This is a genomic window from Acidovorax sp., from assembly GCF_016783915.1.
GTDB lineage: Bacteria > Pseudomonadota > Gammaproteobacteria > Burkholderiales > Burkholderiaceae_C > Acidovorax.
In genome coordinates, this window is record NZ_JADHVT010000004.1 from 1 (window position 1) to 57,671 (window position 57,671).

The window sequence follows — 57,671 nt, forward strand, 5'->3', positions numbered from 1 at the left end:
CCTTAAGCAAGGGGATCATGGCACGCACGCCCTTGGACAGCTCCAGCGGGTTGGCCGTGGCCTGGCGGATCACGCCCACCGAGATCGCATCGCGGCCGTTGAGGCGTACGCGGCTGCGGTCGCTGGCAGGGCCTTCTTCGACCCGGGCCACATCACGCACGCGCACCGAGAACCCGTTGACCGTGCGGATCACGATGTCGGCAAACTGTGCTGGGGTTTTCAGGTCGGTCTGGGAGGTCACGCTGAACTCGCGCTGCTGCGACTCAATGCGACCCGCAGGCAGCTCCAGGTTGTTGCGGCGGATGGCGTCTTCCACATCCTGCGTGGTCAGGCGGTAGCCAGCCATGCGCTCGGGGTCCAGCCACACCCGCATGGCGTATTTGCGCTCGCCGTAAATCGGCACGTCGGCCACACCGGTCACCGTCTGCAGCCGGGGCTTGACGATGCGGTTGATGAGGTCGTTGATCTCCAGCGGGCTGCGCGTATCGCTGCTGAAGGCCAGCCACAGCACGGGCGATGCATCGGCCTCCACCTTGGCAATCACGGGCTCATCCACCGCGAGCGGCAGGCGGTTGCGCACGCGGGCGGTGCGGTCGCGCACTTCAGCCGCCGCGTTGTCGGCGTCCTTCTCCAGGCGAAACCGCACGCTGATCTGGCTTTGCTCGGCCCGGCTGATGGAGGTGATCACATCCACGGCGTCGATACCGGCGATGGAGTCTTCGAGCGGCTTGGTCACCTGCGATTCGATGACCTCGGCCGACGCGCCCGCATACCGCACGCTGACGGTGACCACGGGTTCGTCGATCTTGGGGTATTCGCGCACCGACAGACGCGTGAAGCTCACCGCGCCAATCAGCAGCACCAGCAGCGACAGCACGGTGGCAAACACCGGCCGGCGGATCGATATTTCAGCGAGTTGCATGGCAGTCCAGGGGCATCAGAGGGTGACGACAGGCAGTCCGTCAGACGGGAGGGCGGCTGCCAGTGGGCGTGGACCGGCTGGAGGTTCCGGCCAGCTGGCAAGGGTTGGGGCCGGGCAGCGGATCAGTTTCGCTGCGAGCCGCCATCACGCGGGCCCCCGAGGGGGCGGCAACAGGAGATGGAGATGCCGATGCCGCAGAGGTGCTCGGCGCAGGCGCAGGCGCATCAGCCACTGGTGCTGCCTTTTGGCCCGCCCCGGTCGCAGCACCTGAAGCGCCCGAAGCCGGCCGCGTTGCTGCGGCCGCCGCACCACCGTTGCCCTGCTTGCCCAGCTCCACCACGCGCACCTCTGTGCCGTCCTTGCGGATGCGCTGCTGGCCCGCCGTGACCACCAGGTCGCCGGTGCCCAAACCATCGACCACCTCCACCCACCCAGGCGAACGGGCGCCCAGCTTGACCGGTGTGCGGCGCGTCACCTTGCTGCCTGGCTCCTTGCCTTCCACCACCTTGAGCACATAGGGGCTGGTGCCGTCGGGCACGATGGCTTCCTCGGGCACCACGCGCGCGTCGCTGCGTTCGGAAAACACGGTCGTCACCCGCGCGAACATGCCGGGGCGCAGCTGCAGGCGGCGGTTGTCGATGCAGCCACGCACCGCGATGGCCCGCCCATCCGCATCGATCTGCGGGCTGATGGCCTGCACCACGGCGGCGTAACGCGCGCCTGGCAATGCATCAAACGCTATCTGCGCGGCCTGCCCCGGGCGCACCTTGCTCTGCAGCCGCTCGGGCAGACGGAAGTCCACATAGACCGCATCAAGGTCTTCGATATTGACGATATCGGCCCCGTCCTTGAGGTAGTCGCCCACGTTCACGCCCCGGATACCCGCAATGCCATCGAACGGGGCCACGATCTTCAGACGCTGGGCCGTTGCCTGGGCCAGCGCCAGCTTGGCCTGGGCCACCTCCAGGTTGGCGGCACTCTCGTCCACCGAACGCTGGCTGATGAAGCTCTGAGCCACCAGCTCCTGGTTGCGTTTGTGGTTGGCCTGGGCGATGGACAGCTCGGCCTGGCTTTGCTGGATCTGCGCACGGGGGAGCTGGTCGTCAAACTGCACCAGCACCTGCCCGCGCTGAACGCGCTGGCCGTCACGGAAGTTGAGCTGGGTGATGCGCCCGCCCACTTCGGGCCGCAGCATCACGCTCTGGCGCGACCGCAGGCTGCCCACGGCTTCAGCATCATCGCGCAGCGCCATCTGCCGCACGGTCACTGCCTCTACGGCCACAGGGCGGCCAGCACCAGCGGGTGCACCACCGCCAGCCGGTGTGCCAGCGCCTGCCCCCGCCTCGGCACGCTGCTGCGGCTGTGCGGGTTTCTGGAGCCACCAGGCAGCGCCCGATGCGGCAGCCATGCCGATGACAGCGAAAACGATGTACTTGTACTTGTTCTTGGACGCCATGGGTCAGTCAATCCAGTGAGGTGGGATGCGCAGTCACACAATGTAACAGTGGGTGTATGCAGCCGCAGCCACCCTCAGCAATATCCCCGGGGCATGCGCCGCTGGAGGTTGCAGGCTGTACCAGGCGCGGGCGCAAAAAAAGCCTCCAAAGAGGCTTGCACGGGAGGAGTTGTCGGCGATGGACTACCTGCGGCCCAGGGCCTGGTCCACGCCCCGGTTGGCCAGCGCGTCGGCCCGCTCGTTGCCTGGGTCGCCAGAATGCCCCTTCACCCAGCGCCATTCAATGCGGTGACCGCCGGCGCTGACCAGCGCATCCAGCCGCTGCCACAGCTCCACGTTCTTGACCGGCTGCTTGGAGGCCGTGCGCCAGCCCTTGGCCTTCCAGCCGTGAATCCACTCCGTGATGCCCTTGCGCACGTACTCGCTGTCCAGATACAGCGTCACGGCACAGGGGCGCTTGAGGGCCGACAACGCCTCAATCACCGCCATCAGCTCCATGCGGTTGTTGGTGGTGCCCAGTTCGCCGCCGAACAGCTCTTTTTCGGTCGCACCGGAGCGCAGCAATACGCCCCACCCGCCGGGGCCCGGATTGCCCTTGCAGGCGCCATCGGTGTAAATCTCTACCTGGTTCAAACTCTGTTCCTGACAATGTGGTGAATGGTTGCTGGGCGGGGCATGGCCCCCCATGGCAACCACAAAAAACTGTGCTCAAGGCTTGTGCCGGGCCGCAGTGGGCGCAGTCCGCGAAGCACTCACCCCGCGCTGGGACGCCCGGTTGGCGATGGGCACGGTGCCCGCAGCGCGCTGGCGGTGGGAGCGCCAGGCGGGCTCCAGCAAACGCATGCCATGCACCCGTTTGACAGCAACCAGGAAATACGCGGCACCCAGAATGGGCCACCACTTCTCACCCAAAGGGTCCATCCAGCCAAAACGCTCCAGCCACTGCGGGCTGCGCACCGCTGGACGATAACAGCCAAACCGGGCCGATTCGACCTCGAAGTTCAAAAGCCGCAGCCAATCGCGCAGGCGGCGATAGCCGATGAACTCCCCCACGTCGGGCAGGTACAGCGTGCCCCGCCCCAGGCGCTGATACACGCGTGCACGCCGCTGCCGCAGGCCCCACAGGCTGGTGGGGTTCAGGCCGCTGATGACCACACGCCCTTCGGGTACCAGCACCCGCTCCACCTCGCGCAGCGCAGCATGTGGGTCGATGCTCAACTCCAGTGTGTGAGGCAACACCAGCAGGTCCAGACTGGCAGCAGAGAAAGGCAGAGCCACAGGCTCGGTGAGCAGATCCACCGCGCGGCGCTGCAGCGGGCCGTCGTCACCACCCGCCTCCACAAAGGCGATGGAACCCTCCACGGCCTCTTGCCCCATGGCGAGCCACTGATGCGGCATGCGGTTGGCGCGCAGGCCGTCCAGCAACGGCATGCCGAGCTGAATGCTGTGGTAGCCAAAGATATCCGCCACCGCCTCGTCAAAGCGCGCCTGCTCCCATGCGAGCAGATAACGGCCGGGGGGGGAGTCGAACCAGTGGTGCAAACCTATAATTTGATCGCTCATGAACTTGCTACCGCTGCCCGCCTTTACCGACAACTACATCTGGATGCTGCACGACGGCCACCAGGCCATCGTGGTGGACCCGGGAGAAGCCGCGCCGGTGGAGCAGGCCTTGCACCGTTGCGGCCTGTCATTGCAGGCCATTCTAGTCACGCACCACCATGCCGATCATGTCGGCGGAGTCGATGCACTGCGCCACGCCACCGGTGCACAGGTGTATGGTCCAGCGCGGGAGCGCATGCCCGAGCCGCTGTTGCGACTGGAGCAAGGCGACACCGTCACCACGCTGGGGCTGCAGTTCCAGGTCATCGACGTGCCAGGGCACACGGCGGGCCACATTGCCTACTACTGCCCCGAGATGGACGGTGCACCCCTGCTGTTTTGCGGCGATACGCTGTTCTCGGGCGGCTGTGGCCGGCTGTTTGAAGGCACACCCGCGCAAATGCTCGACTCGCTGGACCGGCTGGCCGCACTGCCTGGCAACACCCGCGTGTGCTGCACCCACGAGTACACACTGTCCAACCTGAAGTTTGCGCGGGCCGTGGAACCTGGCAACGCCGCCCTGCTCCACTACAGCAGCCAATGCGAAGCCTTGCGGGCGCAGAACCAGCCCACACTGCCGTCGCACATGGCGCTGGAGCGAGACATCAACCCCTTTCTGCGCGTACGTCGGAGCCCGGTGGCACAAGCCGCCCAGGGCTACGACGCGCAGGTGCCCCTTGACGACGCCGTAGCGGTGCTGGCCGCGCTGCGTCAATGGAAAAACGAGTTCCGATGAAAATTTTGCACATTGCCTGCCTGGCTGGCCTTTTGTGGCTGACAGGCTGCGCCACCACGGGTTCGGCGCCGGACCAAGGATCCGCAGGCGGCAACACTACCAGCACGAAGAGCACGGCGACGCCCCACACACCCGTCATCCCTAACGGCCCGCTCAAGCCCATCACCGCAGCGCGGGCCGCGAGTGGCGAGGTAGCGTCGTTGTCGGCCCCCGCCGACTTGTGGGACCGCATACGGCGCGGCTTTGCCATGCCTGACCTGCAGCATGAGCTGGTGCAGGACCGGGAGCAGTGGTACGCCACACGCCCCGACTACATGCAGCGCATGACAGAGCGGTCGAGCAAGTACTTGTTCCACATCGTTGAAGAGCTGGAACGCCGAGGCATGCCGACCGAGCTCGCGCTGCTGCCCTACATCGAAAGCGCGTTCAACCCCCAGGCAGTATCGAGCGCCAAGGCCGCGGGCATGTGGCAGTTCATGCCCGCCACGGGCAACTATTTCGACCTCAAGCAAAACGCCTTCCGCGACGACCGCCGGGATGTGCTCGCGTCAACCCGCGCGGCGCTGGACTACCTGCAAAAGCTCTATGGCATGTTTGGCGACTGGCATCTGGCCCTGGCCGCCTACAACTGGGGTGAAGGCAGCGTGAGCCGTGCCATTGCGCGCAACCAGAAGCTGGGCCTGGGCACCACCTACACCGACCTGAACATGCCTGCGGAAACCCGCATGTATGTGCCCAAGCTGCAGGCGGTCAAGAACATCGTGGCCAACCCCGATGCCTTCCGCACAGAGCTGCCCCTGATCGAGAACCACCCCTACTTTCAGACCGTGGACATCACACACGACATCGATGTGTCGCTGGTGGCCACGCTGGCGGGTATTCGCGAGGAGGATTTCCGGGCGCTCAACCCGTCGTACAAGCGACCCGTGATTCTGGCCGCAGGCACACCGCAGATTTTGCTGCCCTGGGACAACGCCAAGGTGTTCCAGCGCAACCTGGAGGCCAAGCGCGAAGGGCAGTACGCAAGCTGGACCGTGTGGTCTGTACCCACCACCATGACTGTGGCCGAGGCAGCACAACGTGCAGGCATGAGCGAGGCGGATCTGCGCAGCATGAACAACATCCCGCCGCGCATGCTCATCAAGGCGGGCTCGGCGCTGATGGTGCCCCGCTCCACCACCACACGGCAAGACGTGTCGTCCCACCTGGCCGACAACGGTCAACTGAGCCTCACCCCCGAGATCGTCACCCGCCGTACCACAGTGCGCGCCGGCAAGGGAGACACGGTGGCCAGCATTGCACGGCGCTACAAGCTGACGGCGGCCAACGTGGCGGACTGGAACGAGGTACGGGCGAATGCCGCGTTCAAGGTGGGCCAGCAGATCGTGGTGTACCTGCCGGTGCGCCAGAGTCAGGCGCGCAGCGGTGGCAGCAGTGCCCGCGCATCGGCCGCCACCTCGGGCAAACGCCAGGCTCCAGCGCCTGCGCGGCGTGGCGGATCCCCCTCCAAGGTCAAGCGCCGCTGAGCCGCAGACGCCTCAGCAAAGCCACCTGGGCCTGGCGAGCCCGGCATTGCTTGGCCGGTCGCTGGGCCCATGCATCAGAACCGGAGCGTGTGCATGCCCAGCAGCCCCAGGATGCCCATGATGATGAGATAAAGCGCCACGATGGTGCTGAGCAAACGCGGCATGACCAGGATGAGGATGCCTGCGATCAGGGAGACGAGCGGACCGATGCTAAGGCTCAGCGACATGGTGGATATTCCTTGAAAAATGGAACGAGGATGGCGCAGCAGAACCGCTGCACGCGTGGTCTGCGCGATGCATATCGCGCAGTGTGATTGCGGTGCTATCGCAGGCGCCCGACACTGTAGTCGATGCCAGAGCCCTTGGAGCCTGCCGCCACAGCGGCTTATCAGACGCTGTACTTTTGGCGGGCCTTGCGCACGAAGTCGCTGGTGGAGGTGCGAGCTAGTTCGACCTTGGCCTCGGCCAGTTCGGGCAGCACACGCGACAGCACCCGCAGTGCGGTGGCCGGTCCTTCGTCCGGCATCAGGCCGTTGGTGGAGTACGTCTCGCGCACCCGGCTGAACGCCGCCAGATACAGCCCCCGGTCACCCATCAGGTAGGCGGCGGGCACCGCCTTCACCAGATCTGCCGGGGCTGCCGTCTGCAGCCACTTGAGCGCATGCACGACGCCATTGACCAGCGCCTGGGCCTGCGCTGGCTGCTTCTGAATGAATGCCTGCGGGGCATACAGGCAACTGGCGGGCATGGTTCCATTGAACATGTCCTGCGCCGCCTTGAGCGAACGCAGGTCCCCCACAATGCGGGTGTCCGCCTTCTGCTCCAGCAAGGTCATGATGGGATCGGCATGGCACAGTGCATGCACCTGGCCGGAACGCAGCGCGTTCATGGCATTGGTGCCCGAGCCCACCCCCACAAAACCCACATCACGCAACGACACGCCCGCACGCATCAGCATCAGACTGGCCGCCAGATGGGTGGATGAGCCCACCGACGACACACCCACCTTGCGCCCCGCGAGGTCGCCCAGGTCCTTGTACGCAGGCACCGACCGCAGTGACACACCCAGCGCCAGCTGCGGGGCCCGCCCCTGCAGCACCAGCGCACGGTACGCATGACCTCGCGCCTGCGCACGCAACACGTGCTCGAAGGCACCGGAACAGACATCTGCCGCACCGTCCTGTACCGCCTGCCAAGCAAGCGCCCCCGCCGAATAGTCCCGCACCACCACGTCCAAACCTTCGAGGCGGAAGTACCCCAGCGCATCGGCCAGCGCCAGCGGCAGGTGGTACAGAACGCCCTGCCCTCCGACCGCCACGGTCACCCGCCCGAGAGCCGCGCCATCGGTCTGCGCACGCACCCGGATGGCAGGCGCCCACACCGCAGCCGCCGACAAGGCAGATACGGCGCCAAAGGCGCGGCGGGTGAGTGGAGGCAGAGACATGGAATCAGGCAAAAAGACAATGCTGCATTGCAACAATCGTGCCGCAGCACAGGCGAAACCGCATCAGGGTGAATCCCTGCGGGTTACTACGTACCGCGATAGACAGCCTTCAACCGCAGCACACCGCAAGACGGGTGGCGCGCACCCGGGGCGCTCAACGGTAACCGATGAACAGGATGGCAATATTGACCAGAAAACCGCCGGCCCAGACTGCGCTGCGGGCCATCGGCATGTCGGCCACGTACATCATCACGTAGAAGATGCGCAGGAAGACATACAACAACGCCAGCAGGTCCAGTAACGTCTGCCCCGCGCCCAGCAGGTGCGCAATGATGACCGCACCAATGAAAAACGGCAGCGCTTCAAAGCTGTTGGCCTGCGCTGCGTTGGCGCGCCCGCGCCAGTCGGACTGCCGCGAGAGCCAGCCGCGCGGGTCGTGGTTGTCAAAACCGCCTTCTTTGCGGGACTTGCCAAAGTTGCCACTTTTGGCCAACCAGGCACAAGCGATGGGCAGCAGTGCGGCGAACAGCACGCACCAGTAGGCCACGGTGAACCGCGCGACGTGCAGGGTGGTATTCATTTTGGATGCTTTTGAGAGCACCAGCGCAGCAAATACAAGCACTGGTAGCTATTAAATTGAGAGTATTTTAGCCGCAGACGTTGTCCAGGAAACGGGCTGGCAGCGGCCTCTGCGTCACCGGCGATCCACCAGCGCATGCGCAATCGTGCCCAGGTCCACATACTCCAGCTCGCTGCCCACAGGCACGCCGCGCGCGAGCCGCGTGACGTGCAACCCACGGCTCTTGAGTGCCTCGCTGATCACATGCGCAGTCGCCTCCCCCTCGGCATTGAAGTTGGTGGCCAGAATCACCTCCTGGACGGTGCCATCCGTGGCGCGCTCCATGAGCTTGTGCAGGCCGATCTCCTTGGGACCGACACCATCGAGCGGACTGAGCCGCCCCATCAACACAAAGTACAGCCCCTTGAAGGCGCCGGTGCGCTCCAGCGCCGACTGGTCAGCCGGCGTCTCGACCACACACAGCCGCGTTGCATCGCGGTCAGGGTCTAGACAGGTGCTGCACACTTCCGCCTCGGTGAACGTATGGCAACGCGCACAGTGGTGCACGGTGCCCACTGCCTCCGAGAGCGCCCGCGACAGCGCCAGCGCCCCTTCGCGATCATGCTGCAGCAAATGAAACGCCATGCGCTGCGCAGACTTCACCCCCACTCCCGGCAAGCGGCGCAGCGCCTGGATCAGAACGTCGAGGGAGTTGGTGGTGGACATGGGTTAGCGGGCGATGCGGATGAGCGGGTAGGAAAGAGCGGTGCCAGGCTTCGACAGGCTCAGCCCGAACGGATGTGGGCAGAACATCATGGGTGTGCCTCCCCTGCCTTCACACCCCGCCCTCAAGGGCGTAGCGAGCGGGCGTCAGGCTAGGCGCGGGTGGCGGGAAACCGGAACGTACTTTCTGTACGTGAGGATTTCCCGACGGGCCCAGCAACGACGCATCACGCCCACTCGGTAGCCGAGATCAGAAAGGGAATTTCATGCCGCCGGGGAGGCCTGGCATGCCTTGGGTGAGCTTGCCCATCTTCTCCGAAGAAGTCTCCTCCGCCTTTCGCACCGCCGCATTGAACGCAGCCGCCACCAGATCTTCCAGCATGTCCTTGTCTTCGGCCAGCAGGCTCGGGTCGATGGTGATGCGCTTTACATCGTGCTTGCAGGTCATGACCACCTTCACCAGACCCGCGCCCGATTCACCCTCCACCTCGATGAAAGCCAGTTCGTCCTGGGCCTTCTTGAGGTTGTCCTGCATCGCCTGGGCTTGCTTCATGAGGCCGGCGAGTTGTCCTTTGTTGAACATGGTGTGGTTTCCTTTGCTTTCTTTCTGGTTGATCGATTCCCACGTGGGGACTGAAATTCAGTATCCGAAATTCACGGTATTGTGCTTTGCACCGTTAGCGGCCATCGAAACTGCCGCTGCCCAGACCAGTGCTCCCGCGCAAGGGCCGCCCCGCCGCGCTGGGAGCGTTCCCCTCCCGCGAAGCGAGAGAGGGGGAAGGCGCCGAAGGCGACTCAGGGGGTGTTTCATCTCACGCGGGTTTGATGCTGCCCGGCACGATTCTCGCGCCGTAGTCACGCATCAGCGATTGCACGAAGGGGTCGTTGTGCACGATTTCTTCCGCGCGGCGTTGGCGCTCGGCGGCGGCGGCGGCGTTGCGACGGGCAGGGCTGTCGATGACCACGCCCACTTCCACGCTGATCTGGGTCGCATGGCCCGCAGCTTCAAGGGCCGCACGCAGGCGCTCGCGCGCCGTGGGCTGGTTGAGCGATTCGCGCTCGACGCGCAACAGCCAGTGACCGCCGTCGCGCGCCACCAGCTGCGACTGCAGGGCCAGTTCGCGCACCAGCGCCGTGATAGCCTCTGCTGCCACCAGTTGCTGCACCGTGGCATGCCAGACGTCCCCCTCTTCGGTGGGGGTGTAGCGGGCAGATACCGGGGTCGGGGCAGACAGTGGAAGCGGCTGCAACCGCTCGCCGGGCTCGGGGGACTCACGCACCGGGATTGCTACATATTCAGGAGCATTGTGTGCTTTGAATGATTGCGCTACACCGGGATTTTGCTCAAACCTCTCGGTGGTGCGTACCGGCAACGCCGTGGCAGCGGGCGCAGCCGCAGTGGTCACAGTACCGGGCTCGTCAGAACCTGGCCATGGGGGTGGCTCAGTCTCGTTGAACGACTCTGATGGATGGTCTCCGGCGCCAGAAGATGCGGTGCCTGCAGCCACTGCTGGAACTGGGGCCGTGACTGCAGGCGCTGGGGCCGCAGACGGAACTTGCGGGGCAGAAACTACCGCAGCCGCTACACGCCCGGGCACTGCCGAAGCACCTGCAGAGATGGTGCCTGAAGTGGGCGTTTCAGCCCGCGTCAGAGTTTTTTTTTCAGCCGGTCCGCCAACCCCACCCTGGGGCTTAAAGGCCAGCAGGCGCAGCAGCACCATGGTCAGAGCCGCATACTCATCCGGCGCCAGGCCCAATTCGCCGCGCCCGTGCAGGCACAGACTGTAGAGCAACTGCGTTTCATCGGCGGGCATCAGTGCAGACAGGCGGGCTGTCTCGGCTGCCTCGGGGTCATCGGCATCCACGGCCCCCGCCATCTGCGGCACGGCCTGGAACACGGCCATGCGCTGCAGCACGGCACTCATCTCTTCGAGCGTGGAGGCGGCAGACAGCCCGTTCATGCGCAGCGTGTCCGAGGTCTCCACCACGGTCTTCCCGTCACCCAGGGCGAGCGCTTCGATGAGCCGGAACACGTAGGAGCGGTCCACCGCACCCAGCATCTGGCGCACACCGGCTTCCTGCAGCTGACCGCTGCCAAACGCAATGGCCTGGTCGGTGAGCGAGAGCGCATCGCGCATGGAGCCCCGCGCAGCGCGCGACAGCAAACGCAGCGCCTGCGGCTCGGCAGGCACGTTCTCATTGGCCAGTACGCGGGTCAGGTGTTCCAGCACCGTTTCGGGGGCCATGGGACGCAAGTTGAACTGAAGACAGCGGCTCAGCACCGTGACCGGCACCTTCTGCGGGTCGGTCGTGGCCAGTACAAACTTGAGGTATTCGGGCGGTTCTTCCAGCGTCTTGAGCATGGCGTTGAACGCCGTGTTGGTCAGCATGTGCACTTCGTCGATCATGAAGACCTTGAAGCGCCCCTGCACCGGCTTGTAGACCGCCTGCTCCAGCAGGCTCTGCACTTCGTCCACGCCCCGGTTGGAGGCCGCGTCCAGCTCGGTGTAGTCCACAAAGCGGCCGCTGTCGATGTCAGTGCAGGCCTGGCACACGCCGCAGGGCGTAGCTGTGATGCCGCCATTGCCGTCCGCACCCTGGCAGTTGAGCGACTTGGCCAGGATGCGCGACACCGTGGTCTTGCCCACGCCGCGCGTACCGGTAAAAAGGTAGGCGTGGTGCAGGCGCTGCTGGGTCAGCGCATTCGACAAGGCCTGGACCACGTGTTCCTGCCCCACCATCTCGGTGAAATTGCGGGGACGGTACTTGCGGGCGAGCACGAGGTAGGACATGCGGTCGATTCTACGGGCTGGGCCATGCGCCCCTGGCGCCGCCAGGGCAAACAAAACAGCCACTGAAAAATCAGGGCCTTCATCCGACGTACAATCGGCGGTGACGGGCCTCCTCGCATGGTGAAGCGGCCAACCGGGTCAGGTGGGGAACCAAGCAGCCCTAACTGTGGAGTCAGTGCCGGGGGTAAGGCTCGTCAACTTCTTCTTTTTTGCGCAGTCGCGCAAAAACTCTCCCCTCTAGAATTCCGTAGCGCGCCGGGCGCCTCACGCCCACTCAAGCCCCTGCGGATTGCCCCAGCCAGCGCAGCGCCCCCTCCCCCGCTATACGGCCGCTGGCCATGCTGGCGGTCAGCAGATAGCCCCCGGTGGGTGCCTCCCAATCCAGCATTTCGCCCGCGCAGAACACGCCTGGCAAGGCTGTGGCCATGAGGTGCACGTCCAGTGCCTCAAAAGCCACGCCACCCGCCGTGCTGATGGCTTCGTCCAGCGGCCGCGCGGCCACCACGGTGATGGGCAATGCCTTGATCGCATGGGCCAGTGCCACAGGGTCGTTCATGCCGTCCTTGCCCAGGTGCTCGTACAGGATGCCGGCCTTGATGCCGTCCAGGCCCAGGCGGCTCTTGAGGTGGCTGGAAAGCGACCGGGAGCCGCGAGGGTGGCGCACCTCCACCAGAACGCGCTCAGGCGCATGGTCAGGTAACAGGTCGAGGTGGAAGGTGGCATGGCCGTGGGCTTGCACTTCGTCGCGCAACAGATGCGACGCGGCGTAAACAAGGCTGCCTTCGACTCCCGTGGCCGTGACCACAAACTCGCCCCGACGGCTGAAGCTGTGGCCCTGGCTGTCGGTGAAGTTGAGCACCACTGTCTTGAAAGGCTGGCCCACAAAACGCTCGGCAAAATGCGGCGTCCAGCCCACGGTCGGTGCAGGCGTGCGTCCCAACAACTCCTGCAAAAAGGCGCGTCGCGTTTCGCCCGCTGGTGCGTCGGCACGCAGCACGTCAAAACCGCAGTTGGACGGGCGCAGCGGGGCCACGGCCACGCCCCGCTGCGCCAGCAGAGGCACCCATGCACCATCAGACCCCAGGCGCGCCCAACTGCCGCCGCCCAGCGCCAGCACAACGGCCTTGGCCGCCACCCGCACCTCGCCAGCCGGTGCAGCCAAGAGCAGAGCGCCATCCTCGGCCCAACCCAGCCAGCGGTGGCGCATGTGGAACAGCACGCCCTGCCCGCGCAAGCGCTGCAGCCAGGCGCGCAGCAGCGGCGCGGCCTTCATGTCGGCAGGAAACACACGGCCCGAAGTGCCCACAAAGGTCTCCACCCCCAGCCCCTGCGCCCAAGCGCGCAGCTCGGGGCCGCCAAAAGCCTGAATCAGAGGCTCAATCTGTGATTCGCGCCCGGCATAGCGACTTACAAAAGGCGCATGCGGCTCGGAATGCGTGAGGTTGAGCCCGCCCTTGCCCGCGAGCAGAAACTTGCGCCCCACCGAAGGCATGGCGTCAAACAGGTGCACGGCCACCCCCGCCTGGGCCAACACCTCTGCGGCCATCAGGCCGGCGGGGCCACCGCCGATGATGGCCACGTCGCACTGCAAAGCCTCCGCAGACGAGGCGGATGCGGGGCGGGTATCGGAAGGAGGAAGGGTGTGGGACACAGGAGGGCCTTGCTAAATAAGGGGCGTTGCGCTGCGGGGGGCCGGAGCAGCCGTTCAGAACAGAGAACCCTGCGGAGAATCCGCAGGCCCCGGCGGGGCGGGTGGGCGCACGGGCTTTGCTGGAGCGACCGGCGCAACGGGGGCGAGAGTATGCCCCACCGCAGGCGCGTGGGCCGCCGATGCCCCTGCTGCGCCCGGCGCATCGCCCACGATCACCAACCGCCCATCGCCCGTAAGGAACGCGGCGTACACCGCCTCGCCCGGCATCAGTGCCTGGACAGCTTCGCGGTAGCGCTGCAACTGGGCCACCAGCGCCTGCTGGCGCTGGGGTTGTGTGGCACTTTTGTAGTCCAGCACCCACCAGCCCGCCGCTGCGTCGTTGGAATGGGCCGCGCGGCGCAACACCAGCCGGTCGATGCGCAGGCTCTGGCCCTGGTAGTGCAACGGCGCTTCATTGATGGCGGTCTGCACCAGCGCAAGGTCCCACGCCCAGGCACCCTCGCCCGCCAGAATGGCCTGCGCCATGCGGGCGGCCAACTGTGCGGCAGGGGGGGCGATGTCGTGGTCCAGGGCCAGGCGGGCAATGCGCGCGGTGGGCCAACCCTGGACGCGCAAGTCGGCCAACGGGGCACCGGCTACACCTGCCTGCTCCAGCAGCTGGTGCATGGCATCGCCCTGGCGCGACAGGGGGGTGGATTCTCCGTCGCCAGGCATGGCCACGGGGGCGTCGCCTTGCGGTCCCGCAACGGGGGGGACGCGCGCGCTTTGCAGCGCCTCGGGCAGCGCAGGCAGGCTGGGAATGGTGAAGGTCTGCGCAGGCGCTGCAGCCCCCACCTCCCGCGCTATCGGGGCCAAGGCTTGCGTGTCTACCTCGGTCACCAACGGTGCCAAGCGGCTCCACCAGCTACCAGGGGCCGAGTTGCCAGGCTGCACCGAGGACAGCACCAGGCAATGCTTGGCACGCGTCATTGCCACGTAAAGCATGTTCAGCTCCTCGCGGCTGCGGGCCTGCTGCTCGGCGGCGAGGGCATCCACCGCGCTGGGTGGCGGGTTCGATTCGCTGGCCAAAAAGACGAAGGCCGACGGCACGGCCTGCTCGCCAGGCCAGTCCACCAGCACGCCCATGGTCTCGGCCTTTTGCGGACGGGTGTCGGTGTCGAGCAGCAGCACACAGTCGGCCTCCAGCCCCTTGGCGCCGTGCACGGTGAGCAGGCGGATGGCCTGCGCATCAGCCCGGCCGGGTGCGCGCACACCGCCCTTCTTCATGGCCCGCACAAAGGCATAGGGCGTGAGATAGCGACCACCGTCATGCTGCAGCGATGCCGCCAGCAGCGCGCGCAGATTGGCCTGCACCGACTGGCGCTGGGTCACGGGTGCTGCGGCAGCAAAGCGGGCCAGCACGTCACCGTGTTCATAAATAGCGTGCAGCGCGTCGTGCGGCGGCAAACTGCCCACCCACGCCTGGTACTGAATCAAAACAGCTCCAAGCGCTTTATATTCATGCGCAAGCAGCTCACTTTTCAATAGCAAATCAAACCAGCTACTGCCTGCATGTTCCGGCTGACGGCGCAAGACAGCCAGGGCCACCAGGGCGTCGTCGCGCAGTCCAAACAGGGGCGACTTGAGCGCGCGCGCCAGCGACAGGTCGTGCGTCGGCGAGACCAGTGCATCGAGCAGCGCCACCATGTCCTGCACCTCAGGCGCGTCGAAGAGGTCGGCCTTTTCGGGCTGCACGCAAGGCAGGTGCAGGGCGCGCAGGGCCTCTTGCATGCTGGCCAGGCGGTCGCGCTTGCGGGCCAGCACCAGCACCTCTTTGGGCGGCGTGCCACTGGCGATCTGCGCGGCCACCCAGGCGGCGGCCTGGGTGCATTCGCGCATGCGCTGGGTCTCTTCGGCTTCGTGGCGGGGTTCGGTCAGGCTGTCGCGCCAGGCCAGGGGGTCTCGCGCTGTACTGCCTCCATCGCCCGCATCGTCGTCATCGGTGATGGCGGGCAGACGCAGCAGCTGGCCGGGGTGTTTGGATTCGGTGGTGTGGTCGCGGAATCCGCTGGTTTCGTGCTGCGCCTGAGCCTGGCCCATGACGGCGTTGACGGCGCCGATCACGCCCTGCGCATTGCGGCGTGTGTGGTCGCAACTCAAAAGGTCGCCGCCCAGCCCATCTCGCACAAAGGCCTGTGCGGCGATGAACACCTGCGGCTCGGCGCGACGAAAGCGGTAGATGCTCTGCTTGGGGTCGCCCACGATGAACACGCTGGGCGCGGCCGATCCGCCTCCTGATCCGGCATAGCCCGACAGCCATGCGTGCAGCGCCTGCCACTGCAGCGGGTTGGTGTCCTGAAACTCATCGACCAGCAGGTGGCGGATGCGTGCATCCAGCCGCTCCTGCACCCAGCCTGAGAGCACCGGGTCAGCCAGCATGACCAGAGCCGTGCGCTCCACATCGTTCATGTCCACCCAGCCGTGCTGCTGCTTGACCGCTACAAACTGCGCGATCAGGCAGCGCGCCAGCCGGGCCATGCGCTGCTGGTGTAACCAGGCCTCGTGCTGGCGGCGCGCGGTGAGCAGGCGCTGCAGCTCGGGCTCGGCCTCTTGAGCGGCGGGGAACTTCTCCAGGTTCTTGGACAGGCGGTCTTCCTTGGCGACGAACATCGCACGGCGCAATTGGTCCAGGCGCTGGTTCAGGTCAGTGCAGCCCAGCGCGTCGATGATGGCGTCGGCCGCCTTTTGCGGGGTCTTGTTCGCCTCGCCCCCCAGGGCGCTGGCACGGCTGCGCCAACGTTGAAGGGAGGCCTCGGTCTGCAAGGCCTCGGCAGGTTCTGCATACGCAGCCAGTTCGGGGTACGCCTGCTGGAACGGCGGCACGGACGCATCGACCACGCCAGCCTCGTCGGCCAGGTCAAACTCCACACGCTTGGCCAGCGCCGCTGCCAGGGCCTTGTGCGTTTGCGAGCGGCCATGGCGGGCCACCACGGCTTCGTAGTCAGCACGCAGACTGGCGCTGTCGGCCACGGTCTGCAAGAACGGCGGCCACACCTCGCGCACCGCCTCGGCGTCGTCTTCGAGTAGCTCGAAGTGCGCGGGCAAGCCTTGCTGTTGCAGCAGCGCCAGCGGGGCCGTGCCCAGCAGCGCGGCAAACCAGCTGTGGAAGGTACGGATCTGCACTGGGCGACCTGCCCCAAGCAGTTGGCGATATAGATTTTGTAGCGCCTCGCGCTTTTCCAGAGCGCCCTGGGGGCTGATTCCTCTTGCAATCAGCTCTGCCGTCAGCGCCTCCAACGGTTTGTGGCTGAACTCCTCCAACCACTCCTGCAAGCGCTGGCGCATTTCGCCTGCGGCTTTTTTGGTGAAGGTGATGGCCAGGATCTCGTGTGGCGCACAGCCATCGAGCAGCGCACGCAGCATGCGCGAGACCAGCATCCAGGTCTTGCCCGCACCCGCGCAGGCCTCCACCGCCACGCTGCGTGCGGGGTCGCAGGCGATGGCGTAGAAGGCCTCGCGCGATACGGGACGGCCGTTGTGTTCGTAGGCGGCCTGGGTGGGTTGTGGAATGCTGACGGTCATGGCGTCTCTTGCGCGGGCAACGCCTGTTCAGCGTCGGCCCAGTAGTCTTTGCGGCACAGGCCGCGCACGGCGCAGAACTCGCACACCGATCCCTCGCCCAGCGCGGGCAGCGGCGCACCGGCGGCGATGCGGGCCATGTCGTGCTGGATGCCTTCGATGAGCACATCGCGCAGGTGCACCACCTCGTCTTGTTCGTGCAACTGTGTCTCGCCGCGCTCGCCTACGTTGACATAAGCCGCGCGCAGGGTGTCGTGGCTCAACAAGGCCGCGTAAAAAGCAAGTTGGGTGTCCTCCGCTCCAGCCTTGATGCGCTGGCGGGTCACGCTGTCGCTTTCGGTCTTGTAGTCAATCACCAGTACCGCAGGCTCGCCGGTGGACGAGACCCCATCGATGCGGTCGATGGTGCCGACCAGCTCCAGGTCGCCCAGCGGCTGGCGGGCCTTGACCTCGGCCTGGCGGAAGGTGGCGCCCTGTTGCTCATGCCCTGCCAGCCATTGCAGGTAGCCGTCGCGCAGTTGCGTCCAGCCTGCGGCAAAGGGCAGAAAGTCGCCGTCTTGCAGGCGCTGCTCGCGGGTGACGGCCTCGGCGGCGGCGTCCATGCGGGTGCGGCGCTCGTCCAGGCCATCGGCCGGTTCCGCCAGCAAGGCTTCATGAAAGTGCTGCAGTACCGCGTGCAGCCAGGTGCCAAAGTCGCGCTTGTCCACTTCGGCATCCAGTTCGTCGGCCTCGCGCAGGCCCAGCTGGCGCTGTGCAAAGAAGCGGTACGGACAATGGCGCAGATCGGAATACGCGGTAGATGACAGGTGCGTCACCGGCAGCGCCTGGCCAACGGGCAAGGGGCGCTGCGTGGGGGTGGCGGCCACATCGCGCGCACCGCGCTCGTCGGCTCCTGGCATGGCGGTGCCATCCAGTTGCAGAGCCAGCACCAGCGCGCTGGCCAGAAGGGGCTCGCCGCCCTCGTCACCGGTGCGCCACAGCACATCCACTACCGGCGTGCGCAGGGCATGGGTCCAGGCGGCACGCTGGGCGGTCTCCAGCGACTGGCGCGTGGGCAGGCCCCAGGCCTCGCGCTGCGCTTGGGACCATTCGCCCACGGGCTCGGGGGCAGGTTGCAGGCGCTTTTCGTCACAGCCCGGTAGCACGGCGGCGGCGAAAGGGCGGCCCAGCAGTTGCGGCATGGGCAACACCACCACAGGGGCTCCGGCCGCCTGCGCGGCCACGTAGCGCCCGGCCTCCAGCACGTCTTTGGCCCAACGGGTGAATTCGGCCAGTGTCATGCGGCGACCCACACTGTCGCCCCAGCCGTCCAGTTCTGACTGCTGGCCGTCTTGCAGGCGCAGGGCGCCCAGCACGCGCATGCCGGCCGGGTCGGCCTGCAGGCCTTGCCACTGGCCCGCTTGCTCCAGCACGGCGCGCAGGGTTGGCAGCCACTGCGCCAGCGGGCGCGAAGTGCGCAGGGATTCGCGCCAGGCCTCCACCGTGGCCACGGTGCGGGCAAGGTGGGGCTGTGCACTCAAATCCCGGGCGGCAGCGGCGCTCCAGTACTGCACCACGCCCTTGCGCAGCCATTGCTCCAGGCGGTTGACCTCGCCAGACATCAGCGCGGGGGTGTGTTTGACCCAGTCCAGCACCTCGTTGGAGGAGGCATTCCACGCTGCGGCCTGCAGTACAGCCATGACCCGTGAAGCGGCGCGCGTGGTGGACAGAATCCAGCCGCTTTCATCGCGAACCAAGACGCCACTGCTGTCCAGGTGGGCCAGCACACGGCGGATCAGTGCACGGTCCGTGGCCGCCAGGGCCACGGGCACCCGCCCCTGCTCGACGTGGCGCAGCACACAGGCCGCAGCGCGATGGGCCTCGTCTTCGGCGTCCGTTGCGACGCGCAGGGCCCACTGCGGCGGCGAATCGGCATCGTCGACCGGTGCGGGCAGCGCAATGCACAAACCTTGCTCACCCCAATGCGCCTGCAGGGCACGGGTCAGCACGTCAGACTGAAACCCCTCCAGTACCACCAGCGCATCCACCGCCCCGCGAACGCCAGGCTCAAACAGCACGTCGGTCGCATAACGAGATGCGAGTGCCCATTCCAGTGCCAGGCGCGCCACCAGAGCCTCGTAATGCAGAGCGGAGCCTTCCTCGGCCGTGGCCAGCAGCTTGCGGGCCTCGTCACCCCAGGCAGCGCGCAGCGCCGGGGGCACGGCGGCAACCACCGGGGCCAATTGGGCTGCGGCCTCCTGCAGTGGCGTGGCCAGCATTTCGCGCTGCGCGCCCTGCCCCACACGATCGAGCAGCGTGCGGGCCGTGAGCGTGTCGCGCGCCATATCGCCCGCCAGATCGTCGCCCGTGGGCTCAAATGCTTGCAACTGGCGAGCCCAGTTGCGGGTGGTTTCAAAACGTGGTGCAAAGCCCTGCGGAAACTGCTGAGCCCAATGGCGCTGGGCCCAGGGCATGAGCTGGGCGTAGGGCACCAGCACCACCGTGCGCGCCAAATGGGCGCCATGGGCTTGGGCATGCGCAGCCACCTGGGCCAGTGCGCGTTGCCACAGGGCGGTGCTTGCGGCCGCAAATCCACTGGTTTGATCGCTTTTCGCTATGACTGTCATAGCGTCGCAAGACCCGGCCACACCGGTGAACGTGGGATTGGTTTCTGTCACAATGCCCAGACTTTAAACGTACACCGGTCGCAACCCGCCCAAAATCAAGGAATTCCGCCATGGCCAGCGAACTCATCAAACATGTCTCCGACGCCAGCTTTGAAGCCGACGTGCTCCAACCGGGCTCCGCCGTGCTGGTGGACTACTGGGCTGAGTGGTGCGGCCCCTGCAAGATGATTGCTCCCATCCTGGACGAAGTCGCAGGCACCTACCAAGGCAAGCTGCAGATCGCCAAGATGAACGTGGACGAGAACCGCGAAATCCCCGCCAAGTTCGGCATCCGCGGCATCCCCACCCTGATGCTGTTCAAGGATGGCCAACTGGCAGCCACCAAGGTCGGCGCGATGAGCAAGGCCCAGTTGACCGCCTTCATCGACCAACAACTGGCCTGACCCACTGCCCCAAGCCCCCTCGGTACGACTGCCGATGGGGCTTTTTTGTTAAGCGATAGACCTGCGGGGAAACAACAGGCTGGCAGTTGCGCAACCTCACACCTTGCGCCCCTGAGGCCCCCGCATTTTTTCCTGTCATAATTCCCACAGATCACCGGGCTGCATGCATTGGCAGCCGGACCAAGATCCCTGGCGAGCCGGACCTGCAAACAGCAGCCCATTCGGCATCAGCCCACCTCCCCCAAGATTCATACCAGCTCCGCCAAGGAGTCAATCCATGCACTTAAACGAACTCAAGGCACTGCACGTGTCTGAAGTCCTGAAGCAGGCCGAAGAACTCGAAATCGAAAACACGGGCCGCATGCGCAAGCAGGAGTTGATGTTTGCCATCATCAAGAAGCGCGCCAAGGCGGGTGAGCAGGTGTTTGCAGACGGCGTGCTGGAAATCCTGCCGGATGGCTTCGGCTTTCTGCGCAGCCCCGACACGAGCTTCACGGCCAGCACGGACGACATCTACATCAGCCCCAGCCAGGTGCGTCGCTTCAACCTGCACACCGGCGACATGATTGAAGGCGAGGTGCGTACGCCCAAGGATGGCGAGCGCTACTTTGCGCTGACCAAGCTCGACAAGGTCAACGACGGCCCGCCAGAGCAGAACAAGCACAAGGTGATGTTTGAGAACCTGACGCCCCTGTTCCCCAAGGAGCAGATGCGCCTGGAGCGCGACGTCAAGAGCGAAGAGAACATCACCGGCCGCATCATCGACATCATCGCGCCCATCGGCCGTGGCCAGCGCGCCCTGATCGTGGCCCCGCCCAAGAGTGGCAAGACGGTGATGATGCAGCACATCGCCCATGCCATCACGGCCAACAACCCCGACGTACACCTGATGGTGCTGCTGGTGGACGAGCGCCCTGAAGAAGTGACCGAAATGCAGCGCACGGTCAAGGGCGAAATCATCGCCTCGACCTTCGACGAGCCCGCCGCCCGCCATGTGCACGTCGCCGAGATGGTGATCGAGCGCGCCAAGCGCCTCGTCGAACTGAAGAAGGACGTGGTGATCCTGCTCGACTCCATCACCCGCCTGGCCCGCGCCTACAACAACGTTGTGCCCTCGAGCGGCAAGGTGCTGTCAGGCGGTGTGGACGCCGCCGCGCTGCAGCGCCCCAAGCGCTTCTTTGGAGCCGCCCGCAAGGTTGAAGAAGGTGGCTCGCTCACCATCATCGCCACGGCGCTGGTTGATACGGGCAGCCGCATGGACGAAGTGATCTTTGAAGAATTCAAGGGCACGGGCAACTGCGAAATCCACCTGAACCGCCGCCTGTACGAAAAGCGCGTTTTCCCCGCCATCGAACTGAACAAGAGCGGCACCCGCCGCGAAGAACTGCTGCTGGCCCCCGAGATCCTGCAAAAGACGCGCATCCTGCGCCAGTTCATGTACAACATGGACGAGATCGAGTCCATGGAATTGATGATCAAGAACATGAAGGCCACAAAAACCAATGTGGACTTCTTCGACATGATGCGGCGCGGGGGCTGATTCCCAGCCTGTGCAATAATAGAGGGCTTTTTCGTGCGGAAAGTACATCGGACTGGCCGGTGCGGCTCCCGCAGTTGACTCAAAGGAAGATCATGAAAGAAGGCATTCACCCCAACTACCGCGAAGTTCTGTTCGTGGACCTGTCCAACGGTTTCAAGTTCGTGACGCGCTCGTGCGTGAACACCAAGGAAACCGAAACCCACGAAGGCAAGGAATACCCGCTGTTCAAGCTGGATACCTCTTCTGAATCGCACCCTTTCTACACCGGCACGCAAAAGTCCGTGGACAACATGGGTGGCCGCGTGGAGCGCTTCCGCAACCGTTTTGGCAAGACCGCAGCGAAGTAATTCGCCCCTGCGTTTCCGCCAAAAAGGCAGCCCGGGCAACCGGGCTGCCTTTTTTCATGGGTTTTGCCTTTATTCTCGGTGGCTCCTCTGCCCTGCCGCCCACTGTCGCGTGACTCCACCCACCCCCGCCATCGTTACCCAGAACGCTGTCAGCCCACTGCCCCGCTGGGCGCTGCTGCTGCTGTGCATTGCCTATGTGGTGCCAGGCTTCGTTGGCCGTGACCCTTGGAAGAATGCAGACGTCACCGCTTTTGGCTACATGTTGGAGCTGGCCCAAGGACGCACTCCTTGGCTCAGCCCGTTGCTCGGTAGCATGCCCCCTGAAACCGAAGGGCTGCTCCCTTACTGGCTAGGGGCCTGGGCTGTGCAGATGGCGCCTGCCTGGCTGTCGGCGGAGATGGCAGCGCGCATGCCGTTCCTTGCCCTCTTTGTCATCACGCTGGTTGCCACCTGGTATGGCGTGTACTACCTGGCCCGCAGCCCCGGCGCCCAACCGGTAGCGTTTGCCTTTGGCGGCGAGGCCCCCCCCCTCGACTACGCACGCGCCATTGCCGATGGAGCCTTGCTGGCACTGATCGCCTGCCTGGGCCTGGCACAGCTGTCGCACGAAGTGACGAGCTATCTGGCGCAGCTCAGTTGCACCGCTCTGCTGTTTTTTGCGGTGGCGGCCATGCCACACCGTACCGTGGCGCCTGCGGTGGCACTGGTGCTGGGCATGGCTGGGCTTACGCTGTCCGGAGCCCCTGCCCTGACGGCCATGCTGGGCGTAGGCGGCATGGTGCTGATGGTCTTTGCGCCCGCTGGCCACACTGACCACCGCTGGCGCTGGGCCGCCATGCTGGCTGCCGCCACACTGGCGGTAGCCGCTGTGGCACAGGGTCTGGATCTGTGGCGCTGGCGCGTAGTGGGGTTCGATGGTGGCGGCAAGGACTGGCTGAGCCTGGCGCGCCTGCTGCTGTGGTTTGGCTGGCCGGCCTGGCCGCTGGCGCTGTGGACCGTGTGGCGCTGGCGCCAGCAAATTTTCAGCCGTCCCGGCCAACGGCATCTACTGCTGCCCCTGTGGTTCACCCTGGTGTCGATTGGCGCGACCATCACCACCCAGCCGGCCGACCGGGCCTTGCTGCTAGGCCTGCCCGCGATGGCTGCGCTGGCGGCATTCGCATTGCCCACGCTGCGTCGCAGTGTGGGGGCCCTGATTGACTGGTTCACGCTGCTGTTTTTTACTGTATCGGCCCTCGCGATCTGGGTGATCTGGATTGCCATGCAGACCGGCGTACCTGCCAAGCCCGCTGCCAACGTGGCCAAGCTGGCGCCGGGATTTGTGCCGCAGTTTTCGGTGCTGGCGTTGCTGGTGGCCGTGGCGGCCACCTTGGGCTGGTGCGGCCTGGTATGGTGGCGCGCGTCTCGCAACCGCGCACCCATCTGGAAGAGCCTGGTGCTGCCTGCTGGCGGTGCTGCCCTGGGCTGGCTTTTGCTGATGACCCTGTGGCTGCCCCTGCTGGACTACGCACGCAGCTATGGTCCGCAGGTGCGCAGTGTGGCGGCAGCCCTGGGGCCGGAGCCCGGGTGCATTCAGACCGTGGGGCTGAACCGCGCCCAGGTGGCGGCACTGCAGTTCCATGGACAGCTGTCGCTGCAGCGCGCAGGACTGCAGGATGAGTGCCAGTGGCTGCTGGTAGATAGCGTGTCCTGGCCGGCGTCAGAGCGCATGGTCCGTGCAGAGCTGTGGGAGCCTTGGGCCACCCTCCCCCGCCCAACCGACAAGAACGAGAACCTGCTGCTGTTCCACCGCGCGGCCCCGGCACGCTGATGTCGGAGCTGTCCACCATTACCCGGCACGCCATGACCGTGCTGGCGGGGCAATTGGCCGTCATGGCATTCGGGGTGACGGACACCATCGTGGCGGGGCGCTACAGCGAATTGTCGCTGGCCGCGCTGTCTGTGGGGTCGGCCATCTTCATCAGCGTCTACGTTGCGCTGATTGGCGTGCTCCAGGCGTTGCTCCCCGTGTGGGCCGAGCAGCGTGGCGCACAACAACCCGAGGCCGTGGGCCGATCACTGCGACAGGCCTTGTACCTGTGCGCTGCTGCTTCAGTGGTGGGCATGGCGGTGCTGCTTTCCCCAGGCGCGCTGCTGCGCTGGACGGAGGTACCGCCTGCGCTCCGCCCCCAGGTCGAAAACTACCTGGCGGTGCTGGCACTGGCACTCCCACCCGCCCTGCTGTTCCGGATCTACAGCACCCTCAACCAGGCCCTGGGCCATCCGCGCCTGGTGACTTGGCTGCAAGTGGGCTCGCTGTTCATCAAGCTGCCGCTGTCGGTGTGGTTCACCTTTGGCGGCGGCGGCCTTCCCGCTCAGGGTGTGGTGGGCTGCGCCTGGGCCACGCTGGTCGTCAACTGCAGCATGCTGGCCTTGGCCGTGTGGCTGCTGCGCACGCAGGATATCTACACCCCCCTGGACCTGTGGCGCCGCATGGAGCCACCCCACTGGCCCACCATTGCGGGATTTGCAAGGCTGGGCATTCCGGCCGGCCTGGCCGTGATGGTGGAGGTGACCTCCTTCACCCTGATGGCCTTGTTCATCGCGCGTCAGGGCACCACCTCGGCGGCCGCCCACCAGATCGCCGCCAACATGGCTGCCGTGCTCTACATGGTGCCGCTGTCGCTGTCCATCGCCACCAGCGCGCGGGTGAGCTACTGGCTGGGCGCACAGCAGCCCCAGCGAGCCCGCCAAGTGGTTTTGATGGGTTTTTCGCTCGCTGCGCTAGTGGGTATTGCCTTGGCAGCTATTCTATTGATAGCACGACACTCGATCAGCCAGATCTACACCGACAACGCCAGCGTGGCAGCCGTGGCCGGCACGGTGCTGGTCTGGGTGGCGGCGTACCACGCCGCCGATGCGGTGCAGACGCTGTGCGTGTTTGTGCTGCGCTGCTACCGCATCACGCTGGCGCCACTGGCGGTGTACTGCGCGCTGCTATGGGGTGCCGGCCTGGCAGGCGGCTACTGGCTGGCTTATGGAGGCAGCGGGCCTTGGTCGGGTGTGGCTTCGCCCACCCCCTTCTGGGCAGCTAGCGCGGCGGCGCTCGCCGTGACCGCGCTGCTGTTTGTTGCCATGCTCTGGCGCGCCATCAGCCCGGCAGAGCAAAGCCACGCAAGCGGTTGGCCGGGAAGGTGACTGAAAACACTGAGCCCTTGCCCAGGGTGCTGCTGATGTCCAGCCTGGCGCCATGGCGCTGCAGCACATGCTTGACGATGGCCAGGCCCAGGCCTGTGCCCCCGGTTTCGCGTGAACGGCTGCGGTCCACGCGGTAAAACCGTTCCGTCAGGCGAGGAATGTGTTCGGGCGCAATGCCGGGGCCAGTATCGTGCACAGAGAAAACAGCGCTGCCGTCATCCTTGCGCAGCCACTGCACATCGATGGAGCCCCCTCCGGGGGTGTAGCGCACAGCGTTGTTGACGAGGTTGGACAGGGCACTCTGCAGCTCGGCAGGCACGCCAGCAATCTCCCCCTCGGCACGCAACAGGTCGGCAGCCGGAAAACGGATCGCATGGGGGCGTTGCTGGTTCTGGGTGAGCAGCACCGACAGGGCGCGGCCCTCGTCTTCACAGCGCTGCATCAACGACTGCACTGGCGTCCAATCGGCCATGCCAGGCAGCGGACTACCCTCCAGGCGCGACAGCGTCAGCAAGTCCTGCACGACGCTTTGCATGCGCTGCGCCTGCTGCGCCATCATGCCCAGGTAGCGCGAGCGCTCGTCGGCGCTCAGTGGCAAAGTCTGCAATGTCTCGACGAAACCGGTCAGCACCGTGAGCGGAGTCCGAATTTCGTGCGACACATTGGCTACAAAGTCGCGCCGCATGGCGTCGGCCTGCTCCAGCGCCGTGACATCGCGCGACAGCAGCAGCGTGCGCCCGTCGTCATAGGGGTGCAGGTGCACCGAAATGCGCACGGGCCGCGATGGCGTGCTCAGGCGCCCCTCCAGCACCACATCGCTGGTGAAGTCCTTGGCGGCGAAGTAGGCCGTGAATTCGGGGTTGCGCAGCAGGTTGCCAATGGACTGCATGACGTCGCGCTGCGCATCAAAGCCAAACTGGTTGGCAGCCATCTGGTTGCACCACTCGATGCGGCCCTGGGCATCGAGCAGCACCACGCCATTGGGTGATGCCTGCAGGGCAGCAAGGATCTCCTGCAACCGGTCCTGGCTATCCCGTATCTGCGCCTCCTGCTTGCGCAGCAGACGCCGCGCGCGGTCCGCCGCCTCGCCCCAGATGCCGCGCATGGACGGCACCGACGCCAGCTCACCAGTGCGCAGCCAGCGCAGCACCCGCACGCCACGCAGCAGGTCCCAGACGAACCACGCCCAGGCAGCAATGGCCGCACCCAGTGCAGCGCCCCAAGGCCCACCTTGCCACCACCCCAGGCCACCACCCGCCAATTGCCACAGCAGGAAAAACGAAATACGCCACAGCATGCGGATTGCAAAGCCTTCTCAGAAACGCCAGGGGCGCGACTCGCGCGCCCATTGATCCATCACATTCATCAATTGCTGCCGACAACGCCTGCCAGCCCGGGGCAGCCCGAGGTACCGCACCACAGCACCATCGCAGGCAGCAGCGAGCCTACTCCATCAGGCTGACAGCGGCACCTGCGGCTGGGCGGTGAGCCGGTAGCCCGCACCGCGCACGGTTTCCACCATCACCGACGCCGCACCCAGAGCCTCGCGCAGCCGCTTGACATGCACGTCCACCGTGCGTTCTTCGATGAAAACATGGTCGCCCCACACCTTGTCGAGCAGCTGCGACCGGCTGTGCACACGCTCGGCATGCTTCATCAAGAAATGCAGCAGCTTGAACTCGGTAGGCCCCACCTTCAGGGGCTGGCTCTGGAATGTGACCCGATAGGTCGCGGCGTCCAGCACCAGCTCGCCAATGGTCACGCTGTCACTCACCTGCTCGGGCGCGCGGCGGCGCAGCACCGCGCGGATGCGGGCCAGCAGCTCCTGCGTGGAAAAGGGCTTGGTGATGTAGTCGTCGGCACCGGCGTCCAGCCCGGCCACCTTGTCCGGCTCATCCCCACGCGCGGTGAGCATGAGGATGGGGATGGGCTTGGTGCGGCTGTCTGCACGCCACTTGCGCGCCAGCGACAGACCGCTCTGCCCTGGCAGCATCCAGTCCAGCAGGATCACATCGGGCAGCACGGCATCCAGCTCGCGCTGCGCGCTGTCGCCGTCTTCCGCCCAGAAGGGCTGGAAACCGTTGTGGCGCAGGTTGACTGCAATCAGTTCGGCAATCGCGGGTTCGTCCTCCACGATGAGGACACGGGGAAGCTTTCTCATGGTGAATCCAGCGCCCCGTACTTACAGCACTGCGGACTCGATCTCGTCGAGGGCTGTGTGGCGCACGTCCTTGCCCTTGACCAGATAGATGATGAGCTCGGCCACGTTCTTGGAATGGTCGCCAATGCGCTCGATGGCCTTGGCGAGGAACAGCAGATCCAGGCTGGGCGAGATGGTGCGGGGGTCTTCCATCATGTAGGTGATAAGCTTGCGCACGAAGCCGTCGAACTCCTTGTCGATGAGGTCATCCTCCTTGAGGATGGCGACCGCCGCCTTCACGTCCAGCCGTGCAAACGCATCCAGCGTCTTGCGCAGCTGGCCCGAGGCCAGCTCGGCCGCCACCCGCAGGTCGCTCGATGGCAACGAGCGCGGGGCGCCGCCTTCGATGATGGAGCGCACCATGCGCGCCATCTTGTTGGCTTCGTCGCCCATACGCTCCAGATTGGCCGTGGCCTTGGAGAAGGCCAGCAGCAGGCGCAGGTCACGCGCGGTGGGCTGGCGGCGGGCGATGATGGAGGACAGCTCCTGGTCGATCTCGACCTCCATCGCATTGATGCGGGTCTCCATCGAAGCCACCGTCTCCACGGCCTCCAGGCTGAATTGCGACAGCGCGTACACCGCCTGGCGAATCTGCGACTCCACCAAGCCGCCCATTTCCATAACGCGGGCAGAGACGCTGTTGAGTTCGCTGTCGAACTGGGAGGAAAGATGTTTATCGGGCATCTGCTGTCTCCTTAGCCGAAACGGCCGGTGATGTAGTCTTCGGTTTCTTTGCGCTCGGGCTTGAAGAAGATCTGCTCGGTCGCACCGAACTCGATCATCTCGCCCAGGTACATGTAGGCGGTGAAGTCGCTGCAGCGGGCGGCCTGCTGCATGTTGTGGGTCACGATCGCAATGGTGTAGTCGTGCTTGAGCTCGTCGATCAGCTCTTCGATCTTGGCGGTGGACAACGGGTCCAACGCCGAGGTGGGCTCGTCGAGCAACAGCACCGAAGGCTTCACCGCCACGCTGCGCGCAATGCACAGGCGCTGCTGCTGGCCGCCGGAGAGCGACAGGCCGCTCTGGTGCAGCTTGTCCTTCACCTCGGTCCACAGTGCGGCCTTGGACAGCGCCCACTCCACGCGGTCGTCCATCTCGCTCTTGCTCAGCGTTTCATACAGCTTCACGCCAAAGGCAATGTTGTCGTAGATGGACATGGGAAACGGTGTGGGCTTCTGGAACACCATGCCGATGCGGGCACGCAGCAGGTTGATGTCCTGCTTGGGGTCCAGGATGTCCTGGCCATAAAAGCTGATGGAGCCCTCGGCACGCTGGCCGGGATACAGGCTGTACATGCGGTTGAGCGTGCGCAGCAGCGTGGACTTGCCGCAGCCCGAGGGGCCGATGAAGGCGGTGACCTTGTGCTCGGCGATGTCCAGGCTCACGTTGCGCAGGCCCTGAAACTTGCCGTAGAAAAAGCTCAGGTTACGCAGCTCCAGCGCGTTCTTGCTGGCGGTGGCGGTAGCAGTGGCGTTCATTGTCAATTCCTGAAAATGGAGGCAGTCTTGTCGGTGGCTTCAGCAGGGGCAGCTGGTGGGATCACAGGCGGTTCTTTTCGCGCAGGAAGACCCGCGCCACGACGTTGAGGATCAGCACCGACAGCGTGATGAGCAGCGCACCGCCCCAAGCCAGGCGCACCCAGTTCTCATAGGGGCTCAGGGCGAACTGGAAGATCACGACCGGCAGGTTGGCCATGGGCGCGTTCATGTTGGTGCTGAAGAACTGGTTGTTGAGTGCGGTGAACAGCAGGGGCGCTGTCTCGCCACTGATACGGGCCACGGCCAGCAACAGGCCGGTCATCACGCCGCTGCGTGCAGCGCGCAAGGTGACCATGGTCGAGACCTTCCAGCGCGGAGCACCCAGTGCAAAGGCCGCTTCGCGCAGGCTGCCAGGCACCAGGCGCAACATGTTCTCGGTGGTGCGCACCACCACAGGCACTGCGATGAGCGACAGCGCCAGGCTGCCCGCCCAGCCCGAGAAGTTGCCCACGGTGGCCACCGCGATGGCATATACGAACAGGCCCAGCACGATGGAGGGAGCGGACAGCATGATGTCCGTCACAAAACGGGTCAGCTCGGCGGTCTTGCTCTGGTCCCCATATTCGGCTAGGTACACCCCCGCCAGCACGCCGATGGGCGTGGACACCAGCACGGAGAAACCCACCATCAGCAGGCTCCCCACGATGGCGTTGGCAAGGCCCCCGCCATCGGAGCCAGGTGCAGGGGTGGACTGCGTGAACATGTTCCAGTCCAGTGCGGCAAAGCCGTTGGACAGCAGCACGCTCAGGATCCAGAGCAGCACAAACAGACCCAGTGCCATGGCACCCAATGACAGGGTCAGGCCAATGGCGTTGGAGCGCTGGCGCTTTTTGTAGAGTTGTTGATTGAATTCCATGGGGCTTGTCTCTGAAGAGGGACGGGAGCTGGGCTGCGGGGCTTACAGGCCCTTGGCCTTCTCGGCACGCAGCAGCATGATCTTGGCGGCCGACAGCACCACAAACGTGATCACGAACAGCAGGAAGCCCAGCGCAAACAGCGTGGACAGATGGAAGTCCGCAGCTTCGCCGAACTCGTTGGCCAGCGTGGACGCGATGGAAGTGCCGGGCGAGAACAGCGACGTGGGCATGCGGTTGGCGTTGCCGATCACAAAAGTGACGGCCATGGTCTCTCCCAGGGCCCGACCCAGGCCCAGCATCACCCCGCCAATCACACCCTTCTGGGTATAGGGCAGCACCACGCGGCGCACCACCTCCCAGGTCGTACAACCCAAGCCATAAGCGGACTCGCGCAGGATGGGTGGAACGATCTCGAACACATCGCGCATCACAGCAGCCACAAAGGGCAACACCATGAAAGCCAGCACGATACCCGCCGCCAGAATGCCGAAGCCGTTGGTACTGCCGCCGAACAAAAAGCCGATCAGCGGCATGGAGCCAAGCAGCTTCTGCACAGGCACCTGGAAGTGGTCTGCGAACAATGGCGCAAACACGAACAGGCCGAACATGCCGTAAATGATGGACGGCACAGCCGCCAACAACTCCACCGCGGTGCCCAGCGGACGACGCAGCCACACTGGGCAGGTTTCCGTCAGGAAAAGCGCAATACCAAACGCGAGCGGCACGGCAATCAGCAGTGCAATGCCCGCGCTGGCGAGGGTACCGACGATGGCAATCGCCGCACCGAATTCTTCATTGATGATGTCCCATTCAGCACGCCAGATGAACTGGATGCCGAACTTGTGAAAAGCCGGCCACGCGTAGATGAACAGCGAGACGATGATGCCCAGCAGCGCCACCAGCACCAGCAGCGACAGGCTCTGGGTCAGCCGGTGGAAAACGATGTCCTGCAGCCGCTGCCGCTTGGCAATCGACACCATGGACGGTGTGGGGGCGTCCGTCGTCTTGACGGACACGGGTTGCGAACTCATGGTGGTTCCCACGCTCATGTTGACTCCCATCTGGCTTCTGGAGACCCCACAAACCAGTGCCCATCGGCCAGACCAGCCGGCCGATGGGCACTATTCTGGGGCAAACCGCTTTACTTCTTGATTTGCGACCAGACCTTGGAACGGATCTGCGCCGTCAGGGCGTCAGGCAGCGGCACGTAGTCCAGATCAGCCGCCATGGTCTTGCCGTTCTTGAAGGCCCAGTCAAAGAACTTCAGAACTTCGGCCGACTGGGCCTTGTCTGCAGGGTCCGCATACATAAGGATGAAGGATGCCGTGCTCACGGGCCAGCTGTTGGCGCCCTTGGCGTTCACCATCGAAATACCCATGCCAGGCACGCTGAACCAGTCGGCGCTCGCAGCAGCCGCCGCAAAAGTGGCGTCGTCGGGAGCCACATACTTGCCATCGGCGTTTTGCAGCTGCAAGAACGTCATGTTGTTCTTCTTGACATAGGCGTACTCCACGTAGCCCAGAGCGCCCTTCACGCGGGTGACGTTGGCGGCCACACCTTCGTTGCCCTTACCACCCACCGAAGACTGGGCAGGCCACTTCACCGCAGCACCCTTGCCCACCGTGTCAGCCCATTCCTTGCTGACGGCGCTCAAATAATCCGTCCAGTTGAACGTGGTGCCCGAGCCATCGGCGCGGTGCACGATGGTGATGTTCTGGTCGGGCAGCGTCTTGCCAGGGTTCAGGGCTGCCAGCTTGGCATCGTTCCACTTGGTGATCTTGCCCAGGTACATTTCAGCCAGCACGGTGCCGGTCACGCGCAGTTCGCCCGGCTTGAAGCCATCCAGATTCACCACGGGCACGGTGCCACCGATGATGGCGGGAAACTGCACCATGCCGTCCTTTTCCAGTTCAGCGCCCGACAAAGGGGCATCGGTAGCGCCAAAAGCCACGGTCTTGGCGCGGATCTGGCGGATACCACCGGAGGAACCGATGGACTGGTAGTTCAGGCCCACGCCGGTTTCCTTTTTGTAGGCTTCAGCCCACTTGGCATACATCGGAAAGGGGAACGTAGCGCCGGCGCCGGTGATGTCCGCCGCAAATGCGTTGCCCACTGCCAGGGCGGCCAGTGCTACTGCGACGGTTTTGAGAAATACGCGTTTCATGAGGTACCTTTCGGCAGGGGTTAACAGGAACACAGCGAACTCTAGAGGTCTATCATGACAATTCAGTGACACAAAAGGACCGGTCCCAGGCTATTGCGACAACCGCCATGACGCCGAATGGATGGCGTCATGGATATGTCACACGATCCCATCACACTAGCCCCATAGTCCAACCACCTGCCCGCCCGGCCCCCAGCGGCCTGCGCCTCAGATGGGGTCACGCGCATCGCGGTACGATGCCGCACGAAGCTTCCACCACACACACATGCAGAACGGCACACGCCTCGCCGCAGTCGACCTCGGCTCCAACAGTTTTCGCCTGGAAATCGGGCGCTATGAGTTCGGGCACGTCCAGCGGGTGGAATACCTCAAGGAAACCGTGCGCCAGGGCAACGGGCTGGATGAAGACCGGAACCTGACTCGAGATGCCATGGAGCGCGGCTGGGCTTGCCTCGCGCGTTTTGGTGAGCGCCTGGCGGGTTTTCCCCGCGCCCAGGTGCGTGCAGTGGCCACGCAGACACTGCGCGAAGCACGCAACCGCGAAGAATTCCTGTCGCGCGGCAGTGAGATGCTGGGCTATCCCATTGACGTGGTGTCCGGTCCTGAAGAGGCTCGGTTGATTTATCAGGGCGTGGCCCGATTGCTGCCCCAGTCGGACGAGCGCCGCCTGGTGGTGGATATCGGAGGACGGTCCACTGAATTGATCCTTGGACAGCAGTTCACACCCCATGCTGTGGCCTCTTTCCGGGTCGGCAGCGTCGCGTGGTCACAGCGCTACTTTGCCAAGGGAGAGTTCTCTGCGCAGGCGTTCCTGGCGGCGGAAATCGCAGCCAAGGCGGTACTGGACGAAGCGCTGGAGACTTTTCGCCCCGACGCGTGGGACGTGGCTTACGGATCGTCTGGCACGGCAGGCGCTGTGGGCGACATTCTGGCTGCCGCTGGAGGCCCGCAGGGTCTGATCACCCGCGATGGGCTGAACTGGTTGCAGGAGCGTTTGATGCGCGCGCAAAGTGCAGACCGTCTGCGCATGGACGGGCTCAAGGAAGAGCGCCGCGCGGTCATTGGCGGTGGCATCAGTGTGCTGCGCGCTGTGTTTGACCTGCTGGACATCCGCGAGATGCAGGTTGCGCAAGGGGCACTGCGCCAGGGCGCCTTGTACGATCTTCTGGATCGGGAGCAACCCGGAACCGACCTGCGCACCACCACCGTCCAGGGATTAATGCAACGGTTTGGCGTGGACATGGAGCATGCAGACCGCGTGGCGCGCACCGCCTGTGCATTGTTTGACCAGGCTGCCCCACCCGGGAGCGAACGTGCCAGCCGCAAGCTGGACTGGGCCGCCCGGCTGCATGAGATTGGCTGCCGCATTTCGCACAGCGACTACCACCGACACGGCGCCTACATTCTCGACAACACCGATGCCGCTGGCTTTGCTGTGCCGGAACTCCACCGTCTGGGAGTGCTGGTGCAAGGGCAGCGAGGCAAGGTGCGCAAGTTGGGTGTGGAACTCGACGACTCCATTTTTGTGCTGCAGCTTTTATGCTTGCGCTTGGCTGTGGCCCTGTGCCATGCGCGCCGGGAGCCCGATACCAAGGGCCTGTCGCTGCGTCTTGACAGGCAGCAATTTCAAGCCAGCGCCCGGCCCGGCTGGGCCCAGGCATACCCGCAGTCCGCCCACCTTCTGCGCGAAGAAGTACAAGCCTGGCAGAAGACCCCTTGGGAGCTGACTGTTGACATGCCTTGAGGAGAGCAAGAAAACGATATAAACTGTTTATATCGTTTATCAAATCTCTACCATGACCACTGCCCCCACTACCCCCAGTACCGTTGTTGTGCCCGCCGCACCTGCAGCCCCGACCACAAAAGCAGCCAAGCCGACCAAGCCAGCATCAGCCGTCAAGGCCCCCAAGGCAGTCAAACCAGCCAAAAAGGCCGTGGCAAAAAAGGCCTCTACCCCCAAGCCAGCTGTGGCGACCAAGCCAGTCGAGGCAGCAACTGCAGCAAAGCCAGGCAAGGCCAATGAGCCCAAAGCCAAAAAGCCCAAGTTGGTGCGTGACAGCTTCACCATCCCCAAGGACGAATACGCGGTGCTCGGCACCTTGAAAGACCGCGCCACGGCACTTGCCCATCCCGTCAAGAAAAGTGAGCTGCTGCGTGCGGGGCTCAAGGTGTTGGCGGGGCTGTCAGACAGCGCGTTGCACAGCGCCTTGCAAGCTGTGCCCTCCATCAAGACCGGTCGCCCCAAAGCCGATGTGGCAGAAGCCATGCCAAAAGCCGCAGCTAAGACAGCGGACAAGGCCAGCGGCAAAACAGGACGCAAGTGAAGTAGGCCCCAAGGCACCGCACGCCTTGGGCGAGGATCCTCACAAGTCCGCTGGCATTTGTGGGTGAATCAAAGAAACTCCGGTGACTGCACTGCCATCAGCACGGTCTGGCTGTGGTCCCAGCGCTGGCGCTGGCGCAGCCACCACACGGAGCCCTTGCGCACAGGGCACTCGGGGGCCTGGAGTTGCAGCAACTGGGCAACGGTCTGGCCTAGCATGGGCTGGTGCCCCACCACCAGTACCGCGCCCTTAGCGTGCGGCCATTGCACAAGCTCCAGCAAATCCTGTGGTGTTCCGCCTGGCAACAACTCGGCACGCATCTTGAATTTGCGTCCCAAGGCATGGGCAGTCTGCTCAGTTCGCCGTGCTGGACTTGCCATCACCCTGAGGCCTTCCGGCAGTTGACGATCAAGCCAGGCGGCCATGCGCGCCGCCTGCTTCTCACCCCGGCTGGTAAGAGGGCGGGCAAGGTCATCGCCGCCATCTCCGGCCTCTTCCGCTTCGGCATGACGCCAAAGAATCAAATCCATCATGCGGCCCCTGGCTCCTCGCGGCCGAGGGCAGGCCGCGGCCCATAGCGCACCATCAACGCGTTCTGCGCACCACGACCGTCCACAGGGTGCGCAGCGCGGTCATAAGTGCCGCCGGCGTTCAACGTCCAGGCGTCCCGGTCATCACACAGGTAGGCCACCAAACATTCGTCGATGATCTGCTGGCGCAACGTGGCGTCGGTGACCGGCCACGCCAGCTCCACGCGGCGCATCATGTTGCGGTTCATCCAGTCGGCACTCGACAGATAGAGGTCTTCCTCGCCGCCCGCGCGGAAATAGAAAACACGCGTGTGCTCCAGGAACCGGCCAATCACCGAGCGCACCCGGATGTTGTCAGTCACTCCAGGCACCTGCGCGGCCAGCATGCAGGCCCCGCGCACAATCAGATCGATGCGCGCGCCACGCTGCCCGGCGAGGATCAACGCTCGCATCAGCCCCTCGTCGGTCAGGGCATTCATCTTGGCCACAATCCGTGCGTCTTCTCCACGGCTTGCCGCCTGCCCCACGCGCTCGATTTTTTCTATCATGCGGCGGTGCAGATGGAACGGTGCAAGCATGAGCTTGCGTAGCTTGGGCGGCCGGTTCTGGCTGGCGAGGTGATTGAAAACACCATCCATGTCGGCGGTGGTCTCTTCATCTGCGGTGAGGTAACTCAGGTCGGTATACAGCTTGGCCGTGCGCACGTTGTAGTTGCCGGTGGACAGGTGACCGTAGCGGCGCAACTGCCGCCCTTCGCGACGTGTGACAAGCAGCATTTTGGCGTGGGTCTTGAGGCCCACCACGCCGTAGACCACCTGCGCACCAATCGACTCCAGCGCCTCAGCCCAATTGATGTTGGCCTCTTCGTCAAAGCGTGCTTTCAGCTCCACCACCGCCATCACCTCCTTGCCCCGGCGTACCGCCTCGCTGAGCAGGTCCATGAGTTCGGAGTCGGAGCCTGTGCGGTAGATGGTCTGTTTGATGACCAGCACCTGCGGGTCGTTCACGGCCTCCCGCAAGAACGCGAGCAAACCATCAAAGCTCTCGAAAGGCTGGTGGATCAACACGTCGCGCTGGCGCAGCTGATCCATGATGGACACCCCCGGCTGAAGCTGCCTCGGCCATGCGGAGCTCCAAGGCGGAAACAGCAACGAGGGATCGTTCACCAAGTCCACCAGCTGATTCAGGCGCACGAGGTTCACAGGACCATGTACACGGTACAAGGCCGCGCTGGGCAGATCAAATTGCTCCAGCAAAAAGTCGTACAGGAAGCGGGAGCAACCTGCAGAGACTTCCAGCCGAACAGCCTGTCCGTAGTGGCGGTGCTGCAGGCCCTGCCGCAAGGCAGTGCGCAGGTTGCGCACATCCTCTTCGTCCAGTGCCAGATCGGAATGGCGCGTGACACGAAACTGCGAAAACTCCGTCACCTCCCGACCAGGAAAGAGGTCTTCCAGGTGGGCCCGCACGATGCTCGACAAGCTGACGAACAATGCCCCATCGGGCGCTACCTTCTTCGGCATGCGGATCAAACGGGGCAAGGCGCGCGGCACCTTCACGATCGCGATTTCGTTCTCGCGCCCAAAGGCATCGTGTCCCTTGAGGCGCACAATAAAGTTCAGCGACTTGTTGGCCACCTGGGGAAACGGATGGGCAGGGTCTAGCCCCACCGGAATCAACAAGGGGCGGACCTCGCGCACAAAATACTCGTGTACCCAGCGCCTCTGCTCTGCGGACCGGTCGCCGTGCGCAACGATACGGATGCCATGTTGTGCAAATGCGGGGACCAGCGCTTCGTTGTATAGGGTGTATTGCCGCTCCACCAGGTCGTGCACCTGGGAAGATAGGGCCTCAAAAGATGCTGCGGTGTAGAGGCCCTTGGTCTCACCCTTCTTAGCCGCCGTGATGTGCGCTGCCGCACGCACTTCAAAAAACTCATCAAGGTTGGACGACACGATGCACAGATAGCGCAGCCGCTCCAGCAGCGGAACATCCGTGCGGACCGCCCAATCGAACACGCGTTCGTTGAATGCCAGGATGCTGTGGTCCCGGTCCAGAAACATGTGGGGCGTAACGCCAGCAGCAACCCCTACCGACGAAAGATCATTGTCATGTGACAAGGTGTGCGAGGAATACCCCACAGCATCGGTGTGCTCGGGCTGCAGAGGGACAGAATCAACAGGAGGCAGGGGCGGCATGGATACGCGGGTGCAGCAATTGCAGGATCGCTGCAGTATTTAACGCCCAGATGACAACTGCGTGACAGACTTTGTGACAGACACAAAAACTCCCTGTTCGCTGGAGCGGGCTGGTACCAGATACTGCTGAAACAATCTTGCTGCATGGGCCCAGGTGAACTCCAGCGCCCTGCTGCGGGCCTCGGTGCGCGGAATGGCTAAAGCCTGCTGCGCGGCGACCAGCAGGCTGTCATGCAATACACCACCCACAGGTGCCTTCCCGTCTCCAGCCCCCAGCACCTCACGGGGGCCGTCTTCAGGAAAGGCAGCGACCGGTGTGCCACAAGCCATCGCCTCCAGCATTACCAGCCCGAAGGTCTCTGAGCGGCTGGGAAACACAAAGACATCGGCCGAGGCGTAGACCTGTGCCAGCGCCTCCCGGTCCAGGATGCCGAGCCAGCGCACCTGAGGGTACTTGGCTTTCAGCCGCGCTTCCAGCGGACCTACACCGCACACCACTTTGGTTCCCGGCATGTCTATCTGCAAAAAGGCATCAATGTTCTTTTCATATGAAAGGCGGCCTACGTACAGCGCTACAGGATGAGCCAACACGCCAGTGAGCGGACTCTGGCATACCTCGCCGTGAAAGCGAAACGCCTGGGTGTCCACACCGTGCGTCCACAAACGAAGTTGACGAAAGCCTCGCTGCTCCAGCATCTGCAAGACGCCCTGTGTAGGCACCATTACCCCTGACGAGGGGCGGTGAAAATGCCTGAAAAGTGCATAGCCCCAACCCAGCGGTATGCGCAGGGCAGCCTGAAGAATCTCGGGGAACCGCGTATGAAAGGCTGTGGTGAAGGCCAAACCACGCTTGAGACAGTAACGACGCCCGGCCCACCCCAAAGGCCCTTCGGTGGCCAAATGAACGGCATCGGGCTGCAGGGCGTCCAACTTGTGAGCGAGTAATTTGTAGGGTCGCACTGCCAGATCAATGCCCGCATAACCAGGGCACGGACGGGTAGCAAACTGGCCTGGATGCAGCACATGCACGTCATGCCCGACATCCTCCAGCTCCCGCACCAGCTCCACCAACGTGGTCACCACGCCATTGACCTGTGGTAGCCATGCATCGGTCAGCAAAGCGATCTTCATGCGGACACCTGTGTGGTCTGGCTCGACAGATTGGCCGCAGGCATAGCTGGCCATTGCAACAGCTCCAGTCGACCATCGAGATGCTCGACGAGTGCCGTGTGGCTCTCCACCCAGTCGCCATCGTTGCAATACAAGGTGCCGCCAATCTCGCGCATCTCGGCGCGGTGAATATGTCCGCAGACCACTCCATCATGCCCACGGCGACGGGCCTCTGCGGCCACCGCCACCTCAAAGTCGGTGACGTAGTTAAGCGCCTTTTTCACCTTGCCTTTCAGGTATGCGGACAGCGACCAATACGGCAGTCCCATGCGTGCCCTGAGCGTGTTGAGATGGCGATTCAGCCTGAGCGTGAACTCATACAGGTTGTCACCGACATAGGCGAGCCATTTGGCGCACTGGATCACGCCATCAAAGTGGTCACCGTGCGTGACCCACAGGCTGCGCCCATCAGCAGTGGTATGCACTGCATCAGACACCACCTCGATACCACCAAAAGAATGCCCCACAAATGCCCTGGCAAACTCGTCGTGGTTACCAGGAACAAACACTACGCGGCACCCCTTGCGCGCACGCCGCAACAGCTTTTGCACAACATCGTTGTGGGCTTGCGGCCAGAACCACCGGCGACGCAACTGCCACCCATCCACGATGTCACCCACCAGGTACAGATGGTCGCTGGGATGGTGCTTCAGAAAATCCAGCAGCGCTACAGCCTGACAACCCGGTGTGCCGAGATGCAGATCCGAAATGAACACCGCGCGATATCGCTGTTGGCCGGCGAGCGATGCATGCGCGTCGGGCTCTGCATCCTGCGGCACCAGGGACTCGTTCAACCAGGGGCCCAGGGCGTCGAACGCGGCACGCACCGGTCAAGCTCCCAGAAAATGCTTGCGATAGCGGGGATGCAGGTCCGCCAGCCGCATCAGCATGGGCAGGTCGGCTGTATTGAAGTCCGGATCCCAAGCAGGCGCCCCCAGCACGCGGGCTCCCAGTCGCAGGTAGCCCTTGATCAGGGCGGGGGGGTCCACTGCAATGGAGCCATCCAGATGCTCCACAGGCAGCGGCAGGCGTGGCAGCACGTGGTATTCGATCGGTGCCAGGTGGGTCTTGCGCACTTGCTGCCAGATGCTGGCAGCAGCGTCGCCGCTGACCACCCCATTGTGGAGCATCGGAATGCTCGCGCAGCCAATCATCGTGTCGAGTTCGTTGCGTACCATGAAGTCCGCCAACGCACTCCACAGAGCCATGATCACGCCGCCGTGGCGGTGATCGGGGTGCACGCAGCTACGGCCCAACTCCACCATGCGCGTGCGCAGCGTGCGCAAGCGCGTCAGGTCGAACTCGGTATCGCTGTACGTTCCGCCCACCCGTTTGGCCTGCGCGGGCGTCAGCACCCGGTAAGTCCCAATGACTTGCTGACTGTGGGCATCGCGCACCAGAAGGTGCTCGCAATAGTCGTCAAACAGGTCCACATCATGCCCAGGAATGGGGGTCGTCAATCGAGCGCCCATCTCTGCCGCAAACACCTCAAACCGCAGGCGTTGCGCCTCACGGACTTCGTCTACATGCCTCGCCCAAGTCACCTCGATAGCGCCACGCGCCGGGGCAACATGCGCCGCGCCCGGCACAACGCCAGGACGCTGAACAATACCGGTGCCAGCCGCCTCAGGCGATGTGGACAACTGCATCAAAGTGGGCAGGTCGTTCATGGACAACGTCTCCTTCGGTAAGAACGGGCACAGCTGGAATTTCCTAGAGGAGCGGCAATCCGCTTTCCTGGCCGGGAGTGTGAAAGCCGCGCATGACACCCCCATGTCTCCGTTATGTCAAAGCCATGACACACCGCCGTGACCATTGACACAGGCCCCGCCAACGACCTGCATAATTGATTGAGGAACTCCACCGTGTCTTCACCCGCCCTGCCCCCCACCCGCAGCCCCATCGCAGTCTTTGTGGCAGTGTTTGTGCTGGCAGCAGCCTGTGCTGGGGCAGTGGTCTGGACGCTGGAACGCCAGGAACGTGCGCAGCAGCGCATCCAGGCGGCCGATGTGGCGGGCGATCATGTGCAGGCGCTGCAACGTGCCATCGAGTTGGCCCTATCGGCCAACAACACCCTGGTGGCACTGGTGCGCCAAGGCCACGGCAACGTACCTCAGTTCGAGGAAATTGGCATGCAGATGCTGCCGTTCTATCCGGGTATCGCGGCCATGGGTCTGTCCCCGGGAGGGGTGGTGCAGCAGGTCGTACCGCGCAAGGGCAACGAGAATTCGATTGGTTTTGACCAGCTCAACGATCCCCGCCAAGGGGCGGAGTCCGCGCGCGCACGCGAATCCGGCCTGCTGACACTGGCGGGCCCTATGGAGTTGGTGCAGGGCGGCCTGGGGGTCGTGGGGCGCCAACCGGTGTACCTGGAAGACGACCTGGGGCGCCGGAACTTCTGGGGGTTCACTTACGTCACCATCCGCCTGCCCGAGGTGCTGGCCACAGCCCGGCTACCCCAGCTCACGGAACGGGGTTTCCACTATCGACTGTGGCGTGTTCGCCCCGACAACAAACAGGAGCAGACGATTGCGACGTCTGACCCTCCGCCCACGAGCGACGCCGTAGGACGATCGCTGACCCTGCCCAATGGCCAGTGGACGCTCAGTCTGGCCCCTGCCAAGGGGTGGGGTGCGCCGGACGTGCTGGCCCTGCGCTGTGCAGTGGGTTTGCTGTTTGCGTTGTTGATGGGCTACCTCGCGCGCTTGCTGGTCGAATTGAAGGCGCACGAGCGCGGCCTTGCTACACAGGTGGCCCAGCGCACCTCCGAAATCCAGGCCACGCAGCAGCAGCTGAGCGCGACCATCGACGCCATTCCCGATCCGTTGTTTGAATTCGATCAGGATGGCCGTTATTGCAGCGTACATAGTCCCCGCGCCGAGTTGCTCATGGGCCCTGCTGACCAGTTGATCGGCCGCCATGTCACAGACGTGCTGCCCGCACTGGCCGCACTGACTGTGATGGATGTGCTCCATGAAGCACATTCCCAGGGCTGGTCCACCGGACGGCAAATCATGCTGGATCTGCCCGGCCTGGGGCCCACCTGGTTCGAACTTTCTGCGGCCCGCAAGACAGGCTCAGCGGGGGGGAAACCCCGCTTCATTCTGCTGTCCCGTGACATCTCTGAACGCAAGCGCTCACAAGAACAACTGCAGCTGACAGCCCAGGTATTTGACCAGAGCGGCGAGGCCATCGTGATCGCCGATGCAGCCCACACCATCGTGCGCATCAATCGGGCATTCAGCCGTATCACAGGCTACACAGAGGCGGAGGCCGTAGGGCGGTCGATGCGCCTGCTCACGGTGGCCGAGTCCACCCGCGACTTCAACGCTGACTCGGTGTACGCCCACCTGACTCAGCAGGGGCACTGGGAGGGTGAGGCCTGGGGCCGCCGCAAGGATGGATCGACCTACCCACAGTGGCTGTCCGTGAGCAGTGTGCGTGACGGCAACGGCAGTACCACCCACTCCATTACTTTGTTCCGCGACATCACGCTTCAGCGCGAGGCGCAAGACCGCATCCAGCGGCTCGCGCATTTCGACCCCCTCACGGACCTGCCCAACCGCGCGCTCCTGTCCGAGCGTGCCCAGCGCCACATTGAACAAGAGCAAGCGCGGGGCGGAACACTGGCCCTGCTGTTCCTGGACCTGGACCATTTCAAGAACGTGAACGACTCCCTGGGGCACCGTATTGGCGACATCCTGCTGGTGGCCGTCGCGCGACGGCTGGAGTCGCTGCTGGGCCCGCAGGACACCGTATCGCGCCTGGGGGGTGATGAATTTTTGTTGCTACTGCCTGCTGCCTCGGCCGTGCAAGCGGCCGACGTAGCCAACCGGTTGCTGATCGCCGTGGCACAGCCGTTTCAGGTCGAGCCTTACGAACTCACAACCACACTGTCCGTGGGCATAGCCATGTATCCCGCGGACGGAGATTCGTTCGACACCCTGTACCAGCGAGCCGATGCCGCCATGTACCGCGCCAAGCAAAGCGGGCGCAACCGCTTTGGCTTTTTCACTGCAGACCTGGAAGCTCGTACAGCCCGGGCCTTGCAGATCGAAAACGCACTGCGCCGGGCGCTGGAACGCAATCAGTTCGAGCTGCACTACCAACCCCAGGTATCACTTACCACGCGCCAGGTGGTCGGAGCCGAGGCGCTGCTGCGCTGGAGCCACCCCGAGCTGGGCATGGTGTCCCCGGCAGAATTCATCCCCGTGGCAGAGAGCAGCGGCATGATCGTCGCAATTGGCGAGTGGGTGCTGAACACTGCCGTGCATGACACCAAGCGCTGGCTGGACCTGCAATTGCCACTGCGGGCTGTGTCTGTCAACCTGTCGGCGGTGCAGTTCCGTCACCCACAGTTGCCTGAAATGGTGACGCGCTGCCTGCAACAGGCTGGACTGCCCGCCCGCCGGCTGGAGCTGGAACTGACCGAGGGCGCTGCAGTGGACGACCCCGCTGCGGCACTGGCCATGATGGACCAATTGCATGACCGGGGCGTGCGGCTGTCGATGGATGACTTTGGCACAGGATATTCGTCGTTGAGCTACCTCAAGCGCTTCCAGATCTACAAGCTCAAGATCGACCAGTCGTTTGTGCGCGACCTTGACGATGATGCCAACGACCGGGCCATCGTCAGCGCAATCATCCGCATGGCACAGGCACTGGGCATGCAAACCACTGCCGAAGGGGTGGAGACCGATGGCCAGCTGGAGTTTCTGCGCGCGCAGGGCTGCGACGAAGGGCAGGGTTACCTGTTCAGCCGCCCTCTGGCGGCCGATGCATTTGAAGCCTACCTGCGGGAACACCTGGCCCGCTGACAACTCGGGTTGAACGCATCAGGCGCCTTGTCGCTCAGGCGCGTTGAAGGTTGAAGAGCTGGACTGGCGGCTGTCGTACGGCAGAACATGTGGCACCGCACCTGAGGCATACCCTCAAACGGCTTGTAAGCTGCCGCTGCTACACTTTGGCACAATTTTTGAGGCCATCTGGCCCTGCCGCCGTTCTGGTCTTATGTATTCGCTGTTCAGCACTCCGCCCTCGCAGCGCGCCGGAGTGCCTCCTGACACCCCACTGCAACGCACCCTGCGTGAACAACAGACCCTCCTGGATAGCGCGGGAGTGGGTATCGTGTTCCTGCGCCAGCGCAGCGTGGTGCGCTGCAACCAGCGATATGCCGAAATTTTTGGCTATGGCAGCCCTGCCCGCTTGGTAGGACTCAATACCGAGGCTTTCTACCCAGACCGCGATGCCTTTCGGGATCTGGGGCGCACCGCCTATCCCGTGCTGGCGCAGGGGCAGTCATTTCGCATCGAACGTCAGCTGCGCCGCCGTGATGGCACGCTGTTCTGGGGCAGCCTCACAGGAAGGCTCATCAATCCACACGACATCGGTGAGGGCTCGATCTGGATCGTGGACGACATCGATGAGCAAAAGCGTGCCCAGGCCGCACTGAATGCCGCTGTGCGCGAAAAACAATTGCTGTTTGACAGTGCCATGGTCGGCATCGTGTTCCTGCGCGACCGGTATTTGACCCGCTGCAACCACCACTTTGAGCAGATGCTGGGCTTCGAGCCGGGTGAACTCATGGGCAGTTCATCGCGCCGCTGGTACGCCAGCGACGCAGCCTGGCAAGAAGTGGGCCGCCGCTGCTACCCGTCGCTGGTGGCAGGACAGTCGTACGAGGGCGAGGTGGAGCTATGCCGCAAGGACGGTACCCCCGTGATCTGCGAAGTCCGCAGCAAATGCATCGATCCGGCGGACCCTGCCCAGGGCACCATCTGGATCACCATGGACATCACCGACCGCAAACGCGCACAGGCGGTGTTGGCCCAGGCCCATGAGGAGCTGGAGCGGCAGGTGCAAGACCGCACGCGCGAGCTGCGCGAGACGGTGGAAAACCTGCACCGTGAAATCAATGACCGCAAGGCCGACCAGGAGCGTATCTACTGGCTGGCTCACTACGATGCACTGACTGGCCTGCCCAACCGGGCCCTGCTCGCGGAACGTGCGCAGCAGGCCATTCAGGTGGCCCAGGAGAACCAGACACCGCTGGCCGTCATCTTCTTGGACCTGGATCACTTCAAGCACGTCAACGACTCTCTGGGTCACCGGGTAGGCGATGTGCTGCTGGTCGAGATTGCCAAACGCCTGCGCGCTGTGGTGCGCGACAAGGACACGGTGTCTCGCCTGGGAGGGGATGAGTTCATCCTGCTTCTGCGGGGCGCTGATGCGCGGGGCGCAGCCCGGGTCGCCAGCAAGTTGCAGGAGGCATCGCGTCAGCCGTACCAGATCGACCATCACGAGCTCACCATGGCCCCGTCGATGGGCATTGCGCTGTTCCCCCAGGACGGGCACGACTTCGACACGCTGACCCAATCGGCCGATGTGGCCATGTACCGTGCCAAGCTGGATGGGCGAAATACCTTTCGCTTCTTCACCCCCGAGATGCAGGCTCAGTCGGTGCGTGCCTTGCAGCTCGAAAACGCATTGCGCCGCGCCCTGGAGCGCGAGCAGTTTCACCTGCACTACCAGCCTCAGATGCACCTGGCCACGGGCACTGTACGCAGTGTGGAAGCCCTGCTGCGCTGGCAACACCCCCAGCTGGGTGCAATTTCTCCGGGAGAGTTCATTCCCATCGCGGAAGACAGCGGGCAGATTCTGCAAATCGGCGAGTGGGTGCTGCGCACAGCACTGGCCCAGCTCAAGACATGGCGCAGCTGCGGATTTCCCGAACTCACAATGGCGGTCAACCTCTCGGCCATCCAGTTTCGCCAGCCACAACTGCCAGAGCTGGTAAGTCGGGTGCTGGCGGAGTCAGACCTGCCCCCTGATTCGCTGGAATTGGAGCTGACGGAGGGCGTGGCCGTAGATGACCCCCATGCGGCAGTTGCCACCATGGACCAGTTGCATGCACGTGGGGTGCGAATGTCGATGGACGACTTCGGCACGGGCTACTCGTCACTCAGCCAGCTCAAACGATTCCAGATCTTCAAGTTGAAAATCGATCAATCCTTTGTGCGCGACCTGGGCAACGACAGCAACGACCGCGCCATTGTCAGCGCCATCATCCGCATGGCGCAGGCGCTGGGCATGCGGACCACGGCGGAGGGGGTGGAAACCGAGAGTCAGCTGGCCTTTTTGCACGAACAAGGTTGCGACGAAGCGCAGGGCTACCACTTCAGCACGCCGCTGCCAGCAGAACAGCTGGAACGCTTCATGCGGCAACACACAACGGCGCACTAAGGGGCTGCGGGGCCACTCATGGCGAGGCAGGGACCGCTGCGTCGCCAAGCCCCCAGAATTCAACCCGCGCGGGCGGCGTCAGCCAAGCGCTGCGCGCAAGAGCTGGCCAATTGCGCGTCGCGCGCCTCCACCATCACCCGCAGCAGAGGCTCGGTGCCACTGGCGCGGATCAGTACGCGGCCCGAGGAGCCCAACTGCTGCTCAACCGCGTGCGTGGCCTCTGCCAGTACGCGGTTGGCCTTCCAGTCCTGCCCTGGCGCCAGACGGACGTTGAGCAAGACCTGCGGGTAGAGCGTGATGTCTGCCAACAGCTGAGCCAGCGTGCGGCCACTGCGCACACAAGCCTGCAGCACCTGCAGGGCACTGACCAGACCGTCGCCGGTGGTGTGTCGGTCCAGGGCCAGCAGATGCCCGGACCCCTCCCCGCCCAACACCCAGTGGTGGCGCGCCAGTTCTTCCAGTACGTACCGGTCACCGACCTTGGCGCGTACAAACTTCACTCCCTTGGCCTGCAGCGCCACCTCTACCGCCATGTTGGTCATCAGCGTGCCCACCACGCCAGGCACGTGCTCGTCACGGCCCATGCGGTCTGCGGCCATCAGGTACAGCAGCTCGTCACCGTTGTACAGCCGCCCCGTGGCGTCCACAATCTGCAACCGGTCTGCATCGCCATCCAGCGCAATGCCGTAGTCGGCACGGTTGGCACGGACAGCGCGTACCAAGGCGTCGGGGTGTGTGGCCCCCACTTCCTGGTTGATGTTGAGACCATCGGGTGCACAGCCAATCGACAGCACCTCTGCACCCAGCTCGTGAAACACCTTGGGCGCCACCTGGTACGCAGCACCGTGGGCGGCATCCACCACGATCTTCAGGCCCTTGAGCGTCAGGTCCTGGGGAAAGGTGCTCTTGCAAAACTCGATGTAACGCCCGGCTGCATCGTCCAGGCGTCGCGCCTTGCCCAGGCTGGCCGAATCGACCCAGACAGGTGGCTCGGACAGTGCGGCCTCCACCGCCAACTCCCAGGCGTCTGACAGCTTGGTGCCTTGTGCACTGAAGAACTTGATGCCATTGTCAGGGTAGGCGTTATGGCTGGCACTGATGACCACGCCCAGACTGGCGCGCTGGGCGCGGGTCAGGTAAGCGACGCCGGGCGTGGGCAACGGCCCCAGCAGCACCACATCCACCCCTGCCGAGTTGAAGCCAGACTCCAGCGCGCTTTCGAGCATGTAGCCCGAGATGCGCGTGTCCTTGCCGATCAGCACCGTGGGCCGCTCCTCCGTGCGGCGCAACACGCGACCCACGGCATGGGCAAGGCGCAGCACAAAATCCGGCGTGATGGGCGGTTGCCCCACGGTGCCACGGATGCCATCGGTTCCAAAGTATTGGCGTGTCATGTTCTAGCGTCTCCTCGTACGGATCTCAGTATGTTGTTGTCGAAGGCAGGGTTTGACGCCCCACTACCCGGCTCCCTGATCGCTGACTCCCTCAGCCAGATCGCTGCATCGCGGACCACACAGCCAGCGCTGTCACCGTCTCGCGCACATCGTGTACACGCACCACCGATGCGCCCCGCTCCACCGACAGCAAGGCTGCGGCCACACTGGGTATCATGCGCTGGTCTACCTCCAGCCCGGTGATCGTGCCCAGCGACGACTTGCGCGACCACCCTGCCAACAGCGGGTAGCCAGCGGCCAACAGCTCGGACTGTCGTGCCAGCAAGGCAAAGTTCTGTTCCACCGTTTTGCCGAAACCAATGCCTGCATCCAGCAGGATGCGAGCCTTTTCGACCCCAAGCGCCAGTAGATTATGCGCCTGCAGCTCTAAAAATGATAGCACCTGGGGCACTACATCCCCCTCCATAGGCGCCTGCTGCATGGTCTGCGGGTCGCGGTGCATGTGCATCAGGCACACGCCACACTGCCGGTGTGCAGCCACCGCCGCCGCAGCTCCGGGCTGTCGCAGGGCCCAGATGTCATTGACGATGTCAGCTCCCAGATCCAGCACAGCGCGCATGACGTCCGGCTTGTAGGTGTCCACCGAAATCGGAACACCCAGCGCCACAGCCTCACGCACCAAGGGAACGACACGAGACAGCTCCTCATCCAGCGGCACAGCAGGGCTACCCGGGCGGGTGGACTCACCACCGATATCCAGGATATCTGCGCCCTCTTTCAACAGCTGTTCGCAATGCCGCAGCGCAGCAACCGTGGAGCCATGGCGCCCACCATCGGAGAAAGAGTCGGGTGTGACGTTGACGATGCCCATGACCTGGGGACGGACCAAGTCAATTGCGAAGCGAGAGGTTTGCCAGATCATGCCGATCACACCCGTGCAGATTTCGAAATAGCGGCTCGATAAAGCATTCCGCAAGAAAAAACGATGGTCCCCATGAAAAACGGGGCACAAGGCCCCGTTCAAACGGCTGGACCGCGAGCCCGGTCAGGCTGCCGTCGGTGCAGTGTCCGTGGCTACAGCTGGAGTGCCGCCACTGGAGTTATCACCACCAGAGGGCGGGGTGCGTGGCGTCCAGTCCTTGGGAGGACGGGGTTCCTTGCCCGCCATGATGTCGTCCAATTGCTCGGTATCAATGGTTTCCCATTCGAGCAAGGCCTTAGCCATGGCGTGCATCTTGTCGCTGTTCTCTTCGATCAACCGGCGTGCCAGGTTGTACTGCTCGTCAATGATGCGGCGCACTTCCATGTCCACCTTTTCCATGGTCTGTTCGCTCATGGTGGTGGTCTTGGTGACCGAGCGGCCCAGGAACACTTCGCCTTCGTTCTCGGCATAGACCATGGGTCCCAGCGCATCCGTCATGCCGTAGCGGGTGACCATGTCACGGGCGATGTGCGTAGCCCGCTCGAAGTCATTGCTGGCACCCGTGGTCATCTGGTTCATGAACACTTCTTCGGCGATCCGGCCGCCGAACAGCATGCTGATCTGGTTGAGCATGTATTCGCGGTCATAGCTGTAGCGGTCCTGCGCGGGCAGGCTCATCGTCACACCCAGCGCGCGGCCACGAGGGATGATGGTGACCTTGTGCACCGGGTCGCACTTGGGCAGCAGCTTGCCGATCAGCGCGTGACCAGACTCGTGGTAAGCCGTGTTGCGGCGCTCTTCCTCGGGCATGACCATGCTCTTGCGTTCAGGGCCCATGAGGATCTTGTCCTTGGCCTTCTCGAAGTCCTGCATCTCGACGGTGCGCGCATTGCGGCGGGCAGCCATCAGGGCAGCTTCATTACACAGGTTGGCCAGATCTGCACCGCTCATGCCGGGGGTGCCACGAGCGATGATGCCAGGGGCCACATCCTGACCGATCGGGATCTTGCGCATGTGCACGTTCAGGATCTGCTCGCGGCCGCGGATGTCGGGCAGCGTCACATACACCTGGCGGTCAAAACGGCCAGGGCGCAGCAAGGCGGCGTCCAGGATGTCAGGGCGGTTGGTGGCAGCCACCACGATGACGCCCAGGTTGGTTTCAAAGCCGTCCATCTCGACCAGCATCTGGTTCAGAGTCTGTTCGCGCTCGTCGTTGCCACCGCCAAGGCCAGCGCCACGCTGGCGGCCCACCGCATCGATTTCATCGATGAAGATGATGCACGGGGCGTTCTTTTTGGCGTTGTCGAACATGTCGCGCACACGGGCCGCGCCCACGCCGACAAACATTTCCACAAAATCGGAGCCCGAGATGCTGAAGAACGGCACCTTGGCCTCGCCCGCAATGGACTTGGCGAGCAGCGTCTTGCCGGTGCCGGGAGGGCCCACCAGTAAAAGGCCACGAGGAATCCGGCCGCCGAGCTTCTGGAATTTTTGCGGGTCTTTCAGGAAGTCCACCACTTCCTTGACCTCTTCCTTGGCTTCGTCGCACCCGGCCACGTCCGCGAACGTGACTTGGTTGTTGTTCTCATCGAGCATGCGCGCCTTGCTCTTACCGAAACTGAAGGCGCCGCCCTTGCCGCCACCCTGCATCTGGCGCATGAAATACACCCACACTCCGATCAGCAGCAGCATGGGGCCCCAGCTGACCAGAAGTGTCATGAGCAAGGAGCCTTCTTCGCGGGGCTTCACGTCAAATTTGACGTTGTGGTTCAGCAGGTCACCGACCAGGCCACGGTCCAGCACCGAAGCATTCGTGCGGATCTTGCGATCGTCGGTGGTGACGGCCACAATCTCACCGCCGCTCAGCCCTTCGGGAATGGTGGCGCTTTTGATGCGGTTATTGCGGACTTCGTCCAGAAACTCGGAATACCCTACGTGGCCTGCGCTGGCGCCGCTGCGGGTGTCAAACTGCTTGAACACCGTGAACAGCACCATGGCGATGACCAGCCATACGGCAATTTTTGAAAACCACTGATTGTTCAAGCGGGGCTCCAGTTGCGGGGAACAGAAAACGGACACACTGCCGTCATGGCACGCATGTGCGGCCCATTTTAGGTCTTTCAAGCCACGAGGCCAGACCTATTCCCCCTCACGCCCATGGAATCAGCACGGACTTTGCGGTCGTAGATCACGGATTCTTGACCTGAGGCAAGCCTGGACAGGCTACTTTTTGAGACCCATGCCCACCAGGAACGTTTCGGACGACTTGTCGCGCGAAGCCTTGGGCTTCAAGGGTTTGACGACCTTGAAGGTCTGCTTGAACAGGGTGACCAGATCGCTGTATCCACTGCCATGGAACAGCTTGACCACCAGGGCCCCCTCCGGTTTCAAATGGTTGCACGCAAAATCCACGGCCAACTCCACCAGATGCGCAATCCGTGCCGCATCGGCCGACTCGATGCCAGACAGGTTAGGCGCCATGTCAGACACCACCACGTCCACCACCCGCCCGTCGAGCGCCTGCTCCAGTCGCTCCAGCACCTCGGGCTCGCGAAAGTCACCGTTCAAGTACGTAACGCCTTCAACAGGCTCCATGGGCAGGATGTCCAGCGCAATGATCACCCCGTTGAGCTGCCCCGCCGCAGCGCCTGCGGGCGACATGCGCCTGCGCAGATATTGGCTCCACGCACCAGGTGTGGAACCCAGATCGACCACCGTATGGCCCGGCTTGATGAGGCCCAGTTGCTCATCAATCTCCTTGAGCTTGTAGGCGGCACGGGCACGGTAGCCTTCCTTTTGCGCCAATTTGACATAGGTGTCGTTCACGTGGTCGTTGAGCCACGCCTTGTTCACCTTCTTGCTCTGGGTTTTGACTTTCATATAGCGGTATTGTCTCTCGACAATCGCTGCAGCTGGTGACTTGAAAGCCTGGCCGCGCACGGGAGGTAGAGTCACTCCACCACGGGCCGCAGACATAATACGGGTATGCCCCAAATTCAACTGACTCCTGCCGAGCGCCGGGAACAACGCGCCAATGCCCACCACCTGGACCCCGTGGTCCTGATCGGTGGCGATGGCCTCACCCCCGCCGTCAAGAAGGAAATCGACGCCGCCCTCAACGCCCATGGCCTGATCAAGGTACGTGTTTTCAACGATGACCGCGTGGCACGCGAGCTGATGTACCAGGAGCTCACCGCTGAACTCAACGCTGCGCCCATTCAGCACATCGGCAAGCTGCTGGTGCTGTGGCGGCCCCAGCCTGTCAAAGAGCGTACCGTCGATGAAGACCGTATGCCCGGCCCACGTGACGTCAAGGTGCTCAAGTACAGCAAACGTGGTGGACAGCGCCCCGAAATCAAGCAGTTGCGCGTGCTCGGCAACCAGCGCCTCACCTCAGGCGGCCAGATCAAGCGCGCCAAGCCCAAGCAAAAATCCATCAAGAAGCGCCAGGCAGACTGATGACCGCTGAAGCAGTATCTGCAACCGTTGCAGCACCTGCCGGCATGGCGCCCACTCGCCACATACTCTGCATGAAATGGGGCACGAAATACGGCCCTGAATACGTCAACCGGCTGTATGCCATGGTGCGCCGACATCTGAGCGGGGACTTCCGTTTTATCTGCCTCACCGATGACAGCACCGGTATCCGCAGCGAAGTGCAATGCCTGCCCATCCCCGCACTGGATCTGCCGCCAGGCATTCCCGAGCGGGGCTGGACCAAGCTGGCCACCTTCAGCGCAGACTTGCATGGCCTGCGGGGCACCGCGCTGTTTCTGGACGTGGATGTGGTCATCACCGGCAGCCTGGATGATTTTTTCACCCAGCATGGCGAGTTCCTGATCATCCATGACTACAAGCGCCCATGGCGCATCACGGGAAACTCGTCGGTCTACCGCTTCGAACTCGGCGCCCACCCTGATGTTCTGGCGTATTTTCGCGAACATTTCTCCGAGATCCGCGCGCAGTTTCGTAACGAACAGGCCTATCTGTCCGACTTCTTGCACAAACAGGGCAAGTTGCAATACTGGCCCGCGGCATGGTGCCCCAGTTTCAAGTACCACGGGATACCGCCGTGGCCTACCAATTACTGGCGCGCACCGTTCGTGCCTGACGGCGCACGCATCGTGATTTTTCATGGGGAATGCAACCCCCCAGACGCGCTGGCAGGCAGGCGCAACCGCCGTTTCCGTTATATCCGCCCAGCCACCTGGGTGGCGGAGCACTGGCACGAATAGGCGCGGAGGCAGGCTGGCCGGTCACTCAGGACGCGACGTTCAGCCTGTAGCAGGTCCGCCGCTGAATCGATCACCTGACATTCAATCGCTGGCGGACGTATCTTCCTCTACCGCGTGGGCTCCTGGCCGAAGCGTTTGCCAGAACACTGCCAAGGCGCAGCCCCATTGCAATGCGTACATCACCGTGCCCACGCTGTGCCACAGGCGAAGGTCCTGACGGGCCACAATGCGGGGCGCCACACCAAACTGGTTGAGCAACGCCAGCAGCAGGCCACCCAAGACGAACAGCATGGCAGCGCGCGCCCAGGGATATTGCGCCACTGCGTGCCGGGGCCTGGACAAGAGCAGCAACACCACACAGCACACCACGGCCACCCAGGTTTGAGCGGCAAACAGCCGGGCCGCCATCTGACCCGCCACAGAAGCGGACGGCAGATAGGCAAACAGCATGGGTACCACCAAAAATCCGATGGTTGTCAGGCTACCCCACCACAAGGCCGCCACCAAAGCGGGAAGTTTCGGGCGCACGCCCAGCCACACGACAGCCATCACACCATCACTGGTAGCTGACCGCCACTACCTCGTAGCGGCGAATGCCACCGGGGGCCTGCACCTCAGCGGTGTCGCCCTCTTCCTTGCCAATCAGCGCGCGCGCGATGGGGCTGGAAATATTGATCAGGCCCTGCTTGAGGTCCGCCTCGTCTTCGCCCACGATCTGGTACCTCACCATGTCTCCGGAATCTTCGTCTTCCAGTTCGACCGTGGCACCAAATACCACCTTGCCGCCACCATCGACCGCGCTGGGGTCGATGACCTGGGCCACTGAGAGCTTGCCCTCAATCTCCTGGATACGGCCTTCAATGAAACCCTGGCGGTCCTTGGCAGCGTCGTAGTCGGCGTTTTCACTCAGGTCGCCCTGCGCGCGCGCTTCGGCAATGGCCGAGATCACCGCGGGACGCTCCACGGTCTTGAGTCGATGCAGCTCTTCCTTGAGCATTTCAGCGCCGCGCTTGGTGATTGGGATGGTGGCCATGCTGTTGAGTCTCCACAAGTCAAAACGGTGAAAGTGCAATGCACTTCCACCGATCGGTCGCCACGCTGCCCCCCCCCGAAAATACCTGGGGGTGCACATGGCACATCTACAAAAGGAAACCGCCGCACGTTGCCGAGCGGCGGTGTCAGATCAAGGGCAGATTATGCCGCTTTTGCTGCGGCTCAAGCCAGCAGTTGGGCGTGCAATTCCTGCACCGAGTACACGTCGAGCTTGTCGAGGTACTTCATGCCTTCCACGGCGGCCTCTGCACCAAAAATGGTGGTGAAGGTCGTGACGCGAGCCAGCAGCGAAGACGTGCGGATGGCCCGCGAATCAGCGATAGCGTTGCGGCGTTCTTCCACTGTGTTGATGACCATGACAATCTCGTTGTTCTTGATCATGTCCACGATGTGCGGACGGCCTTCAGTGACCTTGTTGACCACCACCACCGGTACGCCCGCTTCGGCAATGGCTGCAGCAGTGCCCTTGGTTGCCACCAGCTCGAAGCCCAGCGCCACCAGCTGACGCGCGATATCCACCGCGCGGGGCTTGTCGTTGTTCTTCACGGTGAGGAACACCTTGCCCGAGGTCGGCAGCTTGGTGCCGGCACCCAGCTGGCTCTTCACGAAGGCTTCGCCAAAGGTCTTGCCCACGCCCATCACCTCGCCCGTGGACTTCATCTCCGGACCGAGGATGGTGTCCACGCCAGGGAACTTCACGAAGGGGAACACGGCCTCCTTCACGCTGAAATACGGCGGTGTCACTTCCTTGGTGATGCCCTGCGAAGCCAGCGTTTGGCCCGCCATGCAACGTGCGGCAACCTTGGCCAGCTGGATGCCTGTGGCCTTGGAAACAAACGGCACCGTGCGCGAGGCGCGGGGGTTCACTTCCAGCACGTAGATCACGTCCTTGCCGTCCACTTCCTGGATGGCGAACTGCACGTTCATCAAACCCACCACGTTCAGGCCTTCGGCCATGGCGGCAGACTGGCGCTTGAGCTCGTCCACCGTGGCTTGCTTGAGATAGTAAGGGGGCAGCGAACAGGCCGAGTCACCCGAGTGCACACCGGCTTGCTCGATGTGCTCCATCACGCCACCGATGAAGGTCTTGCCTTCGGGGTCGCGCAGGCAGTCCACATCGCACTCGATGGCGTCGTTCAGGAAGCGGTCCAGCAGCACAGGCGAGTCGTTGCTCACCTTCACGGCCTCGCGCATGTAGCGCTCCAGGTCGCGCTGCTCGTGCACGATTTCCATCGCACGGCCACCCAGTACGTAGCTGGGGCGCACCACCAGGGGGTAACCCAGCGTGGCGGCTTTTTCCAGAGCCTCGGCTTCGGTACGCGCCGTGGCATTGGGCGGCTGGCGCAAGCCAAGGTCGCCCAGCAGCTTCTGGAAACGCTCGCGGTCTTCGGCGGCGTCGATCATGTCGGGGCTGGTGCCAATGATTGGCACGCCCTCGGCTTCCAGGCCCAGTGCCAGCTTGAGCGGCGTCTGGCCGCCGTACTGCACGATCACGCCGTGTGGCTTTTCCTTGTCCACAATTTCGAGCACGTCTTCCAGCGTCAGCGGCTCAAAGTACAGGCGGTCGGAGGTGTCGTAGTCGGTAGAAACCGTTTCAGGGTTGCAGTTGACCATGATGGTCTCGTAGCCATCCTCGCGCATGGCGAGTGCGGCATGTACGCAGCAGTAGTCAAACTCGATACCCTGGCCAATGCGGTTGGGGCCACCACCCAGCACCATGATCTTCTTGTTGTTGGTGGGCGCAGCTTCGCACTCATCCTCATAGGTCGAGTACATGTAGGCCGTGTTGGTGGCGAACTCTGCGGCACAGGTGTCCACGCGCTTGTACACAGGGCGCACGTTGAGGGCACGGCGCGCTTCGCGCACGGCCTTCTCCGAGGTCTTGAGCAGCTTGGCCAGACGGCGATCGGAAAAGCCCTTCTTCTTGAGCGCGCGCAGCGTGTCCGCACTCAGGCTGGCCAGGGCAACCTCGCCCTTGTCCACGGCCAGTTGGTCCAGTTCGAGTTCGATCTTCACGATCTCTTCGATCTGCACCAGGAACCACTTGTCGATCTTGGTGAGGTCGTACACCTCGTCCACCGACAGGCCCATGGCAAACGCATCGCCCACGTACCAGATGCGCTCGGGGCCGGGCTCGCCCAACTCCTTCTCCAGCACTTCGCGGTCCTGGGTCTTTTCGTTCATGCCGTCCACGCCCACTTCCAGGCCACGCAGGGCTTTCTGGAAGGACTCCTGGAAGGTGCGGCCCATGGCCATCACCTCACCCACCGACTTCATTTGCGTGGTCAGGCGGCTGTCGGCCGTGGGGAACTTCTCGAACGCAAAGCGCGGAATCTTGGTGACCACGTAGTCGATCGAGGGCTCGAACGATGCAGGCGTGGCGCCGCCGGTGATCTCGTTCTTGAGCTCATCCAGCGTGTAGCCAACTGCCAGCTTGGCCGCTACCTTGGCGATGGGGAAGCCTGTCGCCTTGGACGCCAGTGCCGACGAACGCGACACGCGCGGGTTCATCTCGATGACGATCATCCGGCCGTCCTTCGGGTTCACCGAGAACTGCACGTTGGAGCCCCCGGTGTCCACTCCAATTTCACGCAGCACCGCCAGCGAGGCGTTGCGCATGATCTGGTATTCCTTGTCGGTCAACGTCTGCGCGGGGGCCACGGTGATCGAGTCGCCGGTGTGCACGCCCATGGGGTCCAGGTTCTCGATGGAGCAGATGATGATGCAGTTGTCCGCCTTGTCGCGGACCACTTCCATCTCGTATTCCTTCCAGCCGAGCAGCGACTCTTCAATCAGCAACTCGTTGGTGGGCGAGGCTTCGAGGCCGCGCTTGCAAATGGTCTCGAACTCTTCGGGGTTGTAGGCAATGCCACCGCCGGTACCGCCCAGCGTGAAGCTGGGGCGGATCACAGTGGGGAAACCCACGGTCTTTTGCACGGCCCAGGCTTCGTCCATGCTGTGGGCGATGCCGGAGCGCGCGGAGCCCAGACCGATTTTGGTCATGGCGTCCTTGAACTTCAGGCGGTCTTCGGCCTTGTCGATGGCTTCAGGTGTGGCACCGATGAGCTCGACCTTGTACTTGTCGAGCACGCCGTTGTGCCAAAGGTCCAGCGCGCAGTTCAGCGCGGTCTGGCCACCCATGGTGGGCAAGATGGCGTCGGGGCGCTCCTTGGCGATGATCTTCTCGACCGTCTGCCAAGTGATGGGCTCGATGTAGGTGACGTCGGCGGTGGCCGGGTCGGTCATGATCGTTGCAGGGTTGCTGTTGATCAGGATGACCTTGTAGCCTTCTTCGCGCAGGGCCTTGCAGGCCTGCACGCCGGAGTAGTCGAACTCGCAGGCCTGGCCGATGATGATCGGGCCAGCGCCGATGATGAGGATCGATTTGAGGTCTGTGCGCTTTGGCATTATTTCTTCTCCATCAGCGCGGTGAAGCGGTCAAACAGGTAGGCGATGTCGTGCGGGCCGGGCGATGCCTCGGGGTGGCCCTGGAAGCAGAACGCTGGCTTGTCGGTGCGCTCCAGCCCTTGCAGCGTGCCGTCGAACAGGCTGATGTGCGTGGGGCGCAGCGTGGCGGGCAGCGAGGCCATGTCCACGGCAAAGCCGTGGTTCTGGCTGGTGATGCTCACACGGCCGTTGTCCAGGTCTTTCACCGGGTGGTTGGCACCGTGGTGGCTGTTGTCCATCTTGAAGGTCTTGGCGCCGCTGGCCAGGGCCATGATCTGGTGGCCCAGGCAGATGCCGAAGGTGGGCACGCCGGCATCAACGATCTGGCGTGTGGCTTCAATGGCGTAGTCGCAAGGCTCTGGGTCGCCAGGACCGTTGGACAGGAACACGCCGTCCGGCTTCATGGCCAGCACGTCGGCCGCAGGCGTCTTGGCAGGCACCACGGTGAGCTTGCAGCCACGTTCGGCCAGCATGCGCAGGATGTTCTTCTTCACGCCGAAGTCGTACGCCACCACATGGAAGCGCGGCGCAGCCTGTTGGCCATAGCCTTCACCCAGCTTCCACTCGGTCTGGTCCCAGGCATAGGTCGAAGGGGTGGTCACCACTTGCGCGAGGTCCAGGCCCTTCATGCTGGGCGCAGCCTTGGCAGCTGCCAGGGCTTCGTCGATGCGCGCCTGCGTGACGGACTCACCGGCCGCCAGACCCAGGATCGCGCCGTTCTGCGCACCCTTGTCGCGCAGCAGGCGGGTGAGCTTGCGGGTATCGATGTTGGCAATGGCCACCGTCTTTTCGCGCACAAGGTACTGCGAAAGCGTTTCGGTGGATCGGAAGTTGCTGGCCAGAAGGGGCAGGTCTTTGATGATCAGGCCTGCAGCATGGACCTTGTCGGCTTCGATGTCTTCCGCATTGACGCCGTAATTGCCGATGTGCGGATACGTCAGGGTGACGATCTGCTGGCAGTAGCTGGGGTCGGTGAGGATTTCCTGGTAGCCGGTGATGGCGGTGTTGAACACCACTTCACCGACCGTGGTGCCGGTGGCACCGATCGAGTTACCGATAAAGACCGTGCCGTCTGCGAGCGCCAGGATGGCGGGCGGGAAGTTTCCCTTGAGAGACAAAAGCACTGGGTTCTCCGGATGGTTACGGTCGCCCGGCGCCTGCAGACCACTCGCACACTCGAAGCGCGATGGTGCCAATGGCTGCTCTCAGATGGGTTGTTGCTTTGGGTGCGGTCGGGCGACGCTGTTGCGAGAAAAGCTCCCGATTATACCCTCCGTCGCTGACACCTCCGCAATGCACGCCTTGCATAACCCTGATA

46 protein-coding genes and 1 other RNA gene are annotated in these 57,671 nt (G+C 63.8%); 14 read left to right on the plus strand and 33 right to left on the minus strand.

What is annotated here, in order from left to right:
- The 4 genes from ISS20_RS01655 to ISS20_RS01670 form a co-directional block, all read right to left on the minus strand.
- Positions 1–922, minus strand: a 922-nt coding sequence (locus tag ISS20_RS01655; protein ID WP_291433087.1) for an efflux RND transporter permease subunit, incomplete at its 3' end; no start/stop codon positions are given.
- A gap of 40 nt (positions 923–962) precedes the next feature.
- Positions 963–2,378 (minus strand): efflux RND transporter periplasmic adaptor subunit, encoded by a 1,416-nt coding sequence (locus ISS20_RS01660; RefSeq protein WP_291433088.1) that lies wholly within the window; start codon positions 2,376–2,378, stop codon positions 963–965.
- Positions 2,379–2,561: 183 nt separating this feature from the next.
- Positions 2,562–3,011 carry a ribonuclease HI gene (gene rnhA, locus ISS20_RS01665; protein WP_291433089.1) on the minus strand — a complete coding sequence of 150 codons (450 nt, stop codon included), beginning with the start codon at positions 3,009–3,011 and terminating at the stop codon, positions 2,562–2,564.
- Between the two features lie 75 nt (positions 3,012–3,086).
- Positions 3,087–3,941, minus strand: coding sequence for a methyltransferase domain-containing protein (locus ISS20_RS01670; protein WP_291433090.1), 855 nt, complete (start codon positions 3,939–3,941; stop codon positions 3,087–3,089).
- On the opposite strand from ISS20_RS01670, the gene gloB reads away from it, so the two are divergent.
- Complete coding sequence (gloB, locus tag ISS20_RS01675; RefSeq protein ID WP_291433091.1) at positions 3,940–4,716, plus strand: hydroxyacylglutathione hydrolase; 777 nt, start codon at positions 3,940–3,942, stop codon at positions 4,714–4,716. The genes ISS20_RS01670 and gloB overlap by 2 nt on opposite strands.
- On the plus strand, positions 4,713–6,242 hold the full coding sequence (locus ISS20_RS01680; protein WP_291433092.1) for a transglycosylase SLT domain-containing protein: 1,530 nt from the start codon (positions 4,713–4,715) through the stop codon (positions 6,240–6,242). Before gloB ends, ISS20_RS01680 begins: the two co-directional genes overlap by 4 nt.
- Positions 6,243–6,316: 74 nt before the next feature.
- On the opposite strand, the gene ISS20_RS01685 is transcribed toward ISS20_RS01680, so the two are convergent.
- The 6 genes from ISS20_RS01685 to dnaX form a co-directional block, all read right to left on the minus strand.
- Positions 6,317–6,469: a DUF3096 domain-containing protein gene (locus tag ISS20_RS01685; protein ID WP_015013605.1), complete on the minus strand. Its 153-nt coding sequence runs from the start codon at positions 6,467–6,469 to the stop codon at positions 6,317–6,319.
- A gap of 161 nt (positions 6,470–6,630) precedes the next feature.
- Positions 6,631–7,686: an ABC transporter substrate-binding protein gene (locus tag ISS20_RS01690; RefSeq protein ID WP_291433096.1), complete on the minus strand. Its 1,056-nt coding sequence runs from the start codon at positions 7,684–7,686 to the stop codon at positions 6,631–6,633.
- Between the two features lie 154 nt (positions 7,687–7,840).
- Positions 7,841–8,266, minus strand: a complete 426-nt coding sequence (locus ISS20_RS01695; RefSeq protein ID WP_291433098.1) for an MAPEG family protein — start codon at positions 8,264–8,266, stop codon at positions 7,841–7,843.
- 114 nt (positions 8,267–8,380) lie between these two features.
- Positions 8,381–8,971 carry a recombination mediator RecR gene (recR, locus tag ISS20_RS01700; protein ID WP_056067274.1) on the minus strand — a complete coding sequence of 197 codons (591 nt, stop codon included), beginning with the start codon at positions 8,969–8,971 and terminating at the stop codon, positions 8,381–8,383.
- A gap of 247 nt (positions 8,972–9,218) precedes the next feature.
- Positions 9,219–9,551: a YbaB/EbfC family nucleoid-associated protein gene (locus tag ISS20_RS01705; RefSeq protein WP_055398201.1), complete on the minus strand. Its 333-nt coding sequence runs from the start codon at positions 9,549–9,551 to the stop codon at positions 9,219–9,221.
- 229 nt (positions 9,552–9,780) lie between these two features.
- Positions 9,781–11,760, minus strand: coding sequence for a DNA polymerase III subunit gamma/tau (gene dnaX, locus ISS20_RS01710; protein WP_291433104.1), 1,980 nt, complete (start codon positions 11,758–11,760; stop codon positions 9,781–9,783).
- A gap of 102 nt (positions 11,761–11,862) precedes the next feature.
- On the opposite strand from dnaX, the gene ffs reads away from it, so the two are divergent.
- Positions 11,863–11,959, plus strand: an RNA gene (gene ffs / locus ISS20_RS01715) — signal recognition particle sRNA small type.
- Between the two features lie 75 nt (positions 11,960–12,034).
- On the opposite strand, the gene ISS20_RS01720 is transcribed toward ffs, so the two are convergent.
- The 3 genes from ISS20_RS01720 to ISS20_RS01730 form a co-directional block, all read right to left on the minus strand.
- On the minus strand, positions 12,035–13,339 hold the full coding sequence (locus tag ISS20_RS01720) for a TIGR03862 family flavoprotein (RefSeq protein WP_291433228.1): 1,305 nt from the start codon (positions 13,337–13,339) through the stop codon (positions 12,035–12,037).
- Between the two features lie 126 nt (positions 13,340–13,465).
- Positions 13,466–16,972, minus strand: a complete 3,507-nt coding sequence (locus ISS20_RS01725; protein WP_291433106.1) for an exodeoxyribonuclease V subunit beta — start codon at positions 16,970–16,972, stop codon at positions 13,466–13,468.
- Positions 16,969–19,575: a PD-(D/E)XK nuclease family protein gene (locus ISS20_RS01730; RefSeq protein ID WP_291433108.1), complete on the minus strand. Its 2,607-nt coding sequence runs from the start codon at positions 19,573–19,575 to the stop codon at positions 16,969–16,971. The genes ISS20_RS01725 and ISS20_RS01730 overlap by 4 nt, the downstream gene beginning before the upstream one ends.
- Positions 19,576–19,685: 110 nt before the next feature.
- On the opposite strand from ISS20_RS01730, the gene trxA reads away from it, so the two are divergent.
- The 5 genes from trxA (at position 19,686) to ISS20_RS01755 (ending at position 25,082) form a co-directional block, all read left to right on the plus strand.
- Entirely contained in the window at positions 19,686–20,018 is a 333-nt protein-coding gene (trxA, locus tag ISS20_RS01735) for a thioredoxin TrxA (protein ID WP_008906761.1), read from the plus strand.
- A gap of 277 nt (positions 20,019–20,295) precedes the next feature.
- Complete coding sequence (rho, locus tag ISS20_RS01740) at positions 20,296–21,558, plus strand: transcription termination factor Rho (RefSeq protein WP_056067265.1); 1,263 nt, start codon at positions 20,296–20,298, stop codon at positions 21,556–21,558.
- Between the two features lie 92 nt (positions 21,559–21,650).
- Positions 21,651–21,905 (plus strand): type B 50S ribosomal protein L31, encoded by a 255-nt coding sequence (locus ISS20_RS01745; protein WP_015013594.1) that lies wholly within the window; start codon positions 21,651–21,653, stop codon positions 21,903–21,905.
- A 109-nt stretch (positions 21,906–22,014) separates the two neighbouring features.
- Complete coding sequence (locus ISS20_RS01750) at positions 22,015–23,715, plus strand: hypothetical protein (protein WP_291433124.1); 1,701 nt, start codon at positions 22,015–22,017, stop codon at positions 23,713–23,715.
- Entirely contained in the window at positions 23,715–25,082 is a 1,368-nt protein-coding gene (locus tag ISS20_RS01755; RefSeq protein ID WP_291433126.1) for an MATE family efflux transporter, read from the plus strand. Before ISS20_RS01750 ends, ISS20_RS01755 begins: the two co-directional genes overlap by 1 nt.
- Here the strand turns inward: ISS20_RS01755 and phoR are convergent.
- The 7 genes from phoR to pstS form a co-directional block, all read right to left on the minus strand.
- Positions 25,036–26,379 (minus strand): phosphate regulon sensor histidine kinase PhoR, encoded by a 1,344-nt coding sequence (phoR, locus tag ISS20_RS01760; protein WP_291433128.1) that lies wholly within the window; start codon positions 26,377–26,379, stop codon positions 25,036–25,038. The genes ISS20_RS01755 and phoR overlap by 47 nt on opposite strands.
- A gap of 156 nt (positions 26,380–26,535) precedes the next feature.
- Positions 26,536–27,243: a phosphate regulon transcriptional regulator PhoB gene (gene phoB, locus ISS20_RS01765; RefSeq protein ID WP_291433130.1), complete on the minus strand. Its 708-nt coding sequence runs from the start codon at positions 27,241–27,243 to the stop codon at positions 26,536–26,538.
- A 21-nt stretch (positions 27,244–27,264) separates the two neighbouring features.
- Positions 27,265–27,966 carry a phosphate signaling complex protein PhoU gene (phoU, locus tag ISS20_RS01770; protein ID WP_010457902.1) on the minus strand — a complete coding sequence of 234 codons (702 nt, stop codon included), beginning with the start codon at positions 27,964–27,966 and terminating at the stop codon, positions 27,265–27,267.
- Between the two features lie 11 nt (positions 27,967–27,977).
- Positions 27,978–28,760: a phosphate ABC transporter ATP-binding protein PstB gene (gene pstB / locus ISS20_RS01775; protein WP_056067255.1), complete on the minus strand. Its 783-nt coding sequence runs from the start codon at positions 28,758–28,760 to the stop codon at positions 27,978–27,980.
- Positions 28,761–28,821: 61 nt separating this feature from the next.
- Positions 28,822–29,676 (minus strand): phosphate ABC transporter permease PstA, encoded by an 855-nt coding sequence (gene pstA / locus ISS20_RS01780; protein ID WP_291433135.1) that lies wholly within the window; start codon positions 29,674–29,676, stop codon positions 28,822–28,824.
- Positions 29,677–29,718: 42 nt separating this feature from the next.
- Entirely contained in the window at positions 29,719–30,738 is a 1,020-nt protein-coding gene (pstC, locus tag ISS20_RS01785) for a phosphate ABC transporter permease subunit PstC (protein ID WP_015013587.1), read from the minus strand.
- Between the two features lie 80 nt (positions 30,739–30,818).
- Positions 30,819–31,841: a phosphate ABC transporter substrate-binding protein PstS gene (pstS, locus tag ISS20_RS01790; protein ID WP_291433138.1), complete on the minus strand. Its 1,023-nt coding sequence runs from the start codon at positions 31,839–31,841 to the stop codon at positions 30,819–30,821.
- Between the two features lie 265 nt (positions 31,842–32,106).
- Between pstS and ISS20_RS01795 the strand changes: the two genes are divergently transcribed.
- A complete protein-coding gene (locus ISS20_RS01795) occupies positions 32,107–33,585 on the plus strand; it encodes a Ppx/GppA phosphatase family protein (protein WP_291433139.1) in 1,479 nt (492 codons plus the stop codon).
- Between the two features lie 52 nt (positions 33,586–33,637).
- On the plus strand, positions 33,638–34,165 hold the full coding sequence (locus ISS20_RS01800) for a hypothetical protein (protein ID WP_291433140.1): 528 nt from the start codon (positions 33,638–33,640) through the stop codon (positions 34,163–34,165).
- 68 nt (positions 34,166–34,233) lie between these two features.
- On the opposite strand, the gene ISS20_RS01805 is transcribed toward ISS20_RS01800, so the two are convergent.
- The 5 genes from ISS20_RS01805 to ISS20_RS01825 all read right to left on the minus strand — a co-directional run bounded on the left by ISS20_RS01805 (position 34,234) and on the right by ISS20_RS01825 (position 39,730).
- Positions 34,234–34,698, minus strand: coding sequence for a histidine phosphatase family protein (locus ISS20_RS01805; protein ID WP_291433141.1), 465 nt, complete (start codon positions 34,696–34,698; stop codon positions 34,234–34,236).
- Positions 34,695–36,755: a polyphosphate kinase 1 gene (gene ppk1 / locus ISS20_RS01810; RefSeq protein WP_291433230.1), complete on the minus strand. Its 2,061-nt coding sequence runs from the start codon at positions 36,753–36,755 to the stop codon at positions 34,695–34,697. The genes ISS20_RS01805 and ppk1 overlap by 4 nt, the downstream gene beginning before the upstream one ends.
- A 174-nt stretch (positions 36,756–36,929) precedes the next feature.
- Complete coding sequence (locus ISS20_RS01815) at positions 36,930–38,021, minus strand: glycosyltransferase family 1 protein (RefSeq protein WP_291433143.1); 1,092 nt, start codon at positions 38,019–38,021, stop codon at positions 36,930–36,932.
- Positions 38,018–38,887, minus strand: a complete 870-nt coding sequence (locus ISS20_RS01820) for a UDP-2,3-diacylglucosamine diphosphatase (protein ID WP_291433144.1) — start codon at positions 38,885–38,887, stop codon at positions 38,018–38,020. Before ISS20_RS01820 ends, ISS20_RS01815 begins: the two co-directional genes overlap by 4 nt.
- A 3-nt stretch (positions 38,888–38,890) precedes the next feature.
- Positions 38,891–39,730 carry a GNAT family N-acyltransferase gene (locus ISS20_RS01825; protein ID WP_291433146.1) on the minus strand — a complete coding sequence of 280 codons (840 nt, stop codon included), beginning with the start codon at positions 39,728–39,730 and terminating at the stop codon, positions 38,891–38,893.
- Positions 39,731–39,925: 195 nt separating this feature from the next.
- On the opposite strand from ISS20_RS01825, the gene ISS20_RS01830 reads away from it, so the two are divergent.
- On the plus strand, positions 39,926–42,877 hold the full coding sequence (locus tag ISS20_RS01830; protein ID WP_291433147.1) for an EAL domain-containing protein: 2,952 nt from the start codon (positions 39,926–39,928) through the stop codon (positions 42,875–42,877).
- A gap of 193 nt (positions 42,878–43,070) precedes the next feature.
- On the plus strand, positions 43,071–45,302 hold the full coding sequence (locus ISS20_RS01835) for a bifunctional diguanylate cyclase/phosphodiesterase (RefSeq protein WP_291433148.1): 2,232 nt from the start codon (positions 43,071–43,073) through the stop codon (positions 45,300–45,302).
- A 59-nt stretch (positions 45,303–45,361) separates the two neighbouring features.
- Here the strand turns inward: ISS20_RS01835 and glmM are convergent, their stop codons facing one another.
- From glmM to ISS20_RS01855, 4 genes are all read right to left on the minus strand, one after another.
- Positions 45,362–46,696: a phosphoglucosamine mutase gene (glmM, locus tag ISS20_RS01840; protein WP_291433149.1), complete on the minus strand. Its 1,335-nt coding sequence runs from the start codon at positions 46,694–46,696 to the stop codon at positions 45,362–45,364.
- Positions 46,697–46,787: 91 nt separating this feature from the next.
- Positions 46,788–47,618, minus strand: a complete 831-nt coding sequence (gene folP / locus ISS20_RS01845) for a dihydropteroate synthase (RefSeq protein ID WP_291433150.1) — start codon at positions 47,616–47,618, stop codon at positions 46,788–46,790.
- A gap of 123 nt (positions 47,619–47,741) precedes the next feature.
- Positions 47,742–49,661 (minus strand): ATP-dependent zinc metalloprotease FtsH, encoded by a 1,920-nt coding sequence (ftsH, locus tag ISS20_RS01850; protein ID WP_056067227.1) that lies wholly within the window; start codon positions 49,659–49,661, stop codon positions 47,742–47,744.
- Positions 49,662–49,841: 180 nt separating this feature from the next.
- On the minus strand, positions 49,842–50,498 hold the full coding sequence (locus tag ISS20_RS01855; protein WP_291433151.1) for an RlmE family RNA methyltransferase: 657 nt from the start codon (positions 50,496–50,498) through the stop codon (positions 49,842–49,844).
- Positions 50,499–50,603: 105 nt separating this feature from the next.
- On the opposite strand from ISS20_RS01855, the gene ISS20_RS01860 reads away from it, so the two are divergent.
- The gene (locus ISS20_RS01860) at positions 50,604–51,077 is read left to right on the plus strand and encodes a YhbY family RNA-binding protein (protein WP_056637897.1); all 474 of its coding nucleotides are present in this window, start codon (positions 50,604–50,606) and stop codon (positions 51,075–51,077) included.
- Positions 51,077–51,853, plus strand: coding sequence for a glycosyltransferase (locus tag ISS20_RS01865; RefSeq protein WP_291433152.1), 777 nt, complete (start codon positions 51,077–51,079; stop codon positions 51,851–51,853). Before ISS20_RS01860 ends, ISS20_RS01865 begins: the two co-directional genes overlap by 1 nt.
- Positions 51,854–51,934: 81 nt before the next feature.
- Here the strand turns inward: ISS20_RS01865 and ISS20_RS01870 are convergent, their stop codons facing one another.
- The 4 genes from ISS20_RS01870 to carA all read right to left on the minus strand — a co-directional run bounded on the left by ISS20_RS01870 (position 51,935) and on the right by carA (position 57,477).
- Entirely contained in the window at positions 51,935–52,402 is a 468-nt protein-coding gene (locus ISS20_RS01870) for a DUF4149 domain-containing protein (RefSeq protein ID WP_291433153.1), read from the minus strand.
- A 7-nt stretch (positions 52,403–52,409) separates the two neighbouring features.
- Positions 52,410–52,886, minus strand: a complete 477-nt coding sequence (gene greA / locus ISS20_RS01875) for a transcription elongation factor GreA (protein WP_291433154.1) — start codon at positions 52,884–52,886, stop codon at positions 52,410–52,412.
- 182 nt (positions 52,887–53,068) lie between these two features.
- On the minus strand, positions 53,069–56,314 hold the full coding sequence (carB, locus tag ISS20_RS01880; RefSeq protein WP_291433155.1) for a carbamoyl-phosphate synthase large subunit: 3,246 nt from the start codon (positions 56,312–56,314) through the stop codon (positions 53,069–53,071).
- A complete protein-coding gene (gene carA, locus ISS20_RS01885) occupies positions 56,314–57,477 on the minus strand; it encodes a glutamine-hydrolyzing carbamoyl-phosphate synthase small subunit (RefSeq protein WP_291433156.1) in 1,164 nt (387 codons plus the stop codon). Before carA ends, carB begins: the two co-directional genes overlap by 1 nt.
- Positions 57,478–57,671 lie beyond the last annotated feature (194 nt).

Bases quoted from the DNA above. Each gene is read 5' to 3' on its own strand.
- ISS20_RS01660 (WP_291433088.1), bottom strand. From the start codon at position 2,378: ATGGCGTCCAAGAACAAGTACAAGTACATCGTTTTCGCTGTCATCGGC.
- gloB (WP_291433091.1), top strand. From the start codon at position 3,940: ATGAACTTGCTACCGCTGCCCGCCTTTACCGACAACTACATCTGGATG.
- ISS20_RS01670 (WP_291433090.1), bottom strand. From the start codon at position 3,941: ATGAGCGATCAAATTATAGGTTTGCACCACTGGTTCGACTCCCCCCCC.
- ISS20_RS01680 (WP_291433092.1), top strand. From the start codon at position 4,713: ATGAAAATTTTGCACATTGCCTGCCTGGCTGGCCTTTTGTGGCTGACA.
- ISS20_RS01685 (WP_015013605.1), bottom strand. From the start codon at position 6,469: ATGTCGCTGAGCCTTAGCATCGGTCCGCTCGTCTCCCTGATCGCAGGC.
- ISS20_RS01690 (WP_291433096.1), bottom strand. From the start codon at position 7,686: ATGTCTCTGCCTCCACTCACCCGCCGCGCCTTTGGCGCCGTATCTGCC.
- ISS20_RS01695 (WP_291433098.1), bottom strand. From the start codon at position 8,266: ATGAATACCACCCTGCACGTCGCGCGGTTCACCGTGGCCTACTGGTGC.
- recR (WP_056067274.1), bottom strand. From the start codon at position 8,971: ATGTCCACCACCAACTCCCTCGACGTTCTGATCCAGGCGCTGCGCCGC.
- ISS20_RS01705 (WP_055398201.1), bottom strand. From the start codon at position 9,551: ATGTTCAACAAAGGACAACTCGCCGGCCTCATGAAGCAAGCCCAGGCG.
- dnaX (WP_291433104.1), bottom strand. From the start codon at position 11,760: ATGTCCTACCTCGTGCTCGCCCGCAAGTACCGTCCCCGCAATTTCACC.
- ISS20_RS01725 (WP_291433106.1), bottom strand. From the start codon at position 16,972: ATGACCGTCAGCATTCCACAACCCACCCAGGCCGCCTACGAACACAAC.
- ISS20_RS01730 (WP_291433108.1), bottom strand. From the start codon at position 19,575: ATGACAGTCATAGCGAAAAGCGATCAAACCAGTGGATTTGCGGCCGCA.
- trxA (WP_008906761.1), top strand. From the start codon at position 19,686: ATGGCCAGCGAACTCATCAAACATGTCTCCGACGCCAGCTTTGAAGCC.
- rho (WP_056067265.1), top strand. From the start codon at position 20,296: ATGCACTTAAACGAACTCAAGGCACTGCACGTGTCTGAAGTCCTGAAG.
- ISS20_RS01745 (WP_015013594.1), top strand. From the start codon at position 21,651: ATGAAAGAAGGCATTCACCCCAACTACCGCGAAGTTCTGTTCGTGGAC.
- ISS20_RS01755 (WP_291433126.1), top strand. From the start codon at position 23,715: ATGTCGGAGCTGTCCACCATTACCCGGCACGCCATGACCGTGCTGGCG.
- phoR (WP_291433128.1), bottom strand. From the start codon at position 26,379: ATGCTGTGGCGTATTTCGTTTTTCCTGCTGTGGCAATTGGCGGGTGGT.
- phoB (WP_291433130.1), bottom strand. From the start codon at position 27,243: ATGAGAAAGCTTCCCCGTGTCCTCATCGTGGAGGACGAACCCGCGATT.
- phoU (WP_010457902.1), bottom strand. From the start codon at position 27,966: ATGCCCGATAAACATCTTTCCTCCCAGTTCGACAGCGAACTCAACAGC.
- pstB (WP_056067255.1), bottom strand. From the start codon at position 28,760: ATGAACGCCACTGCTACCGCCACCGCCAGCAAGAACGCGCTGGAGCTG.
- pstA (WP_291433135.1), bottom strand. From the start codon at position 29,676: ATGGAATTCAATCAACAACTCTACAAAAAGCGCCAGCGCTCCAACGCC.
- pstC (WP_015013587.1), bottom strand. From the start codon at position 30,738: ATGGGAGTCAACATGAGCGTGGGAACCACCATGAGTTCGCAACCCGTG.
- pstS (WP_291433138.1), bottom strand. From the start codon at position 31,841: ATGAAACGCGTATTTCTCAAAACCGTCGCAGTAGCACTGGCCGCCCTG.
- ISS20_RS01795 (WP_291433139.1), top strand. From the start codon at position 32,107: ATGCAGAACGGCACACGCCTCGCCGCAGTCGACCTCGGCTCCAACAGT.
- ISS20_RS01800 (WP_291433140.1), top strand. From the start codon at position 33,638: ATGACCACTGCCCCCACTACCCCCAGTACCGTTGTTGTGCCCGCCGCA.
- ISS20_RS01805 (WP_291433141.1), bottom strand. From the start codon at position 34,698: ATGATGGATTTGATTCTTTGGCGTCATGCCGAAGCGGAAGAGGCCGGA.
- ppk1 (WP_291433230.1), bottom strand. From the start codon at position 36,755: ATGTTTCTGGACCGGGACCACAGCATCCTGGCATTCAACGAACGCGTG.
- ISS20_RS01815 (WP_291433143.1), bottom strand. From the start codon at position 38,021: ATGAAGATCGCTTTGCTGACCGATGCATGGCTACCACAGGTCAATGGC.
- ISS20_RS01825 (WP_291433146.1), bottom strand. From the start codon at position 39,730: ATGAACGACCTGCCCACTTTGATGCAGTTGTCCACATCGCCTGAGGCG.
- ISS20_RS01835 (WP_291433148.1), top strand. From the start codon at position 43,071: ATGTATTCGCTGTTCAGCACTCCGCCCTCGCAGCGCGCCGGAGTGCCT.
- glmM (WP_291433149.1), bottom strand. From the start codon at position 46,696: ATGACACGCCAATACTTTGGAACCGATGGCATCCGTGGCACCGTGGGG.
- folP (WP_291433150.1), bottom strand. From the start codon at position 47,618: ATGATCTGGCAAACCTCTCGCTTCGCAATTGACTTGGTCCGTCCCCAG.
- ISS20_RS01855 (WP_291433151.1), bottom strand. From the start codon at position 50,498: ATGAAAGTCAAAACCCAGAGCAAGAAGGTGAACAAGGCGTGGCTCAAC.
- ISS20_RS01860 (WP_056637897.1), top strand. From the start codon at position 50,604: ATGCCCCAAATTCAACTGACTCCTGCCGAGCGCCGGGAACAACGCGCC.
- ISS20_RS01865 (WP_291433152.1), top strand. From the start codon at position 51,077: ATGACCGCTGAAGCAGTATCTGCAACCGTTGCAGCACCTGCCGGCATG.
- ISS20_RS01870 (WP_291433153.1), bottom strand. From the start codon at position 52,402: ATGGCTGTCGTGTGGCTGGGCGTGCGCCCGAAACTTCCCGCTTTGGTG.
- greA (WP_291433154.1), bottom strand. From the start codon at position 52,886: ATGGCCACCATCCCAATCACCAAGCGCGGCGCTGAAATGCTCAAGGAA.
- carB (WP_291433155.1), bottom strand. From the start codon at position 56,314: ATGCCAAAGCGCACAGACCTCAAATCGATCCTCATCATCGGCGCTGGC.